This window comes from Candidatus Pantoea communis, from assembly GCF_011752685.1.
In the GTDB taxonomy this organism is placed as follows: Bacteria; Pseudomonadota; Gammaproteobacteria; order Enterobacterales; family Enterobacteriaceae; genus Pantoea; species Pantoea communis.
Genome location: NZ_VWXC01000014.1, coordinates 1 through 57671, shown reverse-complemented (window position 1 = coordinate 57671; position 57671 = coordinate 1). Strand labels below are relative to the sequence as shown.

53 protein-coding genes, 1 pseudogene and 1 other annotated feature (1 of these 55 running past the window's edge) are annotated in these 57671 nt (G+C 53.5%); of the genes and pseudogenes, 28 read left to right on the top strand and 26 right to left on the bottom strand.

Annotation, left to right across the window (positions count from 1 at the left end; genetic code table 11):
- The 5 genes in view from F3J37_RS18405 to pspA are tightly spaced (at most 59 nt apart) and all read right to left on the bottom strand, a layout consistent with a single transcriptional unit that may run on beyond the window.
- On the bottom strand, nucleotides 1-845 hold the 5' portion of the coding sequence (locus F3J37_RS18405) for a YcjX family GTP-binding protein (protein ID WP_166934998.1). Its footprint begins 553 nt before the window's first position; the window shows 845 of its 1398 coding nt (coding positions 1-845); its start codon is at nucleotides 843-845; the stop codon falls past the left edge of the window.
- Nucleotides 826-1074, bottom strand: a complete 249-nt coding sequence (gene pspD / locus F3J37_RS18400; protein ID WP_034821379.1) for a phage shock protein PspD — start codon at nucleotides 1072-1074, stop codon at nucleotides 826-828. Before pspD ends, F3J37_RS18405 begins: the two co-directional genes overlap by 20 nt.
- A 57-nt stretch (nucleotides 1075-1131) precedes the next feature.
- A complete protein-coding gene (pspC, locus tag F3J37_RS18395) occupies nucleotides 1132-1479 on the bottom strand; it encodes an envelope stress response membrane protein PspC (RefSeq protein ID WP_166934996.1) in 348 nt (115 codons plus the stop codon).
- Nucleotides 1476-1703 carry an envelope stress response membrane protein PspB gene (gene pspB / locus F3J37_RS18390; protein WP_166934994.1) on the bottom strand — a complete coding sequence of 76 codons (228 nt, stop codon included), beginning with the start codon at nucleotides 1701-1703 and terminating at the stop codon, nucleotides 1476-1478. The genes pspC and pspB overlap by 4 nt, the downstream gene beginning before the upstream one ends.
- A 59-nt stretch (nucleotides 1704-1762) precedes the next feature.
- A complete protein-coding gene (gene pspA, locus F3J37_RS18385) occupies nucleotides 1763-2428 on the bottom strand; it encodes a phage shock protein PspA (RefSeq protein ID WP_166934992.1) in 666 nt (221 codons plus the stop codon).
- Between the two features lie 163 nt (nucleotides 2429-2591).
- Here pspA and pspF point away from each other — a divergent pair, with 163 nt between their 5' ends.
- The 8 genes from pspF (at nucleotide 2592) to F3J37_RS18345 (ending at nucleotide 11849) form a co-directional block, all read left to right on the top strand.
- A complete protein-coding gene (pspF, locus tag F3J37_RS18380; protein ID WP_166934990.1) occupies nucleotides 2592-3590 on the top strand; it encodes a phage shock protein operon transcriptional activator in 999 nt (332 codons plus the stop codon).
- A gap of 652 nt (nucleotides 3591-4242) precedes the next feature.
- Nucleotides 4243-5865 carry an ABC transporter substrate-binding protein SapA gene (gene sapA / locus F3J37_RS18375; protein WP_166934988.1) on the top strand — a complete coding sequence of 541 codons (1623 nt, stop codon included), beginning with the start codon at nucleotides 4243-4245 and terminating at the stop codon, nucleotides 5863-5865.
- Nucleotides 5866-5867: 2 nt separating this feature from the next.
- Entirely contained in the window at nucleotides 5868-6833 is a 966-nt protein-coding gene (gene sapB, locus F3J37_RS18370) for a putrescine export ABC transporter permease SapB (RefSeq protein ID WP_034821411.1), read from the top strand.
- Nucleotides 6820-7710, top strand: a complete 891-nt coding sequence (gene sapC / locus F3J37_RS18365; protein WP_097117017.1) for a putrescine export ABC transporter permease SapC — start codon at nucleotides 6820-6822, stop codon at nucleotides 7708-7710. The genes sapB and sapC overlap by 14 nt, the downstream gene beginning before the upstream one ends.
- Nucleotides 7710-8705 carry a putrescine export ABC transporter ATP-binding protein SapD gene (gene sapD / locus F3J37_RS18360; protein WP_045814412.1) on the top strand — a complete coding sequence of 332 codons (996 nt, stop codon included), beginning with the start codon at nucleotides 7710-7712 and terminating at the stop codon, nucleotides 8703-8705. The genes sapC and sapD overlap by 1 nt, the downstream gene beginning before the upstream one ends.
- 2 nt (nucleotides 8706-8707) lie before the next feature.
- On the top strand, nucleotides 8708-9511 hold the full coding sequence (gene sapF, locus F3J37_RS18355; RefSeq protein ID WP_160867428.1) for a putrescine export ABC transporter ATP-binding protein SapF: 804 nt from the start codon (nucleotides 8708-8710) through the stop codon (nucleotides 9509-9511).
- 140 nt (nucleotides 9512-9651) lie between these two features.
- A complete protein-coding gene (fabI, locus tag F3J37_RS18350; protein WP_007892455.1) occupies nucleotides 9652-10440 on the top strand; it encodes an enoyl-ACP reductase FabI in 789 nt (262 codons plus the stop codon).
- Nucleotides 10441-10727: 287 nt separating this feature from the next.
- Complete coding sequence (locus tag F3J37_RS18345) at nucleotides 10728-11849, top strand: CMD domain-containing protein (RefSeq protein WP_166934986.1); 1122 nt, start codon at nucleotides 10728-10730, stop codon at nucleotides 11847-11849.
- Here F3J37_RS18345 and F3J37_RS18340 read toward each other — a convergent pair.
- A complete protein-coding gene (locus tag F3J37_RS18340) occupies nucleotides 11846-12742 on the bottom strand; it encodes a LysR family transcriptional regulator (RefSeq protein ID WP_166935099.1) in 897 nt (298 codons plus the stop codon). The two genes, F3J37_RS18345 and F3J37_RS18340, sit on opposite strands and share 4 nt — an antisense overlap.
- Nucleotides 12743-12994: 252 nt before the next feature.
- Nucleotides 12995-14584, bottom strand: coding sequence for a PTS transporter subunit EIIC (locus F3J37_RS18335; RefSeq protein ID WP_166934984.1), 1590 nt, complete (start codon nucleotides 14582-14584; stop codon nucleotides 12995-12997).
- Between the two features lie 248 nt (nucleotides 14585-14832).
- Here F3J37_RS18335 and F3J37_RS18330 point away from each other — a divergent pair, with 248 nt between their 5' ends.
- The 5 genes from F3J37_RS18330 (at nucleotide 14833) to pdeR (ending at nucleotide 23885) form a co-directional block, all read left to right on the top strand.
- The gene (locus F3J37_RS18330; protein ID WP_166934982.1) at nucleotides 14833-17142 is read left to right on the top strand and encodes an FdhF/YdeP family oxidoreductase; all 2310 of its coding nucleotides are present in this window, start codon (nucleotides 14833-14835) and stop codon (nucleotides 17140-17142) included.
- 126 nt (nucleotides 17143-17268) lie between these two features.
- Entirely contained in the window at nucleotides 17269-19203 is a 1935-nt protein-coding gene (locus F3J37_RS18325) for an exoribonuclease II (protein ID WP_166934980.1), read from the top strand.
- Between the two features lie 184 nt (nucleotides 19204-19387).
- A complete protein-coding gene (locus tag F3J37_RS18320; protein WP_166934978.1) occupies nucleotides 19388-21454 on the top strand; it encodes a carbon starvation CstA family protein in 2067 nt (688 codons plus the stop codon).
- Complete coding sequence (locus F3J37_RS18315) at nucleotides 21447-21743, top strand: YbdD/YjiX family protein (protein ID WP_058959794.1); 297 nt, start codon at nucleotides 21447-21449, stop codon at nucleotides 21741-21743. The genes F3J37_RS18320 and F3J37_RS18315 overlap by 8 nt, the downstream gene beginning before the upstream one ends.
- 156 nt (nucleotides 21744-21899) lie before the next feature.
- Nucleotides 21900-23885, top strand: coding sequence for a cyclic di-GMP phosphodiesterase (gene pdeR / locus F3J37_RS18310; RefSeq protein ID WP_034821445.1), 1986 nt, complete (start codon nucleotides 21900-21902; stop codon nucleotides 23883-23885).
- Between the two features lie 12 nt (nucleotides 23886-23897).
- On the opposite strand, the gene F3J37_RS18305 is transcribed toward pdeR, so the two are convergent.
- From F3J37_RS18305 to araD, 3 genes are all read right to left on the bottom strand, one after another.
- Complete coding sequence (locus tag F3J37_RS18305) at nucleotides 23898-24764, bottom strand: crotonase/enoyl-CoA hydratase family protein (protein WP_034821448.1); 867 nt, start codon at nucleotides 24762-24764, stop codon at nucleotides 23898-23900.
- 140 nt (nucleotides 24765-24904) lie between these two features.
- A complete protein-coding gene (gene kdgT, locus F3J37_RS18300; protein ID WP_038646709.1) occupies nucleotides 24905-25888 on the bottom strand; it encodes a 2-keto-3-deoxygluconate transporter in 984 nt (327 codons plus the stop codon).
- Nucleotides 25889-26118: 230 nt separating this feature from the next.
- Entirely contained in the window at nucleotides 26119-26817 is a 699-nt protein-coding gene (gene araD, locus F3J37_RS18295; RefSeq protein WP_166934975.1) for an L-ribulose-5-phosphate 4-epimerase, read from the bottom strand.
- A gap of 328 nt (nucleotides 26818-27145) precedes the next feature.
- On the opposite strand from araD, the gene osmB reads away from it, so the two are divergent.
- Nucleotides 27146-27364, top strand: coding sequence for an osmotically-inducible lipoprotein OsmB (gene osmB, locus F3J37_RS18290; protein ID WP_034821457.1), 219 nt, complete (start codon nucleotides 27146-27148; stop codon nucleotides 27362-27364).
- Between the two features lie 68 nt (nucleotides 27365-27432).
- On the opposite strand, the gene yciH is transcribed toward osmB, so the two are convergent.
- From yciH to pgpB, 5 genes are all read right to left on the bottom strand, one after another.
- Nucleotides 27433-27756, bottom strand: a complete 324-nt coding sequence (gene yciH / locus F3J37_RS18285; protein WP_166934974.1) for a stress response translation initiation inhibitor YciH — start codon at nucleotides 27754-27756, stop codon at nucleotides 27433-27435.
- Nucleotides 27756-28463: an orotidine-5'-phosphate decarboxylase gene (gene pyrF / locus F3J37_RS18280; RefSeq protein ID WP_166934972.1), complete on the bottom strand. Its 708-nt coding sequence runs from the start codon at nucleotides 28461-28463 to the stop codon at nucleotides 27756-27758. Before pyrF ends, yciH begins: the two co-directional genes overlap by 1 nt.
- Nucleotides 28464-28663: 200 nt before the next feature.
- Entirely contained in the window at nucleotides 28664-29833 is a 1170-nt protein-coding gene (lapB, locus tag F3J37_RS18275) for a lipopolysaccharide assembly protein LapB (protein WP_058959800.1), read from the bottom strand.
- A gap of 6 nt (nucleotides 29834-29839) precedes the next feature.
- Complete coding sequence (locus F3J37_RS18270) at nucleotides 29840-30145, bottom strand: LapA family protein (protein WP_166934970.1); 306 nt, start codon at nucleotides 30143-30145, stop codon at nucleotides 29840-29842.
- A 127-nt stretch (nucleotides 30146-30272) separates the two neighbouring features.
- On the bottom strand, nucleotides 30273-31037 hold the full coding sequence (gene pgpB, locus F3J37_RS18265) for a phosphatidylglycerophosphatase B (protein ID WP_166934968.1): 765 nt from the start codon (nucleotides 31035-31037) through the stop codon (nucleotides 30273-30275).
- 229 nt (nucleotides 31038-31266) lie between these two features.
- On the opposite strand from pgpB, the gene ribA reads away from it, so the two are divergent.
- On the top strand, nucleotides 31267-31860 hold the full coding sequence (gene ribA / locus F3J37_RS18260) for a GTP cyclohydrolase II (RefSeq protein ID WP_034821474.1): 594 nt from the start codon (nucleotides 31267-31269) through the stop codon (nucleotides 31858-31860).
- Between the two features lie 40 nt (nucleotides 31861-31900).
- Here the strand turns inward: ribA and acnA are convergent, their stop codons facing one another.
- The 5 genes from acnA to topA form a co-directional block, all read right to left on the bottom strand.
- A complete protein-coding gene (acnA, locus tag F3J37_RS18255) occupies nucleotides 31901-34582 on the bottom strand; it encodes an aconitate hydratase AcnA (protein WP_058959802.1) in 2682 nt (893 codons plus the stop codon).
- Nucleotides 34583-35020: 438 nt separating this feature from the next.
- Entirely contained in the window at nucleotides 35021-35200 is a 180-nt protein-coding gene (locus F3J37_RS18250) for a YciX family protein (protein WP_034821480.1), read from the bottom strand.
- A 3-nt stretch (nucleotides 35201-35203) separates the two neighbouring features.
- On the bottom strand, nucleotides 35204-35362 hold the full coding sequence (locus F3J37_RS18245) for a YmiA family putative membrane protein (RefSeq protein WP_071845610.1): 159 nt from the start codon (nucleotides 35360-35362) through the stop codon (nucleotides 35204-35206).
- 493 nt (nucleotides 35363-35855) lie between these two features.
- Nucleotides 35856-36830 carry an HTH-type transcriptional regulator CysB gene (gene cysB, locus F3J37_RS18240; protein WP_034821485.1) on the bottom strand — a complete coding sequence of 325 codons (975 nt, stop codon included), beginning with the start codon at nucleotides 36828-36830 and terminating at the stop codon, nucleotides 35856-35858.
- A 191-nt stretch (nucleotides 36831-37021) separates the two neighbouring features.
- Complete coding sequence (gene topA, locus F3J37_RS18235; protein WP_160833606.1) at nucleotides 37022-39619, bottom strand: type I DNA topoisomerase; 2598 nt, start codon at nucleotides 39617-39619, stop codon at nucleotides 37022-37024.
- 370 nt (nucleotides 39620-39989) lie between these two features.
- On the opposite strand from topA, the gene F3J37_RS18230 reads away from it, so the two are divergent.
- Nucleotides 39990-40238 carry a YciN family protein gene (locus F3J37_RS18230; protein ID WP_166934966.1) on the top strand — a complete coding sequence of 83 codons (249 nt, stop codon included), beginning with the start codon at nucleotides 39990-39992 and terminating at the stop codon, nucleotides 40236-40238.
- Nucleotides 40239-40264: 26 nt separating this feature from the next.
- Here the strand turns inward: F3J37_RS18230 and sohB are convergent, their stop codons facing one another.
- Nucleotides 40265-41311 carry a protease SohB gene (sohB, locus tag F3J37_RS18225; RefSeq protein WP_166934964.1) on the bottom strand — a complete coding sequence of 349 codons (1047 nt, stop codon included), beginning with the start codon at nucleotides 41309-41311 and terminating at the stop codon, nucleotides 40265-40267.
- Nucleotides 41312-41485: 174 nt separating this feature from the next.
- On the opposite strand from sohB, the gene F3J37_RS18220 reads away from it, so the two are divergent.
- A complete protein-coding gene (locus tag F3J37_RS18220) occupies nucleotides 41486-42250 on the top strand; it encodes a YciK family oxidoreductase (protein ID WP_166934962.1) in 765 nt (254 codons plus the stop codon).
- Complete coding sequence (cobO, locus tag F3J37_RS18215) at nucleotides 42247-42834, top strand: cob(I)yrinic acid a,c-diamide adenosyltransferase (protein ID WP_045832150.1); 588 nt, start codon at nucleotides 42247-42249, stop codon at nucleotides 42832-42834. Before F3J37_RS18220 ends, cobO begins: the two co-directional genes overlap by 4 nt.
- A 36-nt stretch (nucleotides 42835-42870) precedes the next feature.
- Here the strand turns inward: cobO and rluB are convergent, their stop codons facing one another.
- Nucleotides 42871-43788, bottom strand: a complete 918-nt coding sequence (gene rluB, locus F3J37_RS18210) for a 23S rRNA pseudouridine(2605) synthase RluB (RefSeq protein ID WP_034821500.1) — start codon at nucleotides 43786-43788, stop codon at nucleotides 42871-42873.
- An 819-nt stretch (nucleotides 43789-44607) separates the two neighbouring features.
- Between rluB and F3J37_RS18205 the strand changes: the two genes are divergently transcribed.
- Entirely contained in the window at nucleotides 44608-45264 is a 657-nt protein-coding gene (locus tag F3J37_RS18205; RefSeq protein WP_034821503.1) for a serine protease, read from the top strand.
- Here the strand turns inward: F3J37_RS18205 and F3J37_RS18200 are convergent, their stop codons facing one another.
- Together F3J37_RS18200 and rnm are read right to left on the bottom strand one after the other, a co-directional pair.
- Nucleotides 45265-45885 (bottom strand): L-threonylcarbamoyladenylate synthase, encoded by a 621-nt coding sequence (locus F3J37_RS18200; protein WP_034821506.1) that lies wholly within the window; start codon nucleotides 45883-45885, stop codon nucleotides 45265-45267.
- Nucleotides 45886-45897: 12 nt separating this feature from the next.
- The gene (gene rnm, locus F3J37_RS18195) at nucleotides 45898-46782 is read right to left on the bottom strand and encodes an RNase RNM (protein WP_166934960.1); all 885 of its coding nucleotides are present in this window, start codon (nucleotides 46780-46782) and stop codon (nucleotides 45898-45900) included.
- 154 nt (nucleotides 46783-46936) lie between these two features.
- Nucleotides 46937-47041: a sequence feature (Trp leader region), on the top strand.
- Nucleotides 47042-47066: 25 nt separating this feature from the next.
- Here rnm and F3J37_RS18190 point away from each other — a divergent pair.
- The 5 genes and pseudogenes from F3J37_RS18190 to trpA all read left to right on the top strand — a co-directional run bounded on the left by F3J37_RS18190 (nucleotide 47067) and on the right by trpA (nucleotide 53633).
- A complete protein-coding gene (locus F3J37_RS18190) occupies nucleotides 47067-48629 on the top strand; it encodes an anthranilate synthase component 1 (protein ID WP_166934958.1) in 1563 nt (520 codons plus the stop codon).
- Nucleotides 48629-50222: pseudogene (gene trpD / locus F3J37_RS28140) on the top strand (bifunctional anthranilate synthase glutamate amidotransferase component TrpG/anthranilate phosphoribosyltransferase TrpD). The gene F3J37_RS18190 and the pseudogene trpD overlap by 1 nt, the downstream one beginning before the upstream one ends.
- A 1-nt stretch (nucleotide 50223) precedes the next feature.
- Complete coding sequence (trpCF, locus tag F3J37_RS18175; RefSeq protein WP_166934954.1) at nucleotides 50224-51591, top strand: bifunctional indole-3-glycerol-phosphate synthase TrpC/phosphoribosylanthranilate isomerase TrpF; 1368 nt, start codon at nucleotides 50224-50226, stop codon at nucleotides 51589-51591.
- 45 nt (nucleotides 51592-51636) lie between these two features.
- The gene (gene trpB, locus F3J37_RS18170; RefSeq protein WP_045814391.1) at nucleotides 51637-52830 is read left to right on the top strand and encodes a tryptophan synthase subunit beta; all 1194 of its coding nucleotides are present in this window, start codon (nucleotides 51637-51639) and stop codon (nucleotides 52828-52830) included.
- Nucleotides 52830-53633 carry a tryptophan synthase subunit alpha gene (trpA, locus tag F3J37_RS18165; RefSeq protein ID WP_166934952.1) on the top strand — a complete coding sequence of 268 codons (804 nt, stop codon included), beginning with the start codon at nucleotides 52830-52832 and terminating at the stop codon, nucleotides 53631-53633. Before trpB ends, trpA begins: the two co-directional genes overlap by 1 nt.
- Nucleotides 53634-53678: 45 nt before the next feature.
- On the opposite strand, the gene F3J37_RS18160 is transcribed toward trpA, so the two are convergent.
- Nucleotides 53679-54116 (bottom strand): hypothetical protein, encoded by a 438-nt coding sequence (locus tag F3J37_RS18160; protein ID WP_166934950.1) that lies wholly within the window; start codon nucleotides 54114-54116, stop codon nucleotides 53679-53681.
- 249 nt (nucleotides 54117-54365) lie between these two features.
- On the opposite strand from F3J37_RS18160, the gene F3J37_RS18155 reads away from it, so the two are divergent.
- On the top strand, nucleotides 54366-54680 hold the full coding sequence (locus F3J37_RS18155) for a BON domain-containing protein (protein ID WP_034828856.1): 315 nt from the start codon (nucleotides 54366-54368) through the stop codon (nucleotides 54678-54680).
- A 60-nt stretch (nucleotides 54681-54740) separates the two neighbouring features.
- Here F3J37_RS18155 and ompW read toward each other — a convergent pair whose 3' ends face one another.
- A complete protein-coding gene (gene ompW, locus F3J37_RS18150; RefSeq protein WP_166934948.1) occupies nucleotides 54741-55373 on the bottom strand; it encodes an outer membrane protein OmpW in 633 nt (210 codons plus the stop codon).
- Nucleotides 55374-55713: 340 nt separating this feature from the next.
- Here ompW and F3J37_RS18145 point away from each other — a divergent pair, with 340 nt between their 5' ends.
- The 3 genes from F3J37_RS18145 to yciA are packed head-to-tail and all read left to right on the top strand — an operon-like array spanning nucleotide 55714 to nucleotide 57517.
- Nucleotides 55714-56448 (top strand): YciC family protein, encoded by a 735-nt coding sequence (locus tag F3J37_RS18145; RefSeq protein ID WP_166934946.1) that lies wholly within the window; start codon nucleotides 55714-55716, stop codon nucleotides 56446-56448.
- A gap of 59 nt (nucleotides 56449-56507) precedes the next feature.
- The gene (locus F3J37_RS18140) at nucleotides 56508-57047 is read left to right on the top strand and encodes a septation protein A (RefSeq protein ID WP_034828850.1); all 540 of its coding nucleotides are present in this window, start codon (nucleotides 56508-56510) and stop codon (nucleotides 57045-57047) included.
- A 53-nt stretch (nucleotides 57048-57100) separates the two neighbouring features.
- A complete protein-coding gene (gene yciA, locus F3J37_RS18135) occupies nucleotides 57101-57517 on the top strand; it encodes an acyl-CoA thioester hydrolase YciA (RefSeq protein ID WP_166934944.1) in 417 nt (138 codons plus the stop codon).
- Nucleotides 57518-57671 lie beyond the last annotated feature (154 nt).

Below are 57671 nucleotides of genomic sequence, written 5' to 3'. Positions count from 1 at the left end.
TGACGGTCAAAACGCAGAAAATAATTTTTGTAGAAGCCCTTAACCACATGCTGGCAGTAATAGTTGAAACGTTGCTGCAGCACGGCAAAGTTACTGCCTGCGGGAGCCTGTAACAGCTTGCTGGCGTGAATCTCATCCACCTGTGGCCAGGGGAAGAACTGCAGTGCCGGGGCACCTGCCATATCGCCCGGCAGCACAAAGCGGCCTGGCTGAATAAAGTGCAACCCCTCGGTTTTGCACTGATGCAGATAATCCGTCCAGGCCGCGGCAATCTCCGCCAGACGATTTTCATCCGCTGCGGCAAAAGGATCGAGATCCTGTGACAAGCTGTGCCAGTGTGCCGCCCACTGCTGACGATCGCCCTGCAGCAACCCCATCATCTGTCGCGACCAGCTGAGATAATCCTGCGCCAGCATCGGCAGATCGAGCAGCCATTCACCAGGGTAATCGACGATTTCCAGATAGAGCGTGGCGGTATCTTTGAAGTGGCGCAGCAGCGATTGCTCTGGCCGATAGCGCAGCGCCAGACGCATTTCACTGACACCGCGTGTCGGCGTTGGCCAGATGGGAGGCGTACCATAGAGTTGCGCCAGCCCTTCGTCATAGGTAAAACGCGGCGTCCCCAGCTCACGCTGCGGCACACGTTTGACGCCCAGCAGGCGCTCTTCACGCACAACGGAAAACAGCGGCAAACGGGCGCCGCTGTGTACATTGAGAAGTTGGTTCACCAGCGAGGTGATAAAGGCGGTTTTGCCGCTGCGGCTCAGCCCCGTTACGGCAAGGCGTAAGTGGCGGTCAACACCGCGATTCATCAACGCCGCCAGTTCATTTTGCAGTCTTTTCATCCATCTCCCTGACGAAACGTGCTGACAGGCGTTTGAATGCCTTACTCAGCAACGGTTCCAGGGCGGCCGCCAGAAGCAGGCGCAACGGGCGACGCGCCACCGATTTCACTGCCCAGCCAGCTAACCCGCCGGGCCCATAGGTTACTGCACTGATGATGATGAATTTCCCCGCCGACTTCAACGCAGGTGTTGCGCGGCGGCGCAGAGCAGTCATACGAGAATTGTACATCTCCACTCCTTAAGAATATGCGGTGAAGCGGACCCGCAGTGGGCCCGGCGGAAAAAATCAGATTTGACGGAAGCGGCTGCGCACGCTGAAGGTCTCGGAGGTGACGTAGCGTTCGATATCTCGCACGTTACGCTCATCACTTTTCAACGATGTTTCCAGCTCATCCAGTAAATCACGTGCAGTTGGCGTATGCTGGCCGGGTGCATCTGCGGGCTTTTCATCCAGCACAAAGCCCAGGATGAAGTACGCCACCACGGTAAACATGAACAACCCGAAAAACAGCGACAGCACCACAATCACACGTAACAGGCGCACCGGAATATCCAGATACTCCGCCAGACCGGCACAGACGCCGCGCACTTTGCCTTGCTGCGGGATGCGCCACAATTTGCGGCCATTCATCATGGTTGCCTCCAGTTTGGATGCTCCGCATCCAGAATGGCTTCGAGTGCTTCCACACGTTCACGCATGCGGCGCGCGTCTTGCGTCAGCTGTTGCAGACGCTGCATATCGCCTGATGACAGTTCCGCGCCACCGTTGCGTTTGTTGTTGTAGTGCAGCCATAACCAGATCGGCGCCACAAAGAGCACGAAGATCGTCAGGGGTATGGCGAGAAAAAGTGCGCTCATTGACTCTCCTTAATCATTAACACTCTGGTCGAGGGGCTCAGCGTCGAGCCCCACGTCCCTTACTCGCTGCGGTTCATTTTGGCTTTCAGCGCGGCCAGTTGCTGGCTGATTTCGTCGTCAGCTTTCAGCTCGGCAAACTCCTGGTCGAGACCTTTTGGCTTACCAAAACGCTGACTCTCCGCTTCCGCTTCCATGTGGTCGATACGACGTTCGAAAGACTCGAAACGCGCCATGGCTTCATCCAGCTTGCCGCTGTCCAGCTGACGGCGCACATCGCGGGAAGAAGATGCCGCCTGATGACGCAGCGTCAGGGCCTGCTGGCGTGCACGGGTTTCGCTGAGTTTTTTCTCCAGCTCACCGATCTCGCCTTTCATGCGATCCAGTGTTTCTTCAACCTGAATGGCTTCTTGTTTGAGTGCTGAAATCAGATCGGTTAGTTTCTGTTTTTCAATCAGCGCAGCACGCGCTAAGTCTTCTTTTTCTTTGCTGATGGCCAGTTCGGCTTTTTCCTGCCATTCAGCCTGCTGAATTTCGGCCTGCTCGATACGGCGCAGCAGCTGTTTCTTTTCTGCCAGCGCGCGCGCTGAGGTGGAGCGAACTTCCACCAGCGTGTCTTCCATTTCCTGAATCATCAGGCGTACCAGTTTCTGCGGATCTTCGGCGCGTTCCAGCAGGGAATTGATGTTAGCGTTCACGATGTCGGCGAAACGAGAAAAAATACCCATAATGATGTTCCTCTGATTGTCATGTGGTTGTGCGGGGCACGGTTTCTTAATACAAATGCCGTGCCAACTTTTAATTTATTGATTTTGCACAATTTGCATATTTTACATTCGCGCATGCAACCATTAATGTAGTGAAATTGATTAACCAGTGGCGAAATTCATCATGGCAAATGGTAACGATAACCTGTTGGGCGAATCGAATAACTTTCTGGAGGTGCTGGAGCAGGTTTCCCGTCTCGCGCCACTGGATAAACCGGTATTGGTGATAGGCGAACGCGGAACCGGGAAAGAGTTGATTGCCAGCCGCCTGCACTACCTCTCCGACCGCTGGCAAGGGCCTTTTGTGTCGCTGAACTGTGCGGCGCTAAATGAAAACCTGCTGGATTCCGAATTGTTCGGCCACGAAGCCGGGGCATTTACCGGGGCGCAAAAACGTCATCTTGGTCGCTTTGAACGCGCTGATGCCGGTACCTTATTCCTCGATGAGCTGGCGACCGCGCCGATGCTGGTGCAGGAAAAGCTGCTACGTGTCATCGAATACGGCCAGTTAGAGCGTGTTGGCGGCAATCAGTCCTTGCAGGTCAATGTGCGTCTGGTGTGTGCCACCAATGAAGATTTACCCGCACTAGCTGCGGCAGGAAAATTCCGCGCCGACCTGCTCGATCGCCTCGCTTTTGATGTGGTGCAGCTCCCACCGTTGCGCGAACGCCGCAGCGATATTCTGGTGATGGCCGAGCATTTTGCTATCCAGATGTGCCGCGAGCTCGGCCTGCCGCTGTTTCCCGGATTCAGCGAGCGCGCTCAGCTCACGCTACTCACCCACAGTTGGCCCGGTAATGTACGTGAATTGAAGAATGTGGTGGAACGCTCGGTGTATCGCCATCACAGCGCAGAAGAAGAGCTGGATAACATCATCATCAACCCGTTCGCCCCGCGCAGCGCCGCGCCTGAAACCCATTCCGAACCCAACACCCGCGGCTTACCCGCCCTGCCACTCGATCTGCGCCAGTGGCAAAACCAGCAGGAGCGCGACCTGGTCGAAGCCAGCTTGCAACAGGCAAAATACAACCAACGCCGCGCCGCCGAATTACTTCGCGTTACCTATCATCAATTGCGCGCCATGATGAAAAAGCACGGCATTCAGGCACGTGATGAAGATTGAACATCAAAGCGCGTGCTGCAAACGCTGCGGCGCCGATTTACTGCGGATGACGTACCAACAATTACGATCAATGATGAACAAGCACGCATCCGGCACGTGATAAGGATTAGCCTTAGCCACATAAGATGAAAAAGTGCACCCTGGTAATTATTAGGGCGTACATCGTGGCTTTGCTGCTAGCGGAGAAATCCCCACATTATCATTTAATTTTTTCAACGACAGCTTAGGTGTGGGTCGGTTTTCCATATAGCTTTTGTGCTGATGCAAGGCGGCAAGTGCGCTAATCCCCGGGAGCATACATCAGTATGTGACTGGGGTTAGTGCGCGCAGCCAACGCAGCAGCAGTGCAAAAGATGACGGGAAAAACGACACACAAAAAAAGCCCGCATAAATGCGGGCAACTTAATACTGGAAGCAATGTGAGCAATGTCGTGCTCTTCTTCGGTAGAGCCACCGTCGAAGCGCAGAAGAATAATAATCATTCTTATTATCATCTGTAAAGCCCTAATTGAGAATTTTTCTCATTTCCACACTAACATTGTGATTACCTCTTCGCCAGATTGGCGAAAAGCAACGCAGAACCATCATGAATTTGGGGAGTGCGTGACGTTTGCGATACACTCACGCTATTGCCTCAGAATCGTTGAGTTCTATGCCAAAATTATTCTCCTCGCTGCTGCTCGGTCTCAGCGTATTGAGTGCGTCTGCGCTGGCCGCACCAACCAATAACATCCGTAATAGCGGTTTTGTTTATTGCGTCAATGGCACGGTCAATACCTTTAATCCACAAATGGTCAGCAGCGGCCTGGTTGTGGATACGCTGGCGGCACAGCTCTATGACCGCCTGCTGGATGTGGACCCTTACACTTATCGCCTGATTCCTGATCTGGCACAGAGCTGGGAAGTGCGTGACAACGGTGCCACTTATCGTTTTCATCTGCGCAAAGATGTCTCTTTCCAGCACACCAACTGGTTTAAACCCACGCGAAAAATGAATGCCGATGACGTGGTGTTCAGCTTTGCGCGCATGTTTAATCGCCAGCATCCGTGGCATAACGTCAACGGTGGCAGCTATCCCTATTTCGATAGTTTGCAGTTCTCTGACTCGGTACAAAGCGTTAAAAAACTGGACAACGACACGGTAGAAATCCGTCTCAACAGTCCGGATGCCTCTTTCCTTTGGCACATTGCTACACATTACGCGCCAATCCTGTCGCAGGAATATGCCGACCAGCTGACGGCGAAAGGCCAGCAGGAGCGCCTTGATCGCGAGCCGGTGGGCACCGGTCCATTTCAGCTGAGTGAGTATCGTACCGGGCAATATCTGCGCCTGGCGCGTAATCCGCAGTACTGGAAAGGTGTGCCGCGTCTGCAACAGGTGGTGATCGATCTTGGCGTGGGTGGAACAGGACGTCTTTCGAAGTTGCTCACAGGTGAATGCGATGTGCTGGCGTATCCGGCGGCTAGCCAGCTCTCCATTTTGCGTGATGACCCGCGTCTGCGCATGACGCTGCGTCCTGGCATGAACATCGCCTATTTAGCGTTCAATACGCGTAAACCGCCACTGGATCGCCCGGAAGTGCGTCACGCGCTGGCACTGGCCATTAATAACGAACGCCTGATGGAATCGATCTATTACGGCACTGCCGAAACCGCCGCCTCCATTTTACCGCGAGCGTCCTGGGCGTATGATAATGATGCGCGGGTCACCGAATACAATCCGGCGAAAGCTCGTGAAGCGCTGAAAGCGCTTGGGCTGGAAGATCTGCACTTGCGACTGGTGGTGCCTACCACCTCACAATCCTGGAACCCCAGCCCACTGAAAACCGCTGAACTGCTGCAAGCCGATTTGGCTCAGGTTGGCGTGCGCGTCACCATCGCGCCGGTGGAAGGCCGTTTCCAGGAAGCGCAGTTGATGGCGATGAATCATGATCTGACGCTGACCGGCTGGGCAACAGACAGTAACGACCCGGATAGCTTCTTCCGGCCGCTGTTGAGCTGTGCAGCCATCCGCTCGCAGACCAACTTTGCGCACTGGTGTTCACCGGCCTTTGATGAATCATTGCAACGGGCGCTGTTGTCGCAGCAACTTTCGGCGCGCATCGACAGCTACGATCAGGCACAGCAAATCCTGGCGCAGGAATTACCGGTATTGCCGCTGGCGTCATCGTTGCGTTTACAGGCATATCGCCATGATATTAAAGGTCTGGTGCTAAGTCCGTTCGGGAATGCCTCGTTTGCCGGGGTTTACCGTGATGAGAGCAGCGAGGAATAAGCATGATCATCTATATATTGCGTCGCCTGCTGTTGCTGCTGATCACCCTGTTTTTATTGTCGCTGGTGAGTTTCAGTCTTAGCTACTTTACGCCGAATGCGCCGCTGGAAGGTGCCTCACTGTTCGATGCCTGGTGGTTCTGGTTTAAAGGCCTGCTGCAATTTGACTTCGGTGTTTCCAGCACCAACGGCCAGCTGATCGACCTGCAACTGCGCGAGGTGTTCCCCGCCACGCTGGAGCTTTGCATTCTGGCCTTCATGCTGGCGCTGCTGGTGGGTATTCCGCTGGGAATTTGCGCGGGTGTGATGCGCAAAAAATGGCAGGATAAAGCCATCAGCGCACTGGCACTGCTCGGTTTCTCGATGCCGGTGTTCTGGCTGGCACTGCTGTTCACCCTGTTCTTCTCCCTGACACTGGGCTGGTTACCGGTTTCCGGGCGCTTTGATCTGCTCTACCCGGTACAAAACGTGACCGGCTTTGCACTGATTGATGCCTGGCTGAGTCCTTCACCGTGGCGCCATGAGATGTTGATGAGTGCCCTGACTCATATGATTTTGCCGGTGGTGGTCCTGGCGGTCGCGCCAACCACCGAGGTCATTCGTTTACTGCGCAGCAGCACCAGCGATGTCATGGATAAAAACTATGTGAAAGCGGCAGCCACGCGCGGATTATCTCGCTTCACCGTGATTCGCCGCCATGTGCTGCACAACGCGCTGCCGCCCGTCATCCCGCGTCTGGGTTTGCAGTTCTCTACCATGCTGACGCTGGCGATGATTACGGAAGTGGTGTTCAACTGGCCGGGCATTGGCCGCTGGTTGATCAACGCCATTCGTCAGCAGGATTATGCGGCCATCTCTGCCGGTGTGATGGTGGTCGGCGGTTTGGTGATTCTGGTCAGCGTGCTGTCAGATATTCTGGGTGCGGCGCTTAATCCGTTGAAACACAAGGAATGGTATGCCCTACGATGATATCTATGCAGAGAAGCGGCTGCCCAGCCCGTTTCGTCTGTTTTGGCAGCGTTTTTATCGTGATACCAGTGGCATGATCGGATTGTACGGCTTCGGTGCCCTGTTATTCCTGTGCCTGTTTGGCGGCTTATTGTCGCCCTATGGCATTGATCAGCAGTTCCTCGGCTATCAGCTGTTGCCCCCTTCCTGGTCGCGCTACGGGGATGTCTCCTTCTTCCTCGGCACCGATGATTTGGGCCGCGATGTATTGAGTCGCCTGCTGAGCGGCGTAGCGCCAACGGTTGGTTCGGCCATCATGGTGACGGTTTTAGCCGCGATCTGCGCCCTGATCCTGGGGGTGCTGGCCGGCATTACCCACGGTTTGCGCTCTGCGGTAATGAACCACGTGCTGGATACCTTGCTCTCCATCCCTTCGCTGCTGCTGGCAATCATTGTGGTGGCCTTTTTAGGCCCACGCCTTGAACACGCCATGCTGGCGGTATTGCTGGCAATCATTCCGCGCCTGGTGCGGGAGATCTATACTGCGGTACATAACGAGATGGAAAAAGAGTACGTGGTGGCGCTGCGTCTGGATGGCGCGCGCAATCTGAATATTCTGTGGAACGCGGTGCTACCCAATGTCCTGCCGCTGCTGGTCGGGGAATTTACGCGTTCACTCTCCATGGCCATTCTCGACATTGCCGCACTCGGTTTCCTCGATTTAGGGGCACAGCTGCCCTCACCGGAATGGGGAGCGATGCTGGGCGATGCGCTGGAGCTGATTTATGTCGCGCCCTGGACCGTGATGCTGCCCGGCGTCGCGCTGATGGTCAGTGTGTTGATCGTTAACCTGCTGGGCGATGGCATCCGTCGTGCTGTAGAAGCGGGAGCTGAATAATGCCGTTACTGGATATTCGTAATCTCACTATCGAGTTCATGACCTCAGAAGGTCCGGTGAAGGCCGTTGATCGCATTAATCTGACGCTCAGTGAAGGTGAAGTGCGTGGGCTGGTGGGTGAATCCGGCTCCGGCAAAAGTCTGATTGCGAAAGCGATTTGCGGCGTAACCAAAGACAACTGGCGCGTCACCGCCGATCGTATGGTGTTCGATGATATCGATTTGCTGCGTTTGTCGCCGCGCGAACGACGCCGCATTGTCGGCCATAACGTGTCGATGATTTTTCAGGAACCGCAATCCTGTCTGGATCCCTCTGAAAGCATCGGCCGCCAGTTGATGCAGGCGATCCCACGCTGGACGTTTAAAGGGCGCTGGTATCAGCGTTTATGGTTCTGGCGCAAAGCGCGTGCCATCGAGTTGTTGCACCGCGTGGGCATTAAAGACCACAAAGACATCATGCGCAGTTTCCCGTATGAATTGACGGAAGGTGAATGCCAGAAAGTGATGATCGCCATTGCGCTGGCCAATCAGCCGCGTCTGCTGATCGCCGATGAGCCGACCAATGCTATGGAACCGACCACGCAGGCACAAATATTCCGCTTGTTGAGCCGCCTAAACCAAAATAACAACACCACGATTTTGCTAATCAGTCATGACCTGCGCACCATGAGCCAGTGGGCGGATCGCATAAACGTGATGTACTGCGGTCAGACCGTCGAAACCGCGCAGAGTGAAGATTTAATGGACACGCCGCATCATCCTTATACACAGGCGCTGATTCGCGCGATGCCCGACTTTGGCAGTGCGCTGCCGCATAAAAGCCGCCTGAACACACTGTCCGGCGCGATTCCCTCACTGGAGCATTTACCGATTGGCTGTCGTCTGGGACCGCGTTGCCCGTATGCGCAGCGTAAATGCATTGAGACGCCGCGCCTCACCGGCACTAAATCGCATCTGTTTGCCTGTCACTTCCCGTTAAATGTGGAGGGGCAATGAACATGGAAACGCTGCTGGAAGTGCGCAACCTGAGTAAAACCTATCGCTATCGCACCGGTCTGTTTCGCCGACAGCATGTTGAGGCGGTGAAAGGGGTAAGCTTCACCTTGCGTGAGAAGCAGACCTTAGCGGTCATTGGCGAGAACGGCTCGGGGAAATCCACGCTGGCGAAAATGTTGAGCGGCATGGTGGCCCCGACGGCAGGTGAGATGCTGATTGACGATCATCCGCTGGAGTATGGCGATTACGGTTATCGCAGCCAGCGTATTCGCATGATTTTTCAGGATCCTTCGACCTCGCTTAATCCGCGCCAGCGCGTCAGTCAGATCCTCGATTTCCCGCTGCGCCTGAATACCGAACTGGATGATGAAGCGCGAGAGAAGCGCATTATTGCCACACTGCGCCAGGTGGGTTTGCTGCGCGATCACGCCGGTTACTATCCGCATATGCTGGCCCCCGGCCAGAAACAGCGTCTTGCGCTGGCTCGCGCACTCATCCTGCAGCCGAAGGTGATTGTCGCCGATGAAGCCCTCGCCTCACTGGACATGACCATGCGTTCGCAGCTGGTGAATCTGATGCTGGAACTGCAGGAGAAGCACGGTATCGCCTATATTTATGTGACGCAACATATCGGCATGATGAAGCACATTAGCGATCAGGTGCTGGTGATGCATCAGGGCGAAGTGGTGGAACGCGGTGGCACGGCTGATGTGCTGGCCTCGCCACTGCATGACCTCACTAAGCGGCTGATCACCAGCCATTTTGGCGAAGCCTTAACCGCTGAAGCCTGGCGCAAAGTGCGTTGATTGATCATCACATCGCGAAAACGCGGTGCGATTTACCGCATTTGAGAGAGACGTGCTAGAATCCGCACGTCGATTAACGTCGGTCGCCTACTATTTAATCATTGCGACCGCCAACAACAATGACCATAAGGATTACAGCTATGGGTTTTCTTTCCGGTAAGCGCATTCTGATTACTGGCGTTGCCAGTAAACTCTCCATTGCCTACGGTATTGCACAGGCGATGCACAAACAGGGCGCAGAACTGGCTTTCACCTACCAGAACGACAAGTTGAAAAGTCGTGTGGAAGAGTTCGCTAAAGATTTGGGTTCTGACATTGTTCTGCCGTGCGATGTGGCAGAAGACGAGAGCATCACTGCGCTGTTCACCGAACTGGCAAAAACCTGGCCAAAATTTGACGGTTTTGTTCACTCAATTGGTTTCGCACCTGGCGATCAGCTGGATGGTGACTACGTGAACGCCGTGACCCGTGAAGGCTTCAAAATCGCTCACGACATCTCTGCCTACAGCTTCGTGGCGATGGCAAAAGAGTGCCGTGCGATGCTGAATCCGAACTCAGCCCTGCTGACCCTGTCTTATCTGGGTGCGGAGCGCGCGATCCCGAACTACAACGTAATGGGTCTGGCTAAAGCGTCTCTGGAAGCCAACGTACGTTACATGGCGAACGCGATGGGTCCTGAAGGTACGCGCGTTAACGCCGTATCAGCGGGTCCAATCCGTACTCTGGCAGCTTCAGGCATCAAAGATTTCCGTAAGATGCTGGCTCACTGTGAAGCCGTTACTCCAATTCGCCGCACTGTCACCATCGAAGACGTGGGTAACTCTGCGGCCTTCCTGTGCTCTGATCTGGCGGGTGGTATCACTGGTGAAGTGGTACACGTTGATGGCGGCTTCAGCATTGCCGCGATGAACGAGCTGGAACTGAAATAAGTTCTGAAGGCGAGCCGGGTGCTCGCCTTTTTTCTTAGCGAAGTCTCGGCTGTCTTCGCCGATTTTCGCCCTGTTCACTTTCGACTGATATCTCCCGCAAACTCACCTCTCCCTGCTAGCTACCGCTTGAATTTTCAGGCGTATAGATTCATTCGATCTTAATTATTCCCCTTCATTCTTTTGCCACAGCCAGTGCTTCAGCGACGATAAGCTAGCCTTTTGGTGGCGATGCGCTTTTCAGATTTGCCCGTCGCGTACCCAGACCGTTTTTTGCGCAAGGAATGACCATGGAACAACGCCGTTCTCCCGGCCATGACCACTGGTTTTATGAAAGCCAGACTCGCCCGCACACCCAGGCCACTGCGCCATTAGTGCCCGAAGCCGCCTATCTCGAAGATCGCTTTTTATTAGGTCTGCAACAGGAAGCCACTGCACTGCAGCCCCTGTTTACTCGTTTCCAGCCAGCGTTACTGGCCGCGCGCGATCTGAGCCAGATTTTGCTGCCGGATACGCTGAACAACTCACTCACGCATACCTTAACGCTCTACGATCGTCTCAGTACCGCGTTGACAGTGGCGCAGGTTGCCGGTGTGCAGCGACTGTGTAATCACTACTCGGCGCGCCTCAACCCCCTGCCGGGCCCGGATTCCTCTCGCGAGAGTAATAACCGCCTGACACAAATCACCCAGTACGCGCGTCAGTTGGCGATGCAACCGGCACTGATCAATGTCACTGGTATCAGCGCCCTGGATGCCGTCGGGCTCACTGAGCCAGATATCGTCACTCTCAATCAACTGGTAGGATTCGTCAGCTATCAGGCGCGAGTCGTTGCGGCACTGCAAGCCATGATGGGCTTACCGGTACGCTGGATACCCGGCGTATCACCACCAGCGGATGCTGATGTCACGTTCTTTGCCCGTGACGTTGCATGGCAGCACGCACTTAAGCCAGTTGAATTGCGCTATGCCAGCGCCGATCAACTGGCGGCGATCACCTTTTGTCAGGGTATAGAAGGTTTGGACGATGCGGTTTGGTTGCTGGTGCATGACGCGCAGGCGTTGTATGGCTGGGCAACCCTGCAACAGCGCATCAGCGAAAATCATGACGAGGAAACCGCATTGGCGCTGGCAACCAGTGCGCGCATCCTGGGCTGTCAGCGCCAGTTCGCACGTCATGCCGGCAGTCAGCGCGAAGCGTTGCTGGCGGATGTTGATAAAGCGGGTGAAACGCAGCCGTTAATTGGCGTTTGCGCCCAGTTGGTTCGCATGCCAGAGCGCTTTAGCGCAGCACACCTGCAGCCTTTACTGAATGCGGGATGGGGAACCGAGCGCATTTTCACACTGTTGCAGGCAGTGGCGTTTGCCAGTTGGCAGGATAGGTTAGGGATGGCGCTGGGCGAAACGCATTAATCCGGCAGATGCCGTCGCGCTTCGTCAAAGAAATGTTGAGCCAGCGGCGATGCCCTGCCCGGCTCAGCAATCACTAACGCAGCCTGGCGTCCCATGGGCGCCATCGCAATCGGCCTCCGCGCCAGATTTTGCAGCATTTCCGGCAGTAAATGTCCGCGCGGCGACACCATCACGCCTAATCCCACCTGCGCGCTCTGTAATAGCTGCATAATCGAGGCACTTTCCACAATCACTCGCGGTAGCAAACCGGTTTCGCGCAGTTGGCTATCCACGTAACGACGGAAATAGCGCGTGGGTTCCGCAAGGCACAGCGGAAACTGCGCCAGTTGCGAAAGTGAAACCGTGTCGTGCTGCAGTAAATCCGGGAAGTGCTGAGGATTAAAAATCGCCTCCACGCCGGGGTCTTTTAACAGCGCGGTCTGAAAGTGTAATTCTCGCAGAGCGGTGAGTTCGAAGAAGCCAATCCCACCGTCCACCGTATGGCTGTTGAGGGCTTCCAGCAGTTGGTCCGCACTCATGGCGGAGACGCGATAATCCAGCTGCGGATAACGCGTTTCAACCGCTTTGAGTAACGCCGGTAACGCGACACTGCACTGTGGCATCACGCCGAGTCGCAGCGTGCCGTTGACGCCGTGCTTCAGCGATTCGACTTCCAGTTTCAGGCCCGAGTAGACCGACACGATCTCACGCGCCCAGGTCAGCACGCGTTCCCCTTCCGGCGTAAATCCATCAAAGTTGTTGCTGCGATTGATCAGCGATAAACCCAGTTCGCGCTCAAGGTTTTTTAACCGCATCGATAAGGTCGGCTGACTGACAAAGCTGGCCTCTGCCGCGCGGCCAAAATGGCGTTCACGCTCAAGATTGCATAAATAAATCAATTGCTTGATGTCGATTTTGGCATCCACCCTGAAGTCACGATTGCGATATGTTAGCAAACCCGCGCGGCTTTATCCGTTTCACCATGCAAAAAGCACAAAGGCCGCCCTACGGCAGCCTTCGGTGGAAAGTTGATGCCCCACCCGGCGCTTATCTCCGGCACTCTTAATGGCTTAGCTCTTGAAGGGGCAAATGCATCTTCGCAAATTAGGGCAAACTGCATTTAACATTGATTGCTCATTTTATTATTAGCATGATAACTAAGTGTGTTACGCCACGCCTAATGCACTTTTTACTTCGTTAGCAATTTTCTCCACCTGCGGACCGTAAATCACCTGCACATCGTGATCGCTGACACGGTTAATCCCGTTAGCTCCGGTAGTCAGCAGCGTTTGATCCACCACCTCTTTCATCTCTTTCACGCGCACCCGCAGGCGTGTGAAACAGCAATCGACGTCCTCTATATTGGCCTCGCCGCCCAACCCGCTGATGATCACCTGAGTGCGTTCATCCCCCGTCACCTGCGCGGTTTGCGGCTCCTCATCCGATTCACGCCCCGGCGTTTCCACTTGCATGCGCGTTATGACAAAACGGAAGCCGTAATAGTAGATCGGCGCATAAATCACCCCCAGCGCTACCGTCCACCACCATTGGGTTTTACTGCCGCCGAGAATACCGAACACCACCAGATCGATGGCGCCGCCCTGCACGTTGCCGATCATTAAATGCAGCATCGACATCAGCATAAATGACAGGCCGGTCAATAACGCATGCAGGATGTAGAGCACCGGTGATACGAAGATAAAACAGAACTCCAGCGGTTCAGTGATGCCGGTGGTGAAGGAAGTCAACGCACCTGCCATCACCAGCGCTTTAACCCGCTGTTTATGCTCCGGACGCGCGGTGTGGTAGATCGCCAATGCAGCAGCAGGCAAGCCGAACATCATCACCGGGATTTTACCCTGAGCCAGGAATTGGGTGGCACTGCGCACCGTCTCATCAGGTATAGCGCCTGGATTGGTGAGCGAAGTGTTGAAGATATTCAGTGCACCAACAATGGTTTGCCCGTCCACCGTCGCCATGCCACCGATAGGGGTGAAACGCACTGTTTCATTGAGGATATGGTGCAAGCCAGTCGGGATAAGCAGACGTTCGCCGGTTCCCAGCAGAAACGCGCCGTACTGGCCGCTTTTCCCAATCATCTTGCCGACCCAGGCAATGCCTTCGCCGATCGTGGGCCAGATCAAGGCCAGCAGCACGCCAATCAGCGGCAAGACGATAACGGTGACGATGGGGACAAAGCGCCGCCCGCCGAAAAAGCTAATCGCCGTCGGCAATGGTTGCGTGTAAAAGCGATTATGCAGTGCCACGGTGACCAGCCCGGCAATCACGCCGCCAAGCACACTCATGTTGTAAGTAAAGATGCCCAGCATCTCGATGTACTCTGCCGAAGTCATCATCGCCGTGGTTTGATCCAGGCCTGCTTGCTGTAAGGCTTCTGGGGTCGTGGTGGCCGCCGTCAGCCCTTTGGCGGCCAGCGTAGCACTGATGCCCACATTCATCACGACATAGCCAATGACTGCCGCAAAAGCCGCAGTAGGCTTCTCCGCTTTCGCCAGACCGATGGCGCTGGCAACGGCGAAGAACACGGGCAGATTGGCAAATAGAGCCGCCGCCACTTTGCGGATAAAGCCAATAATCAGCTGTGGTACCTGTAGATTGGCAAAGGCATCACCGGTGACGGCGGGATTCTGCATCGCCGCAGCCAGACCGAGAAAGATACCGGCAGCGGCAATAACGGAGATCGGCATCATTAAGGCTTTACCGAAGGCGTGAATTTGGCTGGCAAGATTCTTCATGGTGCGCGCCCTTTCATCAATTGAAAGAGCAATTATTAGCCAGTTATTGGATTGTCACGTCGCGACGCTGTCCTGCCAGCAGGTAAAGTTTGAACCACATCACGCTTCTGACTGTTTGAACGCGATAAACGCCGCCTATCGCACCATTAAACCAATCAATTAGACAACTTTTGCTGTCAGTCGCACACTTCCTCACAACAGAAGTCATATTCTGATAACAATTCATAAACAATAAGCCTGCAACGACTATGAAATTTAAACGTAAGATTCAGCCTTATCGTGCCGCTGCTGGCGGCTGGGGCTCTTTGGAAGCTACCACCCGTTTCGTCCTTGATAGTAAAGCTGCGCTGAAAAACATGCGCAATTTGATGCGCATGAACAAAGCGCGTGGCTTTGACTGCCCGGGTTGTGCATGGGGTGATGACAACAAGAGCACCTTCAGCTTCTGTGAGAACGGCGCTAAAGCGGTGACCTGGGAAGCGACACGCCGTGTGGTGGAGCCCGAGTTTTTCGCTCAACACAGCGTGAGCACCCTGTATCAACAGAGCGACTATTTCCTGGAGTATCAGGGTCGCCTGACCCATCCGATGCGCTATAACAGCGAAACCGACCACTATGAACCAATCAGCTGGGACAATGCGTTGGCGATGATTGCCCGTCATCTAAAGGCGATGGACCATCCCGACCAGATGGAGCTTTACACTTCCGGTCGCGCCAGTAACGAAGCCTCATGGCTCTATCAGCTGTTCGGCCGCGTGATGGGCACCAATAACTTCCCTGACTGTTCCAACATGTGCCACGAAGCCAGCGGCACCGGCTTGAAGCGCAGCATCGGCGTTGGGAAAGGCACCATTCGTCTCGATGATTTTGACCACGCCAATGCAATTTTCGTTATCGGTCAAAATCCGGGCACTAACCATCCACGTATGCTGCACAGCCTGCGCCACGCAGCCGATCACGGTGCGAAAATTGTGACGTTCAACACACTGCGCGAGCGTGGGTTAGAACGTTTTGCCGACCCGCAGAAACCACTGGAAGTCGTCACCTCCATGGCGGGAACCATTAGTTCTGCCTATTATCAGCCCAATCTCGGCGGCGATATGGCAGCGATTCGCGGTATGGTGAAAACCCTACTGGAAGTGCAACGCGAGCGTTTAGCTGCGGGTGAACCGGGCATCTTCGATCAAGAATTTATCGACGCAAACACCCATGGCATTGAGAGCTATCTGGCTGCCGTGGATAACACGCGCTGGGACGATATCGTGCGTCAATCCGGTCTGAGCGAAGCACAGATTCGGGAAGCTGCCGCGATCTACCAAAGCGCTGAGCGTGTCATTATTACCTGGGCGATGGGCGTGACTCAGCATAAACACTCCGTTGATACAGTGCGTGAGATAACCAACCTGCAACTGCTGTTTGGACAGCTGGGTAAAAAAGGCGCTGGCCTGTGTCCGGTGCGCGGACACAGTAACGTGCAGGGGAACCGCACCATGGGGATCGATGAGAAACCCAATAAGCCGTTCCTTGATGCATTGGGCGCGCATTTCGGCTTCGAACCGCCGCGTGAACACGGTCATAACACCGTTGAAGCGCTTGGCGCGATGCTGCGTGATGAAGTGAAAGTGCTGATCGCCCTGGGCGGCAACCTTGCGGCTGCCGCACCCGATTCCCCGGTGACGGAGGAAGCGCTTCAGCATTGCGGTCTGACCGTGCATATCAGCACCAAACTCAATCGCAGCCATCTGGTGCCGGGCCACGAAGGTTTGATTCTGCCGACGCTCGGCCGTACTGAGCGCGATCGTCAGGCCAGCGGTAACCAGTTCATCACCGTTGAAGACTCTTTCAGCATGGTGCACGCCTCAGAAGGTGTGGGTATTCCTCTGGCAGACACCCAGCGCTCCGAAACCGCGATTGTGGCCGGTATTGCACACGCCACGCTGGGCAGTGACAAGATTGACTGGCTGGGCATGGCCGATGATTACAACGTGATCCGCGATCACATTGGTGCCACCATTCCTGGCTTTGCTGACTTCAATAACAAGTGTGATATTCCGGGTGGATTCTACCTGGGTAGCGCAGCAGCGGAGTTGCGTTTTAATACACCAAGCAAACGGGCGGAGTTCAGCGCGGCAGCCTTGCCAACCTCGCTGTTCCCACAGCTGGGCAGCGAAGTGGAGGTGCCGTTCACGTTGCAAACTCTGCGTTCGCATGACCAGTACAACACCACCATTTACGGCCTCGATGACCGCTACCGCGGCGTGTATGGTCAGCGTGAAGTGGTGTTTATCCACCCGGATGACATGGCGTCACTCGGCTTCAGTGAAGGCCAGTTGGTGGATATCGAAACGCTGTGGAATGATGGCCTGACGCGTCGTGTGAGTGGCTTTAAGCTGGTGCCGTATAACATTCCGCGCGGTAACCTCGCGGCCTATTATCCGGAAACCAACCCGCTGGTGCCGCTCTCCAGCTATGGTGACGGCAGCGGGACGCCGACCTCGAAATCGGTGCCGGTAAAACTGGCGTTAACCGCCGCTGTACCGACCCAACGTATCGCCTGAGTCGTCAGCGTTATCAGAAGGTAAAAAGCCGCGTAATGCGGCTTTTTAGCCTGTTTTGGCCTTGCCGCGCGCCCCTGATTCGCGTAAAACTGTCCACCGCTCTTAGGCCACGAAACTAAATACATTATGTTCCAGGATAACCCGCTGCTCGCGCAGCTGAAAGAGAAGCTTCACGCGCAAACTCCGCGCGCCGAAGGTGTTGTGAAAGGCACGGAAAAAGGCTTTGGCTTCCTCGAAGTCGATGCCCAAAAAAGCTACTTCATTCCCCCTCCGCAGATGAAAAAAGTGATGCACGGTGACCGTATTTCTGCGGTGATCCACACTGATAAAGATCGCGAGAGCGCCGAGCCGGAAACCCTGATTGAGCCGTTCCTGACCCGCTTTGTGGGCCGCGTGCAGAAGAAGGACGATCGTTTGTCGATTGTGCCTGACCATCCGCTGCTGAAAGAGGCGATTCAGTGCCGCGCTGCCCGTGACGTCACCCATGATTTTCAGAATGGTGACTGGGCCGTGGCGGAAATGCGCCGCCATCCGCTGAAAGGCGATCGCGGATTCTATGCTGAACTGACCGAATTCATTGTCACTGCGGACGATCATCTTGCGCCGTGGTGGGTCACCCTGTCGCGCCATAATCTGGAACGCGAAGCCCCGAAAGTTGGCTTCGGCGAAATGCTGGATGAGCACTTGCAGCGCGAAGACCTTACCGCGCTCAACTTCGTCACCATCGATAGCGCCAGCACCGAAGATATGGATGATGCGCTGTATGTTGAAGAGCAGGCTGACGGCAATCTGCAGCTGACCATCGCGATTGCCGATCCGACCGCTTACGTAGCGGAAGGCAGCGAGCTGGATAAGCTGGCTTCAAAGCGCGCCTTCACCAACTATTTGCCTGGCTTCAACATCCCTATGCTGCCTCGCGAACTGTCTGATGACATCTGTTCGCTGCGCCCAAATGTGCGTCGTCCAGCGCTGGCCTGTCGCGTGACGCTCACGCCAGATGGCAGCGTAACGGGCGAAGTGCACTTCTTCGCCGCATGGATCGAATCTAAAGCCAAACTGGTTTATGACGAAGTGTCAGACTGGCTGGAAAACGCCGGTAGCTGGCAGCCAGAGAACGAGGCGATTGCCGAGCAGATTCACTTGTTGCATCGTGTGTGCCTGGCGCGCAGCGAGTGGCGTCAAACTCACGCGCTGGTGTTCAAAGATCGCCCTGATTACCGTTTTGTGCTGGGTGAAAAAGGTGAAGTGCTGGATATCATTTCTGAGCCGCGCCGCATCGCCAACCGCATCGTTGAAGAGTCGATGATTCTGGCTAACGTCTGCGCGGCCAACGTGCTGCAGGAGAAGTTGGGCTTCGGTATCTATAACCTGCACACCGGCTTCGATCTGGCCAATGCGGAGCAAGCTGCTGGCGTGCTGGCCGGTCACGGTATCACCGTGGATCCACAGGCGATCACCACGCTGGAAGGTTTCCGCCAGCTACGTCGTGAGCTGGATGCCCAGCCAACCCAGTACCTCGATAGCCGTATTCGTCGCTTCCAGAGCTTCGCTGAAGTCGGCACCGAACCGGGTCCGCACTTTGGTCTGGGTCTCGAAGCCTATGCAACCTGGACATCGCCGATTCGTAAATTCGGCGATATGATCAACCATCGCCTGCTGAAAGCCATTGTGCGCGGCGACAGCATTGCCCGTCCAAAAGACGAGTTCACCACCATTATGAGTGAGCGTCGTCGCCTGAACCGCATGGCCGAACGTGATGTCGGTGACTGGCTGTATGCGCGCTTCCTCGCGCCGTCTGCCGGAACTGACCGCAAGTTCAGCGCCGAAATCATCGATGTGTCTCGTGGCGGTATGCGCGTGCGTCTGCTGGAGAACGGTGCGGTTGCCTTTATCCCTGCCCCGTTCATCCACGCGGTGCGTGATGAACTGGTGTGCTCACAAGAGAGCGGCACCGTGCAGATCAAAGGCGAAGTCGCTTATCGCGTGACCGACATTATCGACGTGACCATCGCCGAAGTGCGTATGGAAACCCGTAGCGTGGTGGCGCGCCCGGCTGCCTGAGCATGAATATCTGCGGGATAACAGCCGTTATCCCGCATTTTTCCCCCTAAGTTTTATCTGATGTTAAATTTGCCTTCCGCTTCACACTTCTGATTCGATTCCCTGTCGTTAACAATTCATTACATTACTTTTAACTTGTTGTATCCGATCGCCTATTTTCCCGGTCTCTACAAGGAGTTAACTCATGAACAACGTCAAAACCGGATTGATCTGGTTAGCGGTGGCGTTAATTGGTGCGGGTGCGTTTGCCATGCTGGCGCTCAGCCGTGGCGAACACGTCAACGCCGTCTGGCTGGTTATTGCGTCCGTTGCCTGCTACAGCATTGCGTATCGCTTCTACAGCCTGTTTATCGCTGAACGTATTTTCGAACTGGATGACCGTCGCCGCACGCCTGCCGAGCGGCTGAATGATGGTCTCGATTATGTGCCGACCAATAAATGGGTACTGTTCGGCCACCACTTTGCGGCGATTGCTGGTGCCGGTCCACTGGTTGGCCCGATTCTCGCGGCGCAGATGGGCTTTCTGCCTGGCACCATCTGGATTTTGGTTGGCGTGATGTTGGCTGGTGCGGTGCAGGATTTCTTGATCCTGTTCATCTCTACCCGTCGTGATGGTCGCTCGTTGGGTGAAATGGCACGTCAGGAGCTGGGTTCGTTTGCTGGCGTGGTCACCATGCTCGGTGCGCTTGGCGTGATGATCATCATCCTGTCCGCGCTGGCGCTGGTGGTGGTGAAAGCGTTAGCCAACAGTCCGTGGGGACTGTTTACCATCGCTGCAACCATTCCAATCGCGCTGTTTATAGGCGTGTATATGCGCTATCTGCGCCCCGGCAAGATCGCTGAAGTGTCGATTATCGGTTTTGTGCTGATGATGGCGGCGATCATTTACGGTGGCGATGTGGCTGCCGATCCCTATTGGGGGCCGCTCTTCACACTGAAAGGCACCGAACTGACTTGGGTGCTGGTTATCTATGGCTTCGTCGCCTCTTCGCTGCCGGTGTGGCTGCTGCTGGCTCCGCGTGATTACCTCTCAACCTTCCTGAAAATCGGTGTCATTATCGGGCTGGCGGTTGGGATTCTGTTCGCCATGCCGGAACTGAAAATGCCGGCGGTGACCAAATTTATCGACGGTAGTGGGCCGGTGTTCTCCGGTGCGCTGTTCCCGTTCCTGTTTATCACTATCGCCTGTGGCGCCATCTCCGGTTTCCATGCGCTGGTCTCCAGTGGCACCACGCCAAAACTGGTGGAGCGTGAAAGTCATATCCGATTCATCGGCTATGGTGCGATGCTGATGGAATCCTTCGTGGCGATCATGGCGCTGATATGTGCCTCGGTGCTCGATCCGGGCGTCTATTTTGCTATGAACGCCCCTGCCGCGCTGATTGGTACGACGGTGGAAAGTGCCTCACAGGTGATTAACGGCTGGGGCTTTGTCGTGACGCCGGAGATGCTGAGCGGTATCGCGCGCGATGTGGGTGAAAGTACTGTCCTCTCGCGGGCCGGTGGCGCACCAACCTTCGCCGTGGGGATGGCGCACATCATCACCGAGGTATTTAACAGCCGGGTGATGATGGCGTTCTGGTATCACTTCGCCATTCTGTTTGAAGCGCTGTTCATCCTGACGGCGGTCGATGCCGGTACCCGCGCCTGTCGCTTTATGGTGCAGGATTTGGTCGGCACCGTGGTGCCCTCCATGGCCAACAACCGTTCCTGGCTGGGCAATATGGCGGGCACCACGGTGGCCGTAGCCGGATGGGGCTTCTTTGTCTACCAGGGTGTCGTCGATCCGCTGGGCGGCATCAATACCCTTTGGCCGCTGTTTGGCATTGGCAACCAGATGCTGGCCTCAATGGCGTTGATTCTCGGCACCGTGGTGCTGTTCAAAATGAAGAAACAGCGTTACGCGTGGGTGACGATTTTACCGACCGCCTGGCTGTTTGTGACCTCCATGACCGCCGGTTGGCAGAAGATTTTCCACGAGAAGCCCTCCATTGGCTTCCTTGCGCAAGCCAACAAGTTCCGTAAAGGAATTGATGAGGGGGTGATTATCGCTCCGGCGAAAACCGTGGCAGACATGCAAACTATCGTATTTAGCAATCAAATTAACGCGGCCCTGTGTGGCTTCTTTATGCTGGTGGCCGTGACCATGTTGATTGCAGCGTTCTTTGTTATTCGCCGTGCCCTGGGCAGTCAGGTACCTACCACCCATGAATCCGAAGTCTCCCTCCGTAAGGAGGTGCGGAATGTCTGAGTCCATTCATCGCTGGAAAAAACCGATTGGTGTCTGGCACATTCAGCATTGCTTACCGATCGCACCCCAGGCCACCGGGCAAACTCTTAATCGCTGGCAACAAATATGGCAGGGATTGAAGCAAAGTTTTCGCTTAATGGTTGGCGTTCATGACTATCAAACTTATCTGAAGCATATGCGTGAGCACCATCCTGGGCAAACGCCAATGGATGAGCGAGCCTTTCATCGCTACTGCCTTGAGGCCCGTTTTCCCAGCCAGGCAGGCAAGCTCGGCAAGTGTCCTTGCTGACATTTTTAAGCCCCGATTTTCGGGGCTTTTTCGTGCCATTCTTTAGTGAAAACAAAAATATATTTGGTTTGCATCTTGTGCTAACGCAGGAGGTTGAATACTGTTGCTAAAATAATGAGATACCGCCTGCTCAGCATTTCCCCGGAGGAAGTTTCCATGACCGATGAACAAGGGCAAACGTTGCTATACACCCTGTTTGGCACAACCAGCCCTCATTGGCGTTTAACTTCAGATAGCGATGCTTTGCATTTTGCCGAAGATGAGAATGCCAATACCAATTTGGCGGTTCCATTAACCCCCGCGCAGGCCAGTTTGCTGCGTGCGATGACGGTGATCACCTCCAGTATCAACCTGACACTCTCCCTGCGCGGTGCGCCGGTGCCTATGCACTTTGTCGGCCGCAAGGTCAACCAATCAACATGGGCTGGTACCTCTTCCGCCTGGGGTGATACCTCCTCCGTGGCGCGTGATTTAACACTCGGATTGTCTTTTGCTGAACAAGTGGTCTCCGAAGCAAACTCGGTGATTGTGATCCTCGACCAACGCGGGAATATTCAGCGATTCAATCGCTTAAGTGAAGAGTACACGGGTCTGAAAGAGCAGGAAGTGATCGGCCGCAACGTGTTTCAACTGTTCATGACCAAGCAGGAAGCGCAGGCTTCGCGACGCAACATTTCGGGTTTCTTCCGCGATGGCAATTCTTATGAAGTGGAACGCTGGATCAAAACCAAAAAAGGCCAGCGACTGTTTCTGTTTCGTAATAAGTTTGTGCACAGTGGTAGTGGGAAAAATGAAATTTTCCTCATCTGTTCTGGAACCGACATCACAGAAGAGCGACGTGCTCAGGAACGCTTACGCGTCCTCGCCAATACTGATACGGTGACCGGTTTACCGAACCGCAATGCCATCCATCAACAGATTAGTCTGGCACTGGAATTAGCCAATGGCAGTCAAACTGGCGTGGTTTATCTCGATCTGGACAATTTTAAGAAGGTGAACGACGCCTACGGCCATATGTTTGGCGACCAACTGCTGCAAGCGGTCTCCCTCGCCATTCTCAGCTGTCTGGGCAAAGATCAGACGCTGGCCCGTCTTGGTGGTGATGAGTTCGTGGTACTGGCAGAACATACCAGCCAGGCTGCGCTGGAAGCCATGGCATCACGTATTCTTGAGCGCCTGCGTCAACCCTTCCGCGTCGGTTTGATCGAAGTCTACAGCGGCTGCTCGATTGGTATCGCCCTGGCCCCGCTGCACGGCGAGGATCGGGAAAGTCTGATCCGCAACGCCGATACCGCGATGTATCACGCCAAAGAGAATGGGCGCGGTAAATTCTGCGTGTTCGCTAACGAGATGAATCAGCGTGTTTTCGAATATCTCTGGCTTGATACTAACCTGCGTAAAGCACTGGAACTGGAGCATCTGGTGGTGTACTACCAGCCCAAATTAGATCGTGACGGCGAAGTTCGCAGCGCAGAAGCATTGGTGCGCTGGAATTCCGTCGAGCGCGGTCTGGTGCCGCCTGGCGACTTTATCTCGTATGCTGAAGAATCGGGCCTCATCGTGCCGCTCGGCCGCTGGGTGATGCTGAACGTTCTGCAACAAATTATTCAGTGGCGCAGCGAGGGAATTTACCTGCGCGTTGCCGTTAATGTTTCGGCTAAACAATTGATTGACCAAAGTATTTATACCGATTTAAAGCAGGCGCTGAGCGAAGCCGGACTCACGGATTGTCCCATTGATATCGAGCTCACCGAAAGCTGCCTGATTGAGAACGAAGCCGGTGCACTCACGCTGATGAAGCAGTTCCAGGAACTGGGGGCTCAGGTTCATCTTGATGACTTTGGTACAGGTTATTCCTCGCTTTCCCAGTTGGCTCGCGTGCCCATTGATGCAATCAAACTGGATCAAAGTTTCGTACGTAACATCAACAAACAACCGGTGGCGCAATCTCTGGTCCGTGCCATTGTCGCCGTGGCCAAAACCCTCGATCTGCAAGTCATTGCGGAAGGGATTGAAACCAAAGCTGAGGAGAAGTTTGTGATGACCAACGGTGTCGATGGGCGTCAGGGTTATCTTTATGCAAAACCAATGCCCGCTGAACAGCTCGGGCATTGGCTGGCTAAGCATCCTGCCCGCGTTTAACGCTGCTCTCGATTATCCGGCTTTGCGCAGGGATGCGCTATGACGGTTCTGTAGTTGCACCAGTCGTTCCATGTAAGCAATGTCTTTAGGCTCCAGTGTAAAGGCGTAATCCACCCAATCTTCCGTAATATCCATCAGCTCGGCTCGCGAGAGTTGCAGTACGCGCTGGCGCGCTTTCAACATGGCACGCACACCATTCAGCTTCGGACGTAGCGTATCGATAAAGGTACGCGTGGTACGGTAAGCATCGCCTGGCTGGAAGACTTTATCTACCAGACCGCGCGTCTCATACCACTCTGCGCTGTGCGACTCCCCTTCACAGATCAGCTCTTCGGCCAGCTTCATGCCGGAACGCCGTGCAACCAGTGAATAGCCGCCCATGCCAGGGAACAGATTGAACGCGATCTCCGGGAACCCCATCCGTGCAGAGTTTTGCGCCAGAATGAAGTGATGGGCCAGCGCGGCTTCAAAGCCACCACCCAATGCACTCCCTTCAATCATCGCCAGCGTCACCGCTCCGGTATCAAAACCCCGCGCTGCCGAATGGATGCAATCCACGCAGGCACGCGCATAGGCCCGCAGCGCTTCACGACGGTTGTTACGAATGCACTCCACAAAGAAACGCAAATCGCCTCCGGCGTTGAACATCTGTGGTACCAGCGAACCCGTCACCCAAAAATCAATCGGCAAACCCGAACGTTGCGCGGCATAGCTCAGATTCATGATCTCCTCAATTAATTCGTGGTTGAAACTGGGGCGCGGTTGGGCACGCAGCATCATCCACATGGTGTGTCGACCCTCTTCATAGTAGGCCGCCAGCTGGGTGGTTTGTCCGACTTCGGTAAACAATCTGCAAGTTGGTTGGTTAATTACTGTCATAGTCTCATCCTCTAGTTATGTGATGCGTTAAACGCAACATCAGCGTAATCCAGAGTGAGGCCAGACCAAATGAGAGATTGATTTATAAAGTAAAATCCAGAGATATCCCCGACCATGGGGTCGGGGAAAGATAAGCAGGCTTACTTGATGGCAGCGCGCTGTCCTACCGCCACATGAGAACGCTTAACGCGTTTTGAATAGACGGCGGTGATAATCGGTACTAATACAGAAGTCACAATAACGGATGTCGCCACCAGTGCGGTGGCTGCGGGAGCGACCGGTTTAAACTGTGGCAGCATCTCGGCAATCAGCACCGGCGTCGCCACTGCCGCGCCTGCGGTGCTGGATGCTGCGATCCCAGCCGTGCCATCACCACCACCAATTAATCGGTCGGCAATAATGAGTGGGATACCGGTGATGATGATGACGGCAACACCGAGCAATACGCCCAATAAACCGGTTTGTGCGATCACGGCCAAATCGATGGTGTTACCCAAAGCGAAGGCAAAGAACGGGATTAAGGTATGTACGGCTTTGCCAAAGAATTCGCGCAATTCCGGGTCAAGATTGCCAAGCGCGAAACCGACAATAAAGGGCAACACCGCGCCAACAAACACGTGTGGCTCAAACGAAGCAATGCCTGCGGTCCCCAGGATCACCATGGTCATCAGCGGACCCGATTCCAGCGACATCAGCACAAACGCGCCTGCTTCTTCTTTTGAACCGTATTGCTGCATGATGGAGGCATAAAGGCCGCCATTGGTCATGTCCATCGCAGCAACCAATGCTAGCGTGGATAAACCGGCAAACATACCGACTTCTACGCCATTTTCCGGCATCATGCGGGATGCCACGGCAGCCACGACCCAGGCAACGGCGATTTTGGTTAATACCAGGGTGCCGGATTTACGCAGCACGGTTCCGGTTGCGCTGAGTTTGATCGATGCCCCCATACAGAAGAACCATACCGCCAGAATCGGCACGGTGCCCGTCATCAGGCCGTTAGTAAAAGAGCCAAAGTATTTTCCTGCGCCGGGTGAAAACGTGTGGCAAAGCGCGCCCAAAAACAGCGGAATTAACATCATACCGCCTGGAATCTTATCGATTGCACGTTTGATATGCATAGTTGTGTCACCTTTACTGAGCCAGAAGGAGGTGCGTTATCGTTCGCCGGATGGCATGGCAGGCAAGATAACCACTGGCAGTCAGGAAAAAAGTGATCGAATCGATATTAATGAAACAGTGTTTTATTTATATAGATTTGGCGTTTCTTTTTTATGATATGCATCGCCATACCAGCGCTAAATAGCAAAAAATTAAGGCGCTCTCAGGCGCCTCAATGAAGTTTCAATGTTCAATTCTGCCCGTACCATGCATTCTTGCCATGCTTACGCAGATAATGCAGATCGAGTAAATTCTGCGAAATCGGAGGCAATTCGCTGCGCAGTTGTTCCGTGTGAAGTGCCATGTAAGCCACTTCTTCCAGCACCACCGCACTGTGCACAGCTGCATCCGCGTCTTTACCCCAGGCAAAGGGGCCGTGCGAGTTGACCAGCGCAGCGGGAATGTCGGCGGGCTTAATACGGCGTTGCGCAAAGCTTTCGATAATCACCTGCCCGGTATTCCATTCATACTCTTGCTGTATCTCTTCACGCTTCATCGCACGCGTACAGGGAATGGTGCCGTAGAAATCATCCGCATGTGTTGTACCCAGAGCCAAAATGTCTCGTCCGGCCTGCGCCCAGATTGTGGCGTGCCGTGAATGGGTATGTACGATGCCACCAATCTCCGGCCAGGCAAGATACAGCGCGCGATGGGTGGCCGTATCGGATGACGGACGTAGCGCCCCTTCCACCACTTTGCCGCTGGCTAACTCCACCACCACCATATCGTCACGCTGCATATTCTCGTATTTCACGCCCGAAGGTTTGATCACCAGCAGGCCATGGTCGCGGTCAATGGCGCTGACGTTACCCCAGGTAAAAGTGACCAGGTTATAGCGCGGTAAGTCAAGGTTGGCTTCCAGCACCTGCTGCTTGAGCAATTCCAGCATGATTATTTCTCCTGCGAACTGTGATAGCTGAATTGTGCTGAACAAGCAGAGAAAACGTTATGGATCTAATCGCTGTAAAAGCAGCGGAAAGTCGCTGAGACCGGATAAGTGTGGCGTGAATTAAGAATTTTCTATCCTGGAGGAATTTAGCTTTGCTTCAGCTGGCTAAAGTCAGGAGCGGTACGGTTTCCACCGGTTAATTCGCCCATTAAAGCGCTGTACGCGGGCATCAAAGTGAACAATGAATGACACGCAGGGATGACGTACTTCGTTGCGCAACATCTATACTTACAAGGTTGCCTCTGTACATACAATCAAGGAGAAAGAGATGACGACAACAATGAAACGTATGACCGTTGCGGTATTAGCTGCCACCCTGGTTGTTGCCTTGAGTGGTTGTTCGAACTGGTCAAAACGCGACCGTAATACCGCCATCGGGGCGGGTGCGGGCGCAATCGGTGGTTCTGTTCTGACTAACGGAAGTGCACTGGGTACAGTGGGTGGTGCAGCCGTTGGCGGTATTATCGGCCATCAGGTTTCTAAATAACGATAAAGATTCAGGCTACGCAGCGCATCTACAGCGTCACGGGCCGCACAGTGTGCGGCCCGTTTTTATTAACCGCCGGCTAATTTAACCTTCATGCCTTTGGCTTCAAGTAGTGCTTTCAACAGATCACGTTTATCGCCTTGAATCTCGATGACGCCATCTTTGAGTGACCCACCGCAGCCACACTTCTTCTTCAGTTCTGCCGCCAGTTTAGTGAGCGCATCATCATCCAGATCAATACCGGTAATCAGGCAAACGCCTTTGCCTTTGCGGCCGCTGGTCTGGCGTTGAATGCGCACTATGCCGTCCCCTTGCGGGCGCGGCGCTTTTTCTTCTTCCTGTACGATACGGCCAGTTTCAGTGGAGTAAACCAGTCGGTTGTCCTGAGCCATTAGGCCTCCTGTAAACTTTGCAGGATAGTATGCAGCGTTGCAGCCGGATCATTGGATTGGGTGATCGGACGCCCGATCACCATGTAATCCACGCCAGCCTGTTTTGCCTGCTGCGGCGTCATAATACGGCGTTGATCGCCCGCATCACTGCCTGCCGGACGAATACCTGGGGTCACCAGTGCGAAATCCTGACCTAACACCTGTTTAAAGTGCTCAGCTTCCTGAGCGGAACAGACCACGCCATCCAGGCCACACTCACGCGTCAGGCGAGCCAGACGTTCCGCCTGCTGAGCGGGAGAAAGCGTAATGCCGAGACCTCTGAGATCGTCTTCATCCATGCTGGTTAATACGGTTACCGCAATCAACAATGGCGCATCTTTGCCAAAAGGCAGCAGCGCTTCACGAGCCGCATTCATCATCCGCGCCCCGCCACTGGCGTGAACATTAACCATCCACACACCGAGATCGGCAGCCGCGGCTACCGCGTGCGCGGTGGTATTCGGAATATCATGAAACTTCAGATCGAGAAAAACGTCAAAACCACGCGACTGCAGTGTTTTCACCAGTGACGGGCCAAATAGCGTAAACATCTCTTTGCCGACTTTCAGGCGACACTGGCTCGGGTCAATGCGGTCCACAAACTGCAGTGCGCTGTCGAGATTATGATAGTCGAGCGCCACCAGAATCGGTGAAGTGGTTACAGGCATAACGTTTCCTCAAAGGCAGGCACCCGCGGGCGCAATGGACAAACGGCAAGCATTCTACCCGTGCATGCCCTTCCCGACAATCTCACAGCGCGCTTTAGACCGATGATAGACTGAAGGCTGCACAATGCCACGGCTCTCTTTGAGAATTTAAGGTTATAGTATGTTGTAACTATCGTGCGGTTATAATAAAAAAACGGCCGTTACTGGCCGTCGAGTCCGCGGATTGGTTTCACAGAAGACCATGCGCGGCAGGATGGGCAATGCCAATAAAGCGCATGCGCGGTAAATCCGCACTTTTGGCAGCGGTAGCGTGGTTTGGTGCGAATCTGTTCGCCCACCATATCGCGCAGCACCATCAGGCTCTCTTTGGCACGACCATCTTCTGCTTCATGCAGGTGGAAATCCATCAAGCGATGGAACACGCGCATGGTCGGATGGCGCTGTAACTGGCGATTAATGTATAACTGCGCCGCTTCAGGCCCCTGCTGCTGTTCGAGGATATCAGAGAGGTAAAGTTCAGCGGCCGCGCCGGTATTCTCCTCAACGCAGCGTTGTAAAAATTGCGCCCAATCTTCAGGCTGATTCAGTCGCTGATAGCAGGTTTCGAGCATCGATAAGGTTTCGCTCACCAGCTCTTTATCTTGATCCAGTACGCGCTGCAGGCGGGCCGTTGCTTTAGCGTATTCGCCCTGCTCCATAAAGATGCGGCCCATCATAATGGAAACGCGCGCGCTTTGGTGATCGGCCGATTCACCTTTTTTCAGTAAGCTCATGGCGCGATCAAGATCGTCACTGCTCAACGCCTGAAGCGCAAGCTCGCAGTAGAAATGGGCAATTTCGCCCTTGTGCTTCTCTTTGCCGAGCTTGACCAATCTTTCCGCCACTTCGATGGCTTTCTGCCAGTCACTGGTTGCCTGATGAATCTGTATCAGCTGTTGCAGCGCACCGATACGGAAGTCGGTTTCATCAATCAGTTGGCTAAACATGTCCTCGGCGCGATCGTAAAACCCGGCGGCCATGTAATCGCGTCCCAGTTGCTGGATAGCCAACAGGCGCTGTTCATAGCTCAGGGAAGCGCTTTCCATCAGGGATTGGTGGATGCGAATGGCGCGATCAACTTCGCCGCGTGAACGGAACAGATTGCCGAGCGTCAGGTGAGCTTCAACTGTGCCGCTGTCCTCCTTCAGCATATCCAGAAAGAGATCGACAGCTTTGTCCTGTTGATTGGAAAGCAGGAAGTTTACGCCGGCAACGTACTCACGTGACAGACGATTGGCTTCCTGTTGCTTATCCTGATGTGCACTGCGACGGCCCATATACCAGCCATACGCCGCAGCAACAGGGAGAAGCAAAAACAGCAATTCAAGCATCGAAACTTAATCCCGACGACCAGTAGTAGAAGAATTTGTCACAGCCGTTGATTGTTCGTTCTGCGCCTGCATGCGTTTCAGCTTGCGCTGCGCGTGAGCGAGAGAAACACGTATCCGCAACCAGAAAAGACCGCAAATTGCCCATCCAAGCAGGAATCCGGCACCAAACAGGCTCGCCAGCAATGTGGAGATGCGGAATTCACCCTGCGCCAGCAGATAGTTAAAAGTGACGATTTGGTCGTTATGCGCTCCAAGCGTGACGGAGATGATAAAAATGACCAAAACCACGAGAAAAATCAGCAAATATTTCACAATGCGTCCTGTCGTGAGGTTATCCAGTAGAAGTATGCCAAAAAAGTGCCGTCGATGCTGCTTATCAGCACATCACTTAGTGCATTTTCCGTAAGCGCAATCAATCATATGGGGGCGCGCGCAGAAATTACAATCCATCATCACGCTGTTCAATCTCCTGCTGCTCTTCGCGCGGCACCGTAAGCGGGCCACAAAAACGCTGCGCCAGCCATGTGGCAACCGTAACCAGTAGCCAGGAAATCAGGGTGGCCACCACCAAATCGCGCGGCCAATGCATACCCAGCAGTAAACGACTGCCCATGACCATGGTAGCCCAGGCAAACAGCACGACCACGGTCACGATGTGGCGCCTTGGCCAGAGTAAGCCAATCACCAGCAGCGCCCAGCTGGCAGCAAACATGGTATGTCCGGAAGGAAAGGCAAAGCCGGTTTCAAACGCCCAGTGTTTTTTTAGCCATTGCGGCAGCTGAGTGTCGTTAGCCACTAAAGTCGACACCAACTGACTGCGCCCCTGACGGTTTTGCTGATAAAACGCCCCTTCATCAATACCGTAACTCTTCTCCAGCCAAACCACATAGGGACGGGGTTCCTGCACCTGCTCTTTAATGAAAGATTTGGTGTACTGGCCAGCAAGAATAGCGCCGTTCATGAAGAGGATCAGTAAAATGGCGGGTTTAAGTCGGAAGCGTAAGCACCATAAAACCCAGGCGCTGAGGATAACGCTGGTCAAAATACCCCAGGGGCTGGTGACGGTTTCTGTCATCCAGAACAGCACCCGTAAAAACGCGCTACTCTCACCTGGCTGCCATTGCCAGCCAGAGAGCCAGACAACAACGGGCATAATTATTAATAAAAGCATTCCCAGGGTGGTGCGCTGCGCAATTTTTAACATCCGTTTCCTTTTAGATCCGCGAGTATTCGCGAGACTGGCATAACTTTAGCTGAAAAAAGAATAACATACACGTTGCGGCTTAGATAATTGTGCTTTATCACTACAATAACTCTGACTGATTAACGGCCCGGGTGAAGGTTGTGGCACAATATTGTCAGTTTTGTCGGGCCAGTCGGGCCCGTGCGTTATCATGATGATAGCGCATCCTCTGAAGGTTCTGGAGAGTCACATGCAGCTTAAACGGGTAGCAGAAGCCAAACTGCCCACGCCATGGGGAGATTTCCTGATGGTTGGTTTTGAAGAACTGGCAACTGGCCAGGATCATGTCGCGCTGGTTTACGGTGATGTTAGCGACCACAATCCAGTGCTGGCGCGCGTTCACTCTGAGTGTCTAACCGGTGATGCGCTGTTCAGCCTGCGCTGCGACTGTGGTTTTCAGTTGGAAGCGGCGCTCACCGCTATCGCTGAAGAAGGACGCGGCGTGCTGTTATATCACCGCCAGGAAGGCCGTAATATCGGTCTGTTGAATAAGATCCGCGCCTACGCTTTGCAAGACAAAGGTTACGACACCGTGGAAGCGAATCATCAGTTGGGCTTTGCCGCCGATGAGCGCGATTTCACCCTGTGTGCAGATATGTTCAAACTGTTGGGCGTCAATGAAGTCCGCCTGCTGACGAACAATCCACGCAAAGTCGAGATCCTGAGCGAAGCGGGAATTAATATTGTAGAACGCGTGCCGTTAGTGGTTGGGCGCAACCCCAAAAATGCTCACTACCTTGATACCAAGGCAGAAAAAATGGGCCATCTGCTGCCAAAAGCGTAATGCAGAAAGCAAAAAGCCGGGAAATCTCCCGGCTTTTTCTTTAGTTCAGCATATTACGTATCACATAATGCAATATGCCGTCGTTCTGGTAATAGGTCAGCTCATTGCCGGTATCGATACGACACCGGGTTTCCAGCGTCTCTTTTTTACCATCGACGCGCGTCAGGGTGACATTCACAGTACAACCCGGTTTCAACTGGGAAAGGTTTTCGACATCAATAAACTCCTCCCCGGTTAATCCCAATGTTTTGCGCGTGACGCCAGCAGGGAATTCCAGCGGCAGGATCCCCATGCCGATCAGGTTAGAGCGATGGATACGCTCGAACGACTCAGAAATAACCACGCGCACCCCTTGCAAACGTGGGCCTTTCGCAGCCCAGTCGCGGCTGGAACCTGAGCCATACTCCTTCCCGGCGACCACTGCCAGTGGCACACCTTCGGACTGATACTTCATGGCAGCATCGTAGATCGCCAGCTGTTCATTGCTGGGGAAGTGTTTGGTGTATCCCCCTTCCACACCCGGCACCATTTCATTACGAATACGAATGTTGGCAAAGGTCCCGCGCATCATCACTTCGTGGTTACCACGACGCGAACCGTAGGAGTTGAAATCGGTGCGCTCAACACCATGCGACAGCAAATAGCGTCCAGCAGGACTTTCCGCTTTGATGCTGCCTGCCGGCGAAATATGGTCGGTGGTGACAGAGTCACCCAGCATCGCCAGAATGCGAGCGCCTTTAATATCCTGGACCGGCTCCGGTGTTTTACCCATGTCATCAAAGAACGGCGACAGTCGGATGTAAGTTGAACCCTCATCCCAGTCATAAGTCGCGGCTTCACTGACCTTTATTTGCTGCCACTCAGGCGTACCGTCGAAGACCTCGGCGTATTCCTTATGGAACATATCACTGGTCACTTTCTGCACTGCGGCGGCGATCTCTTCTGGTGATGGCCAGATATCCTGCAGAAAGACATCCTTGCCCTGCCGGTCCTGCCCGATGGGATCGTTCTGCAGGTTGAGTTTCATGTTACCGGCAAGTGCATAAGCCACCACCAGCGGTGGCGACGCCAGCCAGTTAGTTTTCACCAGCGGATGGATGCGCCCTTCGAAGTTTCGGTTACCCGACAGCACAGCACCGACGGTCAGATCGCCCTCTTTAATCGCGCTTTCAATTTCATCTGGCAATGGGCCCGAGTTACCGATGCAGGTGGTACAACCATATCCCACCAAATTGAAACCTAATTCATCCAGATAAGGTGTCAGTTGAGCCACCGCGAGATAATCCGACACCACTTTTGATCCCGGTGCCAGCGAGGCTTTCACCCAGGGTTTGCGCATCAAGCCACGCTCAACCGCATTTTTCGCCAGCAGGCCCGCGGCCATCAATACGCTAGGGTTGGAAGTATTAGTACAGGAGGTAATAGCAGAAATGACCACCGCGCCATCTTCCAGCTGATAGCTATCACCGGTCTCGCTGTCGCGATACGTGACGGTCTTGTGCGCTTTCTGCGCATGATTAACTTCAAGTTCGTTGCTGGCATCAAAGGCGGCGGGTACATCACCTAAAGAGACGCGATCCTGCGGTCGTTTTGGACCGGCAAGACTGGATTCAACATCTGCCATATCCAGCGCCAGTGAGCTGGTAAACCGTGGTTCGTCGCCCGGATTTCGCCACATCCCTTGCTGCTTAGCATAAGCTTCGACTAAATCGACTTGTTCGGCATCACGCCCGGTCAGGGTCATGTAGCTCAGGGTGATTTCATCAATGGGAAAGAAACCGCAGGTGGCACCATATTCCGGTGCCATATTGGCGATAGTTGCGCGATCGGCCAGCGGCAAATCGGCCAGGCCATCACCATAAAATTCCACGAATTTACCCACCACACCATGCTTGCGCAGCATTTGCGTCACGGTTAAGACTAAGTCGGTCGCGGTGATGCCAGGACGCAGTTTGCCGGTGAGTTTGAAACCGACAACGTCGGGGATCAACATAGACACGGGTTGCCCTAACATGGCGGCTTCGGCTTCAATACCGCCAACACCCCAGCCCAATACGCCCAGCGCGTTGATCATCGTGGTATGGGAATCTGTGCCGACTAAGGTATCAGGATAAGCGACCTCTTTGCCTTCTAGCGTTTCATGCCAGACGGATTTCCCCAGATATTCCAGGTTAACCTGATGGCAGATACCGGTGCCGGGCGGCACTACGCGGAAACGATTAAACGCTTTTTGTCCCCAGCGCAGGAAAACGTAGCGTTCGTGGTTGCGCTCCATCTCCAGACGCACGTTTTCTTCGAAGGCGTCTTCATCCCCAAAATGGTCAACGGTCACCGAGTGGTCAATAACCAAATCGACCGGCGATAAAGGATTAACTTTGGCCACATCGCCGCCGAGGCGCTTTACCGCTTCACGCATCGCCGCTAAATCCACCACCGCTGGCACGCCGGTGAAATCCTGCATCAACACGCGCGCTGGGCGATAGGCAATTTCCCGGTCAGCATGCGCATCTTTCTGCCAGCCAACCAGAGCCTGTATATCTTCAGCTGTCACGGAATCCTCATCCTGCCAGCGCAGGAGGTTTTCCAGCAACACCTTCATTGATTTGGGTAAGCGATCGATATTACCCAATTGCTGGGCAGCTTTTGGCAGGCTGTAGTAATGATATTTTTTTGCCCGAACGTCCAGCGTATCCTGACTGTGCTCCCGTAACGTTAACGACATAGCTCCTCCTTATATGGGCCTCTCTTTTAAACCTCAATAACCACAAGGTTTAGCTTAAAGATAGACCACAATTTCGTTAACGATTTGATAACAACACGAAATGACACATAAAGGCACAAAGAAAAATGCCCCGACGTTTGTCAGGGCATTAATAGAAATCAGTACAATTTGAGTTATTGGATTAGATCATTGCCCACACGGCCGCGGCCCAAAATGCAAAGGAAAAGGCATAAACGCCGAACCATGAAAAAGTCGTTGTATTCATCGAGTCACTCCCTCCCGGATTCCGGGCAAAAAAAGTCCACCGTCTTCAGCGTTGTACTGATGACACCGTTTTTTTAATGCTGAGTGTTAAAGGACGGGCTTTTAAAATGCCCACCGGATAATCCGGTAAAGAGAGGTATGGATGTCTATATATAGAACAAAACGCAGACTGCGTTATTTCGACTTCGGATCCATGAACGATTCGATAAAGTTACGCTGGTTTTCACTCAGTTCCCACGACGCAGGAATCGCCACAGGCTGTTCAACGCTCTTTACTTCTTTCGCTTTGCACGCTGACGTGTTCGGCTGACGCGCAGAAACCGGAGACTTACGGCTGAGTGTATTTGCCCACATGGCTTAACCCCACATACGCCAAATCATCAATGCCACCACTACCCAGAACAGTGCTGAAGCAGCGAAGACGGTCAACCAAGCCTTGCGACGCACATTACCAGAGCGCTCAACCTTGGCGGTTTTTGTACGAAAATCTTGTTGTACAGTCAGTCTAGTGTTCATAGTTTTTGATAATCACTCTCAATAAAACGATTGTTGATAACGATTAAGATTTAGGACGAATCCTAAACTTGTTAAGTCCGAAAATCCAGTTATTTTTATTGAGCACAACGATTAACGCTATTTATCAAAACCCAAAATATTGATGAGATAAATTTAATTACTGATCAAACTATTCATCGAATACATACATTGTAAATTTGGGTTAAAACAAATTTAGTACCATTCTAAATTTGAGTTTAATTTAAAGAGCCTGACTAAAAGGCCTTTCTCATCAGTTGATAACTGGAGTATGGGAATATTCCTGGCGGTCCGCAAAGCGGCAGCGTAAATTTTGTGTACTGTTTCTCATTTAAGAACTAACAATGAAAAAACATGTGATCGATGTTTCATTTACAAAAAAATAATGAAATTTTTTGAGATTCTTGTGGCGCTAACCAGGAAGGAATTCACAAGATGCCCACTGGACACCTTGTGAAAATAATGAGTTAGGTGATTATTTGAAGGGTAATTTGATATCGCGGAACATCGCTTCGATATCTTCATTTGAACGCAATGCGACCGCTGCATCCACGACATCACGGGTCAAATGCGGCGCGAAACGTTGAATAAAATCATACATATAGCTTCGAAGGAACGTACTGCGCCTAAAGCCAATTTTGGTTGTGCTATTGGTAAAAATTTCTGATGCTTCGATTCGCACCAGATCCGGATCGGATACCGGGTCCACCGCCATACTGGCAATGACTCCCACGCCTAAGCCCAGACGCACATACGTTTTGATCACATCAGCGTCGGTGGCGGTAAAGACGATACGAGGTGTTAATCCTGCACGATTGAACGCAGTATCCAGCTCTGAGCGGCCAGTAAAGCCAAAGGTATAGGTCACGAGCGGGAAATCGGCCAGCTCTTCAATCGTCACATTCGATTTGCCTGCCAGCGGGTGGTCTGGCGTAACGACAATCGCGCGGTTCCAGTGATAGCACGGCAACATAATCAGGTCGTCGTACAGATGCAGCGCTTCGGTCGCAATCGCAAAGTCAGCATTTCCCTTCGACACGGCTTCAGCAATTTGCGTCGGCGAGCCCTGATGCATATGCAGGGATACGCGCGGGTAACGCTCGATAAACCCTTTTATCACACCGGGCAAGGCATAACGCGCCTGAGTATGTGTGGTCGCCACATACAGCGAGCCTTTATCAGGCCAGGTGTGCTCACCCGCGACAGACTTAATCGCATCCACTTTGGATAATACTTCACGAGCAATTCGGATGATCTCTTCACCTGCTGGCGTGACCTGAGTGAGATGTTTTCCACTACGCGCAAAAATCTGCACGCCGAGTTCATCTTCCAGCATACGCACTTGTTTACTGATACCCGGTTGTGAGGTATAGAGGCCTTCAGCGGTGGAGGAGACGTTGAGGTTGTGATTAACCACCTCGACGATGTAACGCAACTGCTGCAATTTCATAGTTATATCTTCCCGGTAGCGACAGAGGGGCCATCCCTGCAGGCGTGTTTCCGCCTTAATTAAGGTATAGGGAGGGAAAGCATGTCAGCGAAACGAAAAAAGCTATAACCACTATATCAGTTAACGAAAGAATGTAGAACGATTAGCTATAAGGATGAGGAAAAGGCCAGCAGAAGCTGGCCTTGAGGGAATTACTTCTTCGCTTCCTGCCACTTACCGTCGATATAGAACATCGACCAGCCAGTCGCTTTGCCCTCCTTCTCGGAGGAAACATACTGCTGCTTAGTTTTACGGCTAAAACGCACTAACGTTTTATTGCCTTCCGGATCCGCCGCTGGCGCTTCCGCCAGATATTTCAGCTTCTCCGGCAGACGGTCAGCAAAACGTTGCAGCTCTTCCACCAGCGGCGCACGCGTTTCACGCGATTTCGGGAAGGTGTTGGCCGCCAGGAATACCCCTGCCGCACCGTCACGCAATACAAAGTAGGCATCTGATTTTTCACACGCCAGCTCAGGCAACGGTACCGGGTCTTCCTTCGGTGGTGCAACTTCACCATTGCGCAGAATCTTGCGAGTATTTTTACACTCGTCGTTGGTGCAGGCCATGTATTTGCCGAAGCGCCCCATTTTCAGGTGCATTTCGGAACCACACTTTTCACACTCTACGATCGGGCCGTCATAACCTTTGATGCGGAATTCGCCCTGTTCGATTTCGTAGCCGTCACATTCCGGGTTGTTACCGCAGACGTGCAGCTTACGCTGATTGTCGATCAGGTAGCTGTCCATCGCGGTGCCACACTTCTGGCAACGACGACGGGCACGCAACGCATTGGTTTCAGCATCATCGCCTTCCAGTACGTTAAGAACCTCATTTTCCGGAATCAGATTGATGGTCTGTTTGCAGCGTTCTTTGGGTGGCAGCGCATAACCGGAGCAGCCGAGGAATACGCCGGTACTGGCGGTACGGATACCCATTTGCCGGCTACAGGTCGGGCAGTCGATCGAGGTCAGCACCATCTGGTTCGGCTGCATGCCGCCCTCTTCTGGCTCTTTCTCGGCCTGACCTAACTGCTGACTGAAATCGCTGAAGAAGGAATCCAGCACCGCTTTCCACTGCGCTTCATTATTGGCGACCTGGTCAAGGCTGTCTTCCATGCGCGCGGTGAAGTCATAGTTCATCAGTTCACGGAAATTCTGTTCCAGGCGATCGGTGACAATTTCACCCATCTTCTCAGCATAGAAGCGGCGGTTTTCTACCCGCACGTAACCGCGATCCTGAATGGTGGAAATAATTGAGGCATAGGTCGATGGACGGCCAATACCCCGTTTTTCCAACTCACGGACTAAGGAAGCTTCGCTGAAGCGGGCTGGCGGCTTGGTGAAGTGCTGGCTTGGCATCAGCTCCTTCAGGTCAAGCATGTCGCCGACATTGACCGGTGGCAGCGTCAAATCTTCATCGTTTTTACGCAGGGCTGGCATCACTTTTGTCCAGCCATCGAAACGCAAAGTGCGGCCTTTCGCTTTCAGTTTAAAGTCTGCTGCACCCACCGTCAGGGTGGTGGAGTCATACTGCGCCGGCACCATCTGGCAGGCCACAAACTGACGCCAGATCAGCTGGTACAGTTTCTGCGCATCAGCTTCCATATCTTTCAGCTGTTCTGCCTGGATGTTGACATCCGAAGGTCGAATCGCTTCGTGAGCTTCCTGCGAATTCTCTTTACTGGCGTAAGTGATTGGCGATTCTGGCAGATACTTCTTACCAAAACTCTTCTCCACAAAGCCGCGTGCCATCGCCACCGCATCCTGACTCAGGTTGGTGGAGTCAGTACGCATATAGGTGATGTGACCCGCTTCGTAGAGACGCTGCGCCATCATCATGGTTTTCTTCACGCCAAAACCGAGACGAGTACTCGCCGCTTGCTGCAGCGTCGAGGTAATAAAAGGCGCAGAGGGTTTGCTGCTGGTCGGTTTGTCTTCACGATCCAGCACTTCGTAACGCGCTTTCTCCAGCACGGATACCGCAGCATGAGTTTGCTCGCGATTAACCGGACGGAACGCTTTATCGCCCTGATGCGTGACTTGCATCGCCAGCGCGTCGCCTTTCGGCGTAGAGAAATCCGCATCGATTTCCCAATACTCTTCCGGCACGAACGCTTTGATTTCGTGCTCGCGCTCAACCACCAGTCGCACAGCCACCGACTGAACACGACCCGCCGACAAGCCACGGGCAATTTTCTTCCACAGCAGCGGGGAAACCATGTAACCCACCACGCGGTCCATAAAGCGACGCGCCTGCTGCGCATTGACACGTTCAATGTTCAGTTCGCCCGGTTTTTCAAACGCCTGACGAATCGCATTTTTGGTGATTTCGTTGAACACCACGCGGCTAAACCGCTTATCATCGCCACCGATCACTTCCCGCAGGTGCCAGGCAATGGCTTCCCCTTCGCGGTCAAGGTCCGTTGCGAGATAGATGTGGTCGGCGTCTGCGGCAAGGCTCTTCAGTTCGGCAACGACTTTCTCTTTGCCCGGCAGAATCTGATAGTCCGCTTCCCAGCCGTGCCACGGGTCGACACCCATGCGGCTGACCAATGCGGCCTTCTCATCCTTCTTAACCTTTTTTCCTGTTTTCGCCTTTTCCCCGTCGGTAGTTTTACGGGCAGTTGAACCGCTGGTCGGCAAATCACGGATATGACCGACGCTGGATTTCACCACGTAGTCATTACCGAGGTATTTATTGATTGTTTTGGCCTTTGCCGGGGACTCAACGATTACGAGTGCTTTACCCATATGTACCTTTACCTAATTGAAACGTCCTGATAAACGGGAGAGGATTCGGTGCCCCAAAACCCAACGGGTTCAATATTGCTGCCAGCTTTTCACATTTCAAGGCAGCGGGGATAATCTCAGGTCAGATTGCATCGACTTATGCAACTTTATGATTAGAAGCGGGTTTTCCATCTGACAGCACCACACATCCGGGTGTGATCTCCCTGAAAGCTGAATCGCCCACACTCTACCTGATAAAATCCGTTACGCAACTTAATTAGCATTCTGATTAATTTTGCGCCAGTTTTGCTGACGGACGTTGATTTGATGAACAGCGCAACTCGCTAGTAATATAGAAGGAGAACGATTGCTGTCAAAAAAGAGGTGAACAATGTCAATAGAAACGGAATCCATTTCACGCCAGGCGTTACTGGAAATAGCCAATCAAATGATCAAACAGCACGACGATTATTTAGCCGGGATGGAAGCGAATGACGTGATTCAGCAGGGCGAGATATTGGTGTTTCGTGGGCCTTACTTCTTAGATGAAGAAGGCCTGCCGAGCGCGAAAACCACCGCTGTGTTTAACGTGTTTAAATCCCTTGCCGTTGAGCTCTCCTCACGCTATCACCTGGCATAAAAAAGCCCGGCATTTGCCGGGCTTGCTCACAACAGTGGCTTATCACCACGCTGCCATATTTTCAGAATTAACCGCTCGGCCGCCAGACTGGCGCTGTTGGTGAAGCGATCCATCATTTTCTTCTTCCGCGCATAGTGCACGCCCAGCACATTGAACCGGTCCATCTGCTTAATAATCAGTGCATCGCTGGTGCCGATCTCATCAATCAGCCCCAAATCCAGCGCCTGGCGTCCATACCAGTGTTCCCCGGTGGCCACTTTTTCCAAATCCAGTGTCGGACGCATCTGCTGAACAAACTCTTTGAACAGCAGATGGGTTTCGTTGAGATCTTCCTGGAATTTTTCACGTCCCTCATCAGTGTTCTCACCAAACAAGGTCAGCGTTCGCTTATATTGACCCGCCGTGTGCAGTTCAACGTCGATATCATTGCGTTTCAGCAGACGGTTGAAGTTGGGGATCTGCGCGACCACACCAATTGAGCCAATGATAGAGAATGGCGCCGCGACGATGCGATCCGCGACACAAGCCATCATATAACCCCCGCTCGCCGCCACTTTATCGACGACGGCAGTTAACTGCAGGCCCGCATCACGCAGACGCTGCAGCTGAGAAGCGGCCAGGCCATAACCGTGCACCACGCCACCCGGGCTTTCCAGACGCAGCAAGACTTCATCACCCGGCACCGCCACCGCCAGCACCGCGGAGATCTCTTCACGCAAAGAACTGACTTCGCCCGCATCCATACTGCCTTTAAACTCCAGCACATAGAGTGTCGATTTGGCGGCTTCGCTCACACCGGCTTTGGCATTGCGCTTCTCGGTTTTGGCTTTTTGCTTCTCTTCTTTTTTATGCTGCTTCAGCCACACTTTTTGCGCCTGCGGCTTCATCTTCGCCAGCTGCAGATCTTCCTTCATTTCACGATAATCATCGTCGAGATGAGTCAAGCGCAGTTGACCACCGCTGTGGCGTTTACGCATCGCGGCATTCAGCACAATCAGAACAATAGCTGCGAACGCCACCACCACGGTGACGGCCTTGGCCAGAAATAATCCATAACTGGAGAGTAAATCCATTCTGCCGCCTTATTAAACAGTGAATTACAAACAATGGCTGAGTTTACCCGCTTTAGCGACTTTCGTCGCCTGAAATGCCCGCAGGCGGCACAGAATGCGAGGCGCGGTGATTGCACCTGGCGCCAAATTGAGGCATAAAGCCCAAAACCCTCTGACTTGCCAAAGGACATCGCTGTGCATTATCAACCGAAAAGCGATCTGCTGGAAAATCGCATTATCCTCGTCACCGGCGCTTCAGACGGCATTGGTCGCGAAGCGGCGCTGACCTATGCGCGCTATGGCGCACGCGTCATCTTGATGGGCCGCAACGCCGAAACGCTGCAGCAGACTGAACACGCCATCAATCAACTGAATAAGCAGCCCGCATCCCATTTGCTGCTGGACTTGTCGCATGCCACGCCAGAAAGCTGCGCTGAGGTGGCCGATCAGATCGCCGCCCTGGTGCCACGGCTCGATGGTGTGCTGCACAATGCCGGGATTCTGGGTGAGATCGTCCCACTGGCGGAACTCGATCCAGCCGTCTGGCGCCAGGTGATGCAGATCAATCTTGACGCCACCTTCTATTTAACTCAGGCCTTGCTGCCGCTGCTGCTGAAATCAGACGCCGGTTCACTGGTGTTTACCACGTCGAGCGTGGGCCGTACCGGCCGTGCAGGCTGGGGGGCCTATGCGGTGTCGAAATTCGCCACCGAAGGCATGATGCAGGTACTGGCGGATGAGTATAAAAATCGTCATCTGCGGGTAAATTGCATCAATCCCGGTGGCACTCGCTCTAAAATGCGCGCCAGTGCTTTCCCGGAAGAAAATGCCAGTTTACTGAAAACGCCTGCTGATTTGATGCCGCTTTACCTTTATTTGATGGGTGATGACAGCCGTCGCAAAACCGGGATCAGTTTTGATGCCCAGCCGGGACGTAAACCGGGGCCAGCCAGCGCATGAGTGATCGTCATCAGCAACGACAGCAGCGTTTAAAAGAACAGGTTGATGCGCGGATTGCTGCCGCGACAGAAGCGCGCGGCATTTTGATGGTGTTCACCGGCAACGGCAAAGGCAAAACCACCGCCGCCTTTGGTACGGCTTTACGCGCTTGCGGGCACGGTAAAAACGTTGCCGCTGTGCAGTTTATTAAAGGTGAATGGCCAAATGGTGAGCGCAATTTGCTGGAACAGCATGGCGTGGAATTTCAGGTGATGGCCACCGGCTTTACCTGGGATACCCAAAATAGGGAGACCGATACTGCCGCCTGCCAACAGGTTTGGCAGCAGGCAAAGCGTATGCTTGCCGATGAGCATGTGGATTTAGTGATCCTCGATGAAATCACCTACATGGTCAGTATGGATTATCTGGATCTGGATGAACTGGTGCGCGTGCTGGGACAACGTCCGGTTCAACAAAGTGTGATTATCACCGGTCGAGGCTGCCATCGAACCTTACTCGAGATGGCGGATACCGTGACCGAGATGCGCCCGGTTAAGCATGCATTTGATGCAGGCATTCAGGCTCAGCAGGGAATAGATTGGTAAAACAGTGACGCCGCTGCATGCGGCGTCACGGGCATATCAGGAACCGCGCTTGTTGGTTCCACTGGTCCGCGTGCTGCTGTTGCGGCTGCTACTGCTGCCGCCGCGACGTGGGCTGCCGCTTACATTACTATGACGTTTTACCGCGCGACGAATCTGATTGGCTTTAGTACGACGACGGTCTTTTTCAACCGCGACTTTCGTCACCGTCTCTTCCGGCATATCCACCAGCGTACGCAGGTAGTTAACCGCCGGTAATTCCATCTCCATCCAGCCACCGCGAGGTAACCCTTTTGGCAACTGAATATCGCCATAACGGACGCGCATCAGGCGGCTAACCTGCACACCTACGGCTTCCCACAAACGGCGGACTTCACGGTTACGTCCTTCGGTCAGGGTGACGTTATACCACTGGTTGATGCCTTCACCGCCAGCAAACTTAATGGTTTTGAACGATGCCGGGCCATCTTCTAACTGCACACCTTTACTGAGCTGACGAATTTTATCGTCATCCACTTCGCCGAATACACGCACCGCATATTCACGCTCAACTTCACGGCTTGGGTGCATCAGACGGTTCGCCAGTTCACCATCGGTGGTGAACAACATCAGACCACAGGTGTTAACGTCCAGACGGCCCACAGCGATCCAGCGTGAACCGCGCAGACGCGGCAGACGGTCGAATACCGTTGGACGCCCTTCAGGATCGTTACGAGTACAGAGTTCGCCTTCTGGTTTGTAATACGCCAGCACGCGACAGACTTCAGTGGCGGATTCAGCAATCGAAACCAGATGGCCATCAATACGAATTTTCAGGGATTTATCATTTTCAATGCGATCGCCCAGCGTCGCCAGTTTGCCATCGACGCTGACGCGTCCGGCTGAAATCATCGTTTCGATTTCGCGGCGTGAACCGTGACCGGCGCGCGCTAATACTTTTTGTAATTTCTCACTCATGGAGATGCCTCGTTGTCGCCTTCCCAGGCGTCGTGGTAAGAAGAGGTACGATACGGGGATTACCAGTTCCCATATCAGAATCTGTTACCGCTAAGCATAGCGCATGCCATCTCAGGCGGCCCGCGATTTTACACTAACGCAAGTTTCGTTAACACCTTTTCCTTTGCTGCCGATAATAAAGGCCAAAGGCTGCGTCACCCGTTTAGTGCCATATGCCTAAACATTTACGCTGCTGATAGATACACCAACCACACTTCTCTTCTTTATGCGCCAAGTGACTGAATTTTTATCATTTACTCTTGGCTCTATATGCCTGGTTATTACCCCCACTTTAGACCCGTGATACATTAGCGCTTTTCAAGACTGGCCTGCCAGCATTGCGCACCACGCTTAAGGATAATCCCAAACATAAAATCTAAACCCAAACTGCAAAACAGGATAAAAAACTAATTAACCGGGATAAATAAGGCTCATTAGTCCAGTAATTTTAAATTACCAGTTAATTGGCACTGCAGGTTGGATTAAGTCTGTATTTTCGCATTATTTGATTCAGATTAAATTTGATGAATTGTTCTGATAAAAAAATTGTGTAAAATTTAAGCCTGAAACAGAGTGTGCCGTATTTATAAAAGCGTAACCTTTACTATTTACACTCGTTTCTCTAACAAGCCATTAACAAAATCACTGTGGCATTGTTGATAATATAAACCGGCGCACGCAGGAATTGACGCGTTTATTCATTCACGGAATGAATTTAATTTGCATGTCGAAAGTCTTCACCAGGGATTTTCCTGACATGCTTAAAAGAAGATGACTATCATGAAAACCTCTCTGCTTTGGCCTGCCCTCGCGGCGCTGGCACTGAGCGGCTGTTCCGTGGGCCATACTGAGTATAGTCGAGCGGCGCTTGAACACGTGGATATGAGCGTGACAGGCATCCCGACGGTACTGGGTCTGGGTATCCTCGGTACAACCATCCCATTAACACCAGAGTACAGCCTGACAGCTGCGCACGTCGCCACCACTGCCGTACAGCGTGTGAAGGCTTATCATCCTTATTGCGACGTCGCCATTATCTATCATAAGAATAGCCCGGAAACGCTGGCAAAATTCCGCACCAGCAAAGTCGGTGAACCCATTAAGATGTACGGCTACAGCTTTATTTCAGCCATGCCCGTGGAATCAAGTGGCGTTAATTTAGCGCGCACCGCTATTACCAATAAATGGAATAAAAAACCGTGCATGGCAATGGCATCAAATGCTGGTGTTGTACAGGGAATGTCGGGGGGCGCGGTATATAATGCTGACCAGACAATTGGCGGAGTGATTGTGGGCTACAGCCATGAAATTTCCAATGTGCGCAGCAAACAAGTCATTTTGAAAGATGTTTCGCTGTATATTCCGTACGGTGATTTTAAACATTGGCTGGAAAAGAATATTGGCCAGACGACGTTAACGCCGCCTGACCACGCGTGATTAGAGGAACGGGCGCGTGTCGCCGACCCCTTCACGAACCACAACCGGTACATCGCTGGTGAGATCGATCACCGTCGTCGGCTGCTGCCCTAACGTGCCGCCATCAATGATCAGATCCACCAGCTTACCGATGCTGTGCTGAATCTCTTCCGGATCCGATTCCGTGAAGTCATTACCGGGCAACATCAGCGAAGTAGACATCATCGGCTCATTCAATCTCTCCAGTAACGCCAGCGCCACCGGATTGGAAGGTACGCGCAAACCAATGGTTTTACGCTTGTCATTCATCAAACGACGCGGCACCTCTTTGGTCGCTTTGAGAATGAAGGTATAACTGCCCGGCGTATTATTTTTTAGAATACGAAACGCGGTATTGTCCACCTGCGAGTACGTCGAGAGCTCAGACAGATCGCGACACATCAACGTGAAATTGTGGTTGCCATCTAACTGCCGGATACGGCAGATACGCTCCATGGCGCTCTTCTCTTCCAGTCGGCAGCCCAGCGCATAACCCGAATCGGTGGGATAGACAATCACGCCACCTTTATTGAGATAATCGACTGCCTGATTGACCAGACGCGGTTGCGGATTATCTGGATGAATGTGAAAAAATTGACTCATAAAAACCTCATGTCACCTGTCTGCAAGAGTTACGGCGGGCGCTAGCTCAGGAAAACGCTCCCAAATGGGTTCAACGCCGCCTGGCAACCATAATTTGCGCCCCAGTTCTATCCATGGACAGGGTTGGTGAAAATCTGATCCCTGCGATCCCGCCAGCTTATTGTCGCGCGCATAGGTCGCGAGCTGCGTGCGCTCGTTGGGTGCCTGCTGACACTGCGCCACTTCCATTGCATCACCACCGACCTCGGCGAAATGGGCAATCAGTCGCTTAAGCCACTTTGCAGACAATCCATAGCGACCCGGATGTGCGAGTACCGCCACGCCGCCAGAATGATGAATGGCATCAATAGCTTGTTTAATTGTACACCATTGCGGCGGCACATAGCCGGTTTTCCCACGGGCAAGATAGTTCTTGAACACTTGCGCCATATTATCGGCTTTGCCGATCTCGACCAGATAACGGGCGAAATGACCACGGGTGATGACACCGCCCTGCGCCAGGCGTTGCGCCCCAGCCAACGCATCAGGAATGCGGGCACGTTCGAGACGCTCTGCAATGAGCTGAGCCCTTACATCACGGCATTGATGCTGTTGCTCAAGAAACGAGGTCAGGGCCGGATGCTGGCAATCCACATTTAAACCTACGATATGAATTTCGTGGTTTTCCCACAATGTTGAGGCCTCTAATCCGGCCAGAATACGAATCGGTAGATTCTGTTGCTGCACAGCGGCTTGCGCTTCTGCCACGCCAGCAACGGTGTCGTGATCGGTAATCGCCAGTACCCCTACTTTCATTTCGACGGCACGTTGCACCAACTCGGTAGGGGTCAGCAAACCGTCAGACGCCTGGGTATGGCTGTGTAAATCGTAAAGGGGAAAACGGGCAATATCCGACAAGGTAACTCCAGCAGCAACTTAACTCGGCTGGCATGATAACGATTTTGACCCTGACTGAAAAAGGGTATTGACTTTTTTCACCCGAACCAGTTAACTAGTACACAAGTTCACACGTAACGGGTATCTCATCATGGCTAATTTTGGTACGCATGCAAAAGGTTGGTGGCGCGATAATCCTTTAAACGGGCGACGTCGTCGTGCACAACATGCGTAACCATTGTGCAGATACCTGAGCCCGCCATCGAGCGGGCTTTTTTTTTGAGCGAAATTCAGAGATGACAATAATGGCTAATGCGAAACCTACATTGAAGTTGATTACCGGTACCGCGCCCTACCGCGAAGATCCGGCCGCAGTGTTCCATCAAATTTGCGGCGCACGTCCGGCAACTCTGCTGCTTGAATCTGCCGACATCGACAGCAAAAAGAATCTGAAAAGCTTACTGATTGTGGATAGCGCCCTGCGCATCAGCGCACTGGGCAACGTGGTGACATTACAGGCGCTGTCAGAAAACGGTCGCACCATTCTGCCACTGCTGGATGAAGCACTGCCGCAGGATGTCAGCATTGAAGCGCGTCCGGATGGTCGCGTGCTGCATTTCCCTCAGCCTCAGGGCCTGCACGATGAAGATTCACGTTTGAAAGCATTGTCTGTTTTCGACGCGCTGCGCCTGATTCCGCAGTTGGTGAACAGCCCGGCGGAAGAGCGTGAGGCGATGTTCCTCGGCGGCCTGTTTGCTTATGACCTGGTGGCCGGATTCGAAGATTTACCTGAACTGCGTAACGAGCAAAGCTGCCCGGATTACTGCTTCTACCTGGCTGAAACCCTGCTGGTGATTGATCACCAGACGCGCAGCGCTCGTCTGCAGGCGAGCTTGTTCAGCCCCTCCACCAGCGAATTCCAGCGCTTGCAGAGCCGTGTTGAGCAACTGCGCGGTCAAATGACGCAGCCTGCCCCGGCATTGCCGGTTCAGCGCGTTGAGCAAATGGCGTTGAGCACCAACCAGAGCGATGAAGAGTATTGCAATGTGGTGCGTGAAATGCAGGAAGCGATTCGCATCGGCGAAATCTTCCAGGTGGTACCATCACGCCGCTTCTCGCTGCCGTGCCCTTCTCCGCTGGCCGCTTATGACACACTGAAGCACAGCAATCCCAGCCCATATATGTTCTTTATGCAGGATCAGGACTTTGCGCTGTTTGGCGCTTCACCAGAAAGCTCACTCAAATATGACGCCACTTCACGTCAGATTGAGATCTACCCGATTGCCGGTACGCGTCCACGTGGCCGACATGCCGATGGTTCACTGGACCGCGATCTCGACAGCCGTATCGAACTGGAAATGCGCACCGACCACAAAGAGCTGGCGGAACACCTGATGCTGGTGGATCTGGCGCGTAACGATCTGGCTCGCATCTGCGTGCCTGGTAGCCGCTATGTGGCAGACCTGACCAAAGTCGACCGTTACTCTTTCGTGATGCATCTGGTCTCTCGCGTGGTTGGCACGCTGCGTAACGATCTTGATGTCCTGCACGCCTATCGCGCCTGCATGAACATGGGCACCTTAAGCGGCGCACCAAAAGTGCGTGCTATGCAGTTAATCGCTGAAAAAGAAGGTACGCGTCGTGGCAGCTATGGCGGTGCGGTAGGTTATTTCACCGCACACGGCGATTTGGATACCTGCATCGTGATTCGCTCCGCTTGGGTGGAAGATGGTGTTGCCACCGTCCAAGCCGGTGCCGGTGTGGTACTGGATTCCCAGCCTCAGGCTGAAGCGGATGAAAGCCGCAATAAAGCGCGCGCGGTATTACGTGCCATCGCCACAGCCCATCATTGCAAGGAGATTTTCTGATGGCCGATATCCTGTTGCTCGATAACATCGACTCCTTTACCTACAACCTCGTTGATCAGCTGCGCACCTTTGGTCACAACGTGGTGATTTACCGCAATAACGTGCCGGCTGAAGTGCTGATTGAACGACTGCAGCAGATGGAAAATCCGGTGCTGATGCTGTCCCCCGGTCCCGGCGCACCGAAAGATGCAGGCTGCATGCCTGCGTTACTGCAAGCACTGCGTGGTCGTCTGCCGATTATCGGCATCTGCCTCGGTCATCAGGCGATTGTTGAAGCCTATGGTGGTCACGTAGGCCAGGCCGGCGAGATTCTGCACGGCAAAGCTTCTTCGATTAATCATGATGGTGAAGCGATGTTTACCGGCCTGAGCAATCCCCTGCCGGTGGCCCGTTATCACTCGCTGGTGGGCAGCAACACGCCAGCCGAATTGACCGTTAACGCCAGCTACAACGGCATGGTGATGGCTGTTCGTCACGATGCTGACCGAGTGTGTGGCTTCCAGTTCCACCCCGAATCCATTCTCACCACCCAGGGCGCACGTTTGTTAGAGCAAACGCTGGCCTGGGCGCTGGCGAAATAATAGGGAGATTATGATGCAAACTATTCTGGAAAAACTTTACCAGGCACAAACCCTGAGCCAGGCGGAAAGCCATCAGCTGTTTAGCGCCATTATTAAAGGTCAGCTCGAGCCGACCCAACTAGCCGCTGCGCTGATTGCGATGAAAGTCCGTGGCGAGCGCCCGGAAGAGATCGCGGGGGCCGCTACGGCACTGCTGGAAGATGCGAAACCGTTCCCGCGTCCGGATTACACTTTCGCCGATATCGTCGGTACCGGCGGTGACGGCAGCAACAGCATTAATATCTCCACCGCCAGCGCCTTTGTCGCCGCAACCTGTGGGCTGAAAGTGGCCAAGCACGGCAATCGTAGCGTGTCGAGCAAATCCGGCTCGTCCGATCTGCTGGCGGCTTTTGGTATCGATCTGGATATGCCCGCTGAAAAAGCGCGTAAGGCACTGGACGATCTTAACGTCTGCTTCCTGTTCGCGCCGCAATATCACAGCGGATTCCGTCACGCGATGCCAGTGCGTCAACAGTTAAAAACCCGCACCTTGTTTAACGTGCTGGGCCCCTTGATCAACCCGGCGCGACCCCCGCTGGCGGTTATCGGCGTGTACAGTCCGGAACTGGTGCTGCCGATTGCCCAAACCCTGAAGGTGCTCGGCTATCAGCGTGCGGCAGTCGTGCATGGCGGCGGGATGGATGAAGTGGCGCTGCACAGTGCGACTCAGGTCGCTGAGCTGCGTGACGGTGAAATCACCAGTTATCAGCTGACGCCTGAAGACTTCGGTTTCGGCTTCCATGATAAAGAAGCCCTGGCGGGCGGCACGCCGGAAGAAAACCGTGACATTCTGGCGCGTTTGCTCCAGGGTAAAGGCCAGCCAGCCCATGAGCAGGCCGTTGCGGTGAACGTCGCAATGTTGCTGAAAGTATTCGGAAATGAAGATTTGCGCGACAACGCTCAGCGCGCCATCACCGCAATTCGCAGTGGTCAGGCTTACGAGCGCGTTGTTGCTCTGGCAGCGAGAGGATGAGATGAGTATTAAGGGCACCGTTTTAGAGAAAATTGTTCAGGATAAAGCCGTCTGGGTTGAAGCGCGCAAGGTACAGCAGCCGCTGGCGACCTTCCAGAACAGCTTGCAGCCTGCAGGACGCCACTTTTACGATGCGCTGCGCGGCACGTGCACCGTGTTCATCCTGGAATGCAAAAAAGCGTCACCGTCGAAGGGTTTGATCCGTGAAGATTTTGATCCTGCGACCATTGCCGGGGTTTATCGTCATCACGCCTCGGCCGTTTCCGTCTTAACTGACGAGAAGTATTTCCAGGGTGATTTTGAGTTTCTGCCGATCGTCAGTGCCGCGATTACTCAACCGGTGCTGTGCAAAGACTTCATTATCGATCCCTACCAAATCTACCTGGCGCGCCACTATCAGGCCGATGCCATCCTGCTGATGCTGTCGGTTCTGGATGATGAGCAATATCGTCAGCTCGCCGCCGTGGCGCATAGCCTGAAAATGGGCGTACTGACTGAAGTCAGTAATGAAGAAGAGCTGGAGCGTGCGATTGCGCTGGAAGCTAAAGTGGTCGGTATCAATAACCGCGACCTGCGCGACCTATCGATTGATCTGAATCGCACCCGTCAACTGGCACCACGTTTAAGCCACGGTGTGACGGTCATCAGCGAATCGGGCATCCATAACTATGCGCAGGTGCGTGAGCTGAGCCACTTCGCCAACGGCTTCTTGATTGGCTCCGCACTGATGGAAGAAGCCGATCTCAATGCTGGCGTGCGTCGCGTATTACTCGGTGACAACAAAGTCTGCGGCCTGACCCGGCCTGACGATGCACGCATTGCGCACGAAGCGGGCGCGATTTATGGCGGTGTGATTTTCGCAGAAGGTTCACCGCGTAAAGTCAGCGCCGAACAAGCTCAAAATGTGATAGCGGCTGCACCACTGAAGTATGTCGGCGTATTCCGCAATAACTCTGTAAGTGACATTGTCACACATGCCAGTTCACTTAACCTTTCCGCTGTGCAACTGCATGGTGATGAAGATCAGGCGTTCGTCGCAGAACTGCGCAGCGCCCTGCCAGAAGAGGTGAAAATTTGGAAGGCGCTGAGCATCAGCGGCAGCCTTCCAGCCCGCGATTGGCCGCATGTGGATCGTTACGTGTTTGATAATGGCCAGGGCGGCAGCGGACAGCGATTCGACTGGTCACTGCTGCAGGGTGAAGATCTCAGCAACGTGCTGCTGGCCGGCGGATTAAGCGCAGACAACTGCGTAGAAGCTGCCCAACTTGGCTGCGCCGGGCTGGACTTTAATTCCGGCGTTGAATCTGCGCCCGGTATCAAAGATGCCAGTAAAGTCGCGGCGGTATTCCGCACGCTGCGCGCCTATTAATTTCGCTCGCCCGCCGATGAGCGGGCCGCATAAGGAAGATTAAAGATGACGACGTTATTGAATCCCTACTTTGGCGAGTTTGGCGGTCAATATGTTCCACAGATTTTAATGCCCGCTCTGCGCCAGTTAGAAAGCGCCTTTGTTGAGGCGCAGCGCGATCCAGAATTTCAGGCTGAATTTACCGATCTTTTGAAAAACTATGCTGGCCGTCCCACCGCATTAACGCTTTGCAGCAATCTGACCAAAGGCACAAAAACCCGCCTGTATCTGAAGCGTGAAGATTTGCTGCACGGCGGTGCACATAAAACCAACCAGGTGTTGGGCCAGGCGCTGCTCGCCAAGCGCATGGGCAAAAATGAAATTATCGCTGAGACCGGAGCCGGGCAGCATGGCGTGGCTTCAGCGCTGGCGTGCGCGCTGCTGGGCATGAAGTGTCGCATTTATATGGGCGCAAAAGACGTCGAACGTCAGTCACCTAACGTGTTCCGTATGCGGTTGATGGGCGCGGAAGTGATTCCGGTGCACAGTGGTTCGGCCACGCTGAAAGATGCCTGTAACGAGGCGCTGCGTGACTGGTCTGGCAGCTACGAAACCGCGCACTACATGCTCGGCACCGCAGCGGGTCCGCATCCCTTCCCGACTATTGTGCGTGAGTTCCAGCGCATGATTGGCGAAGAGACCAAAGCGCAGATTCTGGAGCGTGAAGGTCGTCTGCCGGATGCAGTGCTGGCCTGTGTGGGTGGCGGTTCAAATGCCATCGGCATGTTCGCTGACTTTATTGATGACACCAGCGTCGGTCTGATCGGCGTTGAACCTGCGGGTCACGGCATCGAAACTGGCGAACACGGTGCGCCACTCAAGCACGGTCGCGTCGGTATCTACTTCGGCATGAAAGCGCCAATGATGCAGACTGAGGAAGGCCAGATCGAAGAATCCTATTCGATCTCAGCCGGCCTCGATTTCCCTTCTGTTGGCCCACAGCACGCCCATCTCAACAGCATTGGTCGCGCCGAGTATGTGTCGATTACCGATGATGAAGCGCTGTCAGCATTCAAAGAGTTGTGTCGTGCAGAAGGCATTATTCCGGCTCTTGAATCCTCTCATGCTCTGGCGCACGCCTTGAAAATGATCCGCGAGAACCCAGAGAAAGAGCAGTTGCTGGTGGTTAACCTGTCCGGTCGCGGCGACAAAGACATCTTCACCGTTCACGATATTTTGAAAGCTAAGGGAGAGATCTGATGGAACGTTATAATCAGCTGTTTCAACGTCTGTCGGCGAAGAAAGAAGGCGCATTTGTTCCTTTCGTCACCCTTGGCGACCCGACCCCTGAACTGTCACTGAAGATCATCGATACATTGGTAGCAGGCGGAGCCGATGCGTTAGAGCTGGGCATTCCTTTCTCCGATCCGCTGGCGGATGGCCCAACGATTCAGGGGGCAACCCTACGTGCCTTCGCGGCGGGTACCACTGTCGCGCAGTGTTTCGAGATCCTTGCCGCCGTGCGCCAGAAATATCCTGAACTGCCAATTGGGCTGTTGATGTACGCTAATCTGGTGTTCAGCAAAGGTATCGACAACTTCTACGCACAATGTGAAGCCGTCGGCGTTGATTCCGTGCTGGTGGCGGATGTACCGGTTGAAGAGTCTGCGCCGTTCCGACAGGCAGCGATGCGCCATAACGTTGCGCCAATCTTCATCTGCCCACCGAATGCGGATGATGATTTACTGCGTGAGATTGCCTCACACGGCCGCGGTTATACCTATCTGCTGTCGCGCGCAGGCGTCACCGGCGCAGAGAATCGCGCCAGCCAGCCGCTGAATCATCTGATTGATAAACTGCGTGAATACCATGCTGCACCACCCTTACAGGGCTTTGGTATCTCAGAAGCCAGCCAGGTGAAAGAAGCCATCGCGGCAGGCGCGGCGGGTGCGATTTCGGGATCAGCTATTGTGAAGATCATCGAACGTAACCAGACCGATCCCGACACGCTGTTAGCGGAACTCAAAGCGTTTGTTAGCGATCTGAAAGCTGGCACGCGCTAAATCTTTAAGACCTTATTCGCAGTTGCGAATAAGGTCTTCTCTTGATTATTCCAGCCTGAACGTTTGCTCATCTCCCGAACCATCCGGATATCTCAGCTTCATCGTCAGCATGTCGTTTCTGATTTGCCACGTCAGCTTCTCGTCTTCTGGCCCCTCACGCCAACGTCCACTACTATCTGGATTATCTGACATCAAGATAACGCTCTCGCCCTGGACCCGGCAGCGCACGGCCCAGCGTGATTGATCGGAGGGCCGGATATAGTGCACCCACGCCACGCCCTGCTCATCCACCTTATCCAGCTGCATAATTTTGAAGCTGCGACCAAAGCTCAGCGCGGTAGCCGCTTTGCACAGGGTACCCAGGTGTGGATTGATTAACGGTTCTGCCTGCGCGCTGGGCACTGGCAAAATTTGTGAAGCAAATAGCTGGAGGTAGGACAGATAGCTAATTGTGACTATCGTCAGAATGGCACGTTTTTTCATTATTGTTTTCCCTGCCTGGTGCATGTATCGGCACGCCTCGGCTCTTTGTCTTGTTGTTTTAATATCAGTTTTGCCCTGCTGTTCCAGCTTACCGTTTGCCTTGCTGCCGTCATTGGATCAATAAGTGGTAAAAGTGGCGTATTTCCAACTTTTTCACTCTCCGCGATTTGCCGATTTGCAAAGCGCATACCACAATTAATCGCACCGTCTCGTCGCGGTGAAACACCATCTAAGACAGGGAGATAACCAATGAATTTTTTCAAAGTCGTTGCAGGATTATTAATGGCTGCGGTCATGGCGATCACACTTAGCGCCTGTGCACCAACAGCAACAAAGGAAGGAACCGGGGGCTATATCGATGATACGGTGATCACCACCAAGGTTAAGGCACAGTTGTTGAATGACGACTCGCTGAAATCCACCGAGATCAACGTCGAAACCTTTAAAGGAAAAGTGCAGTTAAGCGGCTTTGTCAGTTCTCCGCAGATGGCGAACCGTGCAGTGACGGTGACCCGCAGCGTGGCAGGGGTTAAATCTGTGGTTAACAATATGCAGATTAAGTAATAGCGTATCGATACTGCAGCGGGCGGCCTTAGGGTCGCCCGTTGTGTTTCAGCGGGTGCCTCAGAAACGGTAACCCACGCCAAAGAAGAACACCCACGGATCGATGCGCGTGTTGATATTCTGTTGTTCACCGTTGGCTTTAAATTTCACTTCGGTATCAATGTCCATGTACCAAAGTGAGGCGTTCAGCATCCAGTCGCGGTTGATTTGATAATCCATCCCCACCTGACCCGCCACACCCCAGGAATCTTTGACGCTGAGATCGCTTAAGCCTGCATCCTGCCCGGTTTGATTAAATTTGGCATCGTAGAACGTGGTGTAGTTGATACCCACGCCAACATACGGGCGCACCGGGCTGCGGCTATCGAAGAAATAATACTGTGCCATCAGCGTCGGCGGCAGCTGGCGCACGGTGGCAAGATTTCCGGTGGCGCCGAGGCCAACCTTATGACGGAACGGTGTCGCTGCCAGCAGCTCCACACCGATGTTGTCCGTTGCCATATAGGTGAAGGTCAAGCCAAGCTGGGTATCGTTGCTGACGCTAAAGCCGCCCATACCCAGCACATTGTCAGAGCCTTCGGTTGGACGAACAGTCGCGCTACCGGCACGCATGAAAAAATCACCCGCCTGATGAGCCAGTGCCAGTTGCGGGATAGCCAGAGCCAGTAGCAATGCGCATTTTGCCAGTTTCATAATCACTCCTTTGCAGAAAAGTAGGGTCTTAATCGGGATTGCGGCACAAGATCTAACCCTTTTTTGGTAAAAGATCATCTGCATCAATTCAAATTAATCACTTAAAAAACAATGGATTGATTCAGATCAATTTTCGGCATTGCGCGTCTGGAAGAAAAAACGCCAGGGAGGGTTTTCAGGCTGATGGAAAGGATTTGCTGCTTTTGTGAACCGGGAACGAAGTGCTATTCCCCATTCTTTACCAGAGATGACACAAAGTTATAGTCTTCCGGGTGCCAGCCCGCCCGCATAACATGTACAATCGCCGGGTTAATTAACCCGGTTCCATCAAGGAGAGTACATGTCTATCACGGCAAGCTCGTTATACCGTGACACAGGAAATTTTCTGCGTCATCAGCTGGTTACTATTGTGCTGATGGCGTTGTTGACGTCGTTCATTACGGTGATTGTCGGTCATGCATTAACCCCAGGCGAAGACCAGTTATCCCTGCTTAGCCAGGCTGACGACAGCGCGACATCACTGTTTGAATTGGTACAGAATATGTCACCGGATCAGCAGCGCATCCTGCTGCGCGCTTCTGCAGCCGGCACCTTTGCCGCGCTGATCGGCAACACGCTGCTGCTGGGCGGTATGCTGTGCCTGATCCCGCTGGTCTCCAATGGCCAACGCGTGAGTGCCCTGCGAGCAATCGGTGCCTCCGCGCCACTGCTGCCGAAACTGCTGCTGCAGACCTTCCTGATTACCTTGCTGGTGCAAATTGGCTTTATGGTATTGATGGTGCCTGGCGTGATTCTGGCGATTCTGCTGTCACTGGCACCGGTGATGCTGGTCAGCGAGAAAATGGGGGTGATTAGCGCCATGCGGGCCAGTATGAAACTGGCATGGAAGAACATGAAAGTCATCGCCCCTGCCATTGTGCTGTGGTTGCTGGCGAAGATTGTGCTGATGTTCCTCATCTCATCACTCACGATACTGCCGGTGAACATCGCGTCGGTGGTGATGAACGCGCTGGGTAATCTGGTCTCCGCGATTCTGATTATCTATTTGTACCGACTGTATATGCTGTTACGTTAACAGCGATGGCGCTCTGCGGAGCGCCTTTATTGAACGCTCCTGCCCTAACTGGAAACGCTATGAAGCAGTTACTCGATTTTCTTCCCCTGGTAGTTTTCTTCATCTTCTACAAGCTGTACGACATCTTTGTCGCTTCTGGTGCCCTGATTGTCGCCACAGGCCTGGCGCTGGTGGTCAGCTGGGTGCTGTATCGTAAACTGGAAAAGATGACCCTCTTCACCTTCGCACTGGTGACGGTATTCGGCACGTTGACGCTGGTGTTCCATAACGATGAGTTCATCAAATGGAAAGTCACCGTGATCTATTCCCTGTTCGCGTTGGCTCTGCTCTACAGCCAGTTCTTTATGGAACAGCCGCTGATTCAACGCATGCTCGGTAAAGAGCTGCAGTTGCCAGGTGTTGTGTGGCGTCGATTGAATATTGCCTGGGCCATCTTCTTCTTCGTCTGCGGCCTGGTAAATATCTATGTTGCGTTTTGGTTATCACAAGAGTTTTGGGTTAACTTTAAAGTGTTTGGTCTGACCGGCCTGACCCTACTGTTTACTCTGTTAAGTGGCGTGTATATCTGGCGACAGATGCCGCAACAAGAACAAAAATAAGCAACGCCGCCCGGCACAGTCGGGCTTCTCTTCACCTGCAGAAGAACTGAGCAATGGACGAAAAACATAAATTGCCGCAAGGCGAAATGGTCTCGCGCACCCTGGCGATGCCAGCGGATACCAATGCCAATGGTGATATTTTTGGCGGCTGGTTGATGTCACAGATGGATATGGGCGGTGCCATCATGGCCAAGGAGATCGCCGAAGGTCGTGTGGTCACCGTGCGTGTTGATGGCATGTCGTTCCTGAAACCGGTAGCCGTGGGCGATGTCGTGAGCTGCTATGCGCGTTGCATACGTACCGGCAACAGTTCGATGACCATCAATGTAGAAGTGTGGATCAAGAAGGTTTCGTCTGAGCCAATCGGTCAAACGTATTGCGCCACTGAAGCGGTATTTGTTTACGTTGCCGTGGATAACAGCGGGAAATCCCGTCCGCTGCCACCTGGTAAAGCCAGTCTTGCCGATTAACAGCGATAAAAAAAGCGGTCAATGACCTAATGCCGATCAGTTAAGACAAAAATGATCGGTTGAACGATCCGGCAGTTCTGCAAGAATCCGTAATCTCTCAGGGATTACGGATTTTTTTTATGCTTCTCAGTCAGGCTCTCGATATTGTTCATAA

Excerpts from the sequence above, each read along its gene's own strand:
- lapB (WP_058959800.1), bottom strand. The coding sequence starts at position 29,833 with ATGCTTGAATTGCTGTTTTTGCTTCTCCCTGTTGCTGCGGCGTATGGC.
- F3J37_RS18155 (WP_034828856.1), top strand. The coding sequence starts at position 54,366 with ATGAATTTTTTCAAAGTCGTTGCAGGATTATTAATGGCTGCGGTCATG.
- topA (WP_160833606.1), bottom strand. The coding sequence starts at position 39,619 with ATGGGTAAAGCACTCGTAATCGTTGAGTCCCCGGCAAAGGCCAAAACA.
- ribA (WP_034821474.1), top strand. The coding sequence starts at position 31,267 with ATGCAGCTTAAACGGGTAGCAGAAGCCAAACTGCCCACGCCATGGGGA.
- ompW (WP_166934948.1), bottom strand. The coding sequence starts at position 55,373 with ATGAAACTGGCAAAATGCGCATTGCTACTGGCTCTGGCTATCCCGCAA.
- F3J37_RS18345 (WP_166934986.1), top strand. The coding sequence starts at position 10,728 with ATGGAACAACGCCGTTCTCCCGGCCATGACCACTGGTTTTATGAAAGC.
- kdgT (WP_038646709.1), bottom strand. The coding sequence starts at position 25,888 with ATGCATATCAAACGTGCAATCGATAAGATTCCAGGCGGTATGATGTTA.
- fabI (WP_007892455.1), top strand. The coding sequence starts at position 9,652 with ATGGGTTTTCTTTCCGGTAAGCGCATTCTGATTACTGGCGTTGCCAGT.
- F3J37_RS18145 (WP_166934946.1), top strand. The coding sequence starts at position 55,714 with ATGTCTATCACGGCAAGCTCGTTATACCGTGACACAGGAAATTTTCTG.
- pspA (WP_166934992.1), bottom strand. The coding sequence starts at position 2,428 with ATGGGTATTTTTTCTCGTTTCGCCGACATCGTGAACGCTAACATCAAT.
- pdeR (WP_034821445.1), top strand. The coding sequence starts at position 21,900 with ATGACCGATGAACAAGGGCAAACGTTGCTATACACCCTGTTTGGCACA.
- cobO (WP_045832150.1), top strand. The coding sequence starts at position 42,247 with ATGAGTGATCGTCATCAGCAACGACAGCAGCGTTTAAAAGAACAGGTT.
- F3J37_RS18325 (WP_166934980.1), top strand. The coding sequence starts at position 17,269 with ATGTTCCAGGATAACCCGCTGCTCGCGCAGCTGAAAGAGAAGCTTCAC.
- pgpB (WP_166934968.1), bottom strand. The coding sequence starts at position 31,037 with ATGTTAAAAATTGCGCAGCGCACCACCCTGGGAATGCTTTTATTAATA.
- trpB (WP_045814391.1), top strand. The coding sequence starts at position 51,637 with ATGACGACGTTATTGAATCCCTACTTTGGCGAGTTTGGCGGTCAATAT.
- F3J37_RS18335 (WP_166934984.1), bottom strand. The coding sequence starts at position 14,584 with ATGAAGAATCTTGCCAGCCAAATTCACGCCTTCGGTAAAGCCTTAATG.
- sapD (WP_045814412.1), top strand. The coding sequence starts at position 7,710 with ATGCCGTTACTGGATATTCGTAATCTCACTATCGAGTTCATGACCTCA.
- trpA (WP_166934952.1), top strand. The coding sequence starts at position 52,830 with ATGGAACGTTATAATCAGCTGTTTCAACGTCTGTCGGCGAAGAAAGAA.
- F3J37_RS18230 (WP_166934966.1), top strand. The coding sequence starts at position 39,990 with ATGTCAATAGAAACGGAATCCATTTCACGCCAGGCGTTACTGGAAATA.
- F3J37_RS18250 (WP_034821480.1), bottom strand. The coding sequence starts at position 35,200 with ATGTGGGCAAATACACTCAGCCGTAAGTCTCCGGTTTCTGCGCGTCAG.
- F3J37_RS18305 (WP_034821448.1), bottom strand. The coding sequence starts at position 24,764 with ATGACAGTAATTAACCAACCAACTTGCAGATTGTTTACCGAAGTCGGA.
- araD (WP_166934975.1), bottom strand. The coding sequence starts at position 26,817 with ATGCTGGAATTGCTCAAGCAGCAGGTGCTGGAAGCCAACCTTGACTTA.
- osmB (WP_034821457.1), top strand. The coding sequence starts at position 27,146 with ATGACGACAACAATGAAACGTATGACCGTTGCGGTATTAGCTGCCACC.
- pspB (WP_166934994.1), bottom strand. The coding sequence starts at position 1,703 with ATGAGCGCACTTTTTCTCGCCATACCCCTGACGATCTTCGTGCTCTTT.
- F3J37_RS18315 (WP_058959794.1), top strand. The coding sequence starts at position 21,447 with ATGTCTGAGTCCATTCATCGCTGGAAAAAACCGATTGGTGTCTGGCAC.
- sohB (WP_166934964.1), bottom strand. The coding sequence starts at position 41,311 with ATGGATTTACTCTCCAGTTATGGATTATTTCTGGCCAAGGCCGTCACC.
- F3J37_RS18160 (WP_166934950.1), bottom strand. The coding sequence starts at position 54,116 with ATGAAAAAACGTGCCATTCTGACGATAGTCACAATTAGCTATCTGTCC.
- rluB (WP_034821500.1), bottom strand. The coding sequence starts at position 43,788 with ATGAGTGAGAAATTACAAAAAGTATTAGCGCGCGCCGGTCACGGTTCA.
- sapF (WP_160867428.1), top strand. The coding sequence starts at position 8,708 with ATGGAAACGCTGCTGGAAGTGCGCAACCTGAGTAAAACCTATCGCTAT.
- F3J37_RS18320 (WP_166934978.1), top strand. The coding sequence starts at position 19,388 with ATGAACAACGTCAAAACCGGATTGATCTGGTTAGCGGTGGCGTTAATT.
- pspF (WP_166934990.1), top strand. The coding sequence starts at position 2,592 with ATGGCAAATGGTAACGATAACCTGTTGGGCGAATCGAATAACTTTCTG.
- trpCF (WP_166934954.1), top strand. The coding sequence starts at position 50,224 with ATGAGTATTAAGGGCACCGTTTTAGAGAAAATTGTTCAGGATAAAGCC.
- sapC (WP_097117017.1), top strand. The coding sequence starts at position 6,820 with ATGCCCTACGATGATATCTATGCAGAGAAGCGGCTGCCCAGCCCGTTT.
- F3J37_RS18200 (WP_034821506.1), bottom strand. The coding sequence starts at position 45,885 with ATGAGTCAATTTTTTCACATTCATCCAGATAATCCGCAACCGCGTCTG.
- pyrF (WP_166934972.1), bottom strand. The coding sequence starts at position 28,463 with ATGCCTGTAACCACTTCACCGATTCTGGTGGCGCTCGACTATCATAAT.
- sapA (WP_166934988.1), top strand. The coding sequence starts at position 4,243 with ATGCCAAAATTATTCTCCTCGCTGCTGCTCGGTCTCAGCGTATTGAGT.
- pspD (WP_034821379.1), bottom strand. The coding sequence starts at position 1,074 with ATGTACAATTCTCGTATGACTGCTCTGCGCCGCCGCGCAACACCTGCG.
- sapB (WP_034821411.1), top strand. The coding sequence starts at position 5,868 with ATGATCATCTATATATTGCGTCGCCTGCTGTTGCTGCTGATCACCCTG.
- F3J37_RS18245 (WP_071845610.1), bottom strand. The coding sequence starts at position 35,362 with ATGAACACTAGACTGACTGTACAACAAGATTTTCGTACAAAAACCGCC.
- yciA (WP_166934944.1), top strand. The coding sequence starts at position 57,101 with ATGGACGAAAAACATAAATTGCCGCAAGGCGAAATGGTCTCGCGCACC.
- cysB (WP_034821485.1), bottom strand. The coding sequence starts at position 36,830 with ATGAAATTGCAGCAGTTGCGTTACATCGTCGAGGTGGTTAATCACAAC.
- F3J37_RS18330 (WP_166934982.1), top strand. The coding sequence starts at position 14,833 with ATGAAATTTAAACGTAAGATTCAGCCTTATCGTGCCGCTGCTGGCGGC.
- F3J37_RS18190 (WP_166934958.1), top strand. The coding sequence starts at position 47,067 with ATGGCTAATGCGAAACCTACATTGAAGTTGATTACCGGTACCGCGCCC.
- F3J37_RS18140 (WP_034828850.1), top strand. The coding sequence starts at position 56,508 with ATGAAGCAGTTACTCGATTTTCTTCCCCTGGTAGTTTTCTTCATCTTC.
- pspC (WP_166934996.1), bottom strand. The coding sequence starts at position 1,479 with ATGATGAATGGCCGCAAATTGTGGCGCATCCCGCAGCAAGGCAAAGTG.
- yciH (WP_166934974.1), bottom strand. The coding sequence starts at position 27,756 with ATGGCTCAGGACAACCGACTGGTTTACTCCACTGAAACTGGCCGTATC.
- F3J37_RS18205 (WP_034821503.1), top strand. The coding sequence starts at position 44,608 with ATGAAAACCTCTCTGCTTTGGCCTGCCCTCGCGGCGCTGGCACTGAGC.
- acnA (WP_058959802.1), bottom strand. The coding sequence starts at position 34,582 with ATGTCGTTAACGTTACGGGAGCACAGTCAGGATACGCTGGACGTTCGG.